Annotated in this window: 49 protein-coding genes, 2 tRNA genes and 1 rRNA gene; 9 read left to right on the top strand and 43 right to left on the bottom strand. The window is 68.6% G+C overall.

Annotated features, from left to right (window positions below; all coding sequences use genetic code 11):
• Both RN901_RS09895 and RN901_RS09890 read right to left on the bottom strand, forming a co-directional pair.
• A 16S ribosomal RNA gene (locus RN901_RS09895) occupies positions 1 to 826 on the bottom strand; the annotation flags it as partial.
• 317 nt (positions 827 to 1,143) lie between these two features.
• Positions 1,144 to 1,217: transfer RNA gene (locus RN901_RS09890), tRNA-His, on the bottom strand.
• Between the two features lie 190 nt (positions 1,218 to 1,407).
• Here RN901_RS09890 and RN901_RS09885 point away from each other — a divergent pair.
• The 6 genes from RN901_RS09885 to hutI are packed head-to-tail and all read left to right on the top strand — an operon-like array spanning position 1,408 to position 8,286.
• Positions 1,408 to 2,010 (top strand): NINE protein, encoded by a 603-nt coding sequence (locus RN901_RS09885; RefSeq protein WP_310758108.1) that lies wholly within the window; start codon positions 1,408 to 1,410, stop codon positions 2,008 to 2,010.
• Positions 2,007 to 2,852 carry a chlorite dismutase family protein gene (locus RN901_RS09880; protein ID WP_310758107.1) on the top strand — a complete coding sequence of 282 codons (846 nt, stop codon included), beginning with the start codon at positions 2,007 to 2,009 and terminating at the stop codon, positions 2,850 to 2,852. The genes RN901_RS09885 and RN901_RS09880 overlap by 4 nt, the downstream gene beginning before the upstream one ends.
• A complete protein-coding gene (locus tag RN901_RS09875) occupies positions 2,849 to 4,468 on the top strand; it encodes a histidine ammonia-lyase (RefSeq protein ID WP_310758106.1) in 1,620 nt (539 codons plus the stop codon). The genes RN901_RS09880 and RN901_RS09875 overlap by 4 nt, the downstream gene beginning before the upstream one ends.
• Positions 4,447 to 5,382 carry a glutamate formimidoyltransferase gene (gene ftcD, locus RN901_RS09870; RefSeq protein ID WP_310758111.1) on the top strand — a complete coding sequence of 312 codons (936 nt, stop codon included), beginning with the start codon at positions 4,447 to 4,449 and terminating at the stop codon, positions 5,380 to 5,382. The genes RN901_RS09875 and ftcD overlap by 22 nt, the downstream gene beginning before the upstream one ends.
• Positions 5,379 to 7,037 carry a urocanate hydratase gene (gene hutU, locus RN901_RS09865; protein WP_310758105.1) on the top strand — a complete coding sequence of 553 codons (1,659 nt, stop codon included), beginning with the start codon at positions 5,379 to 5,381 and terminating at the stop codon, positions 7,035 to 7,037. Before ftcD ends, hutU begins: the two co-directional genes overlap by 4 nt.
• Before the next feature lie 16 nt (positions 7,038 to 7,053).
• Complete coding sequence (gene hutI / locus RN901_RS09860) at positions 7,054 to 8,286, top strand: imidazolonepropionase (RefSeq protein WP_310758104.1); 1,233 nt, start codon at positions 7,054 to 7,056, stop codon at positions 8,284 to 8,286.
• Between the two features lie 15 nt (positions 8,287 to 8,301).
• Here hutI and RN901_RS09855 read toward each other — a convergent pair whose 3' ends face one another.
• The 5 genes from RN901_RS09855 to RN901_RS09835 are packed head-to-tail and all read right to left on the bottom strand — an operon-like array spanning position 8,302 to position 15,105.
• Positions 8,302 to 9,606 carry a metallophosphoesterase gene (locus tag RN901_RS09855; protein ID WP_310758103.1) on the bottom strand — a complete coding sequence of 435 codons (1,305 nt, stop codon included), beginning with the start codon at positions 9,604 to 9,606 and terminating at the stop codon, positions 8,302 to 8,304.
• 14 nt (positions 9,607 to 9,620) lie between these two features.
• Positions 9,621 to 10,619 carry a hypothetical protein gene (locus tag RN901_RS09850; RefSeq protein ID WP_310758102.1) on the bottom strand — a complete coding sequence of 333 codons (999 nt, stop codon included), beginning with the start codon at positions 10,617 to 10,619 and terminating at the stop codon, positions 9,621 to 9,623.
• Positions 10,616 to 11,413, bottom strand: coding sequence for an ATP-binding protein (locus RN901_RS09845; protein ID WP_310758101.1), 798 nt, complete (start codon positions 11,411 to 11,413; stop codon positions 10,616 to 10,618). The genes RN901_RS09850 and RN901_RS09845 overlap by 4 nt, the downstream gene beginning before the upstream one ends.
• Entirely contained in the window at positions 11,410 to 11,895 is a 486-nt protein-coding gene (locus RN901_RS09840) for a response regulator (RefSeq protein ID WP_310758100.1), read from the bottom strand. Before RN901_RS09840 ends, RN901_RS09845 begins: the two co-directional genes overlap by 4 nt.
• A gap of 6 nt (positions 11,896 to 11,901) precedes the next feature.
• Positions 11,902 to 15,105: a HEAT repeat domain-containing protein gene (locus RN901_RS09835; RefSeq protein ID WP_310758099.1), complete on the bottom strand. Its 3,204-nt coding sequence runs from the start codon at positions 15,103 to 15,105 to the stop codon at positions 11,902 to 11,904.
• A gap of 57 nt (positions 15,106 to 15,162) precedes the next feature.
• Here RN901_RS09835 and RN901_RS09830 point away from each other — a divergent pair.
• Positions 15,163 to 15,236 (top strand) — tRNA-Pro (locus RN901_RS09830).
• Positions 15,237 to 15,252: 16 nt separating this feature from the next.
• Here the strand turns inward: RN901_RS09830 and RN901_RS09825 are convergent.
• From RN901_RS09825 to RN901_RS09730, 20 genes are all read right to left on the bottom strand, one after another.
• Positions 15,253 to 15,891: a non-canonical purine NTP pyrophosphatase gene (locus tag RN901_RS09825; RefSeq protein WP_310758098.1), complete on the bottom strand. Its 639-nt coding sequence runs from the start codon at positions 15,889 to 15,891 to the stop codon at positions 15,253 to 15,255.
• Positions 15,879 to 16,841: a hypothetical protein gene (locus RN901_RS09820; protein ID WP_310758097.1), complete on the bottom strand. Its 963-nt coding sequence runs from the start codon at positions 16,839 to 16,841 to the stop codon at positions 15,879 to 15,881. The genes RN901_RS09825 and RN901_RS09820 overlap by 13 nt, the downstream gene beginning before the upstream one ends.
• The gene (locus tag RN901_RS09815; protein WP_310758096.1) at positions 16,835 to 17,077 is read right to left on the bottom strand and encodes a hypothetical protein; all 243 of its coding nucleotides are present in this window, start codon (positions 17,075 to 17,077) and stop codon (positions 16,835 to 16,837) included. Before RN901_RS09815 ends, RN901_RS09820 begins: the two co-directional genes overlap by 7 nt.
• A 5-nt stretch (positions 17,078 to 17,082) precedes the next feature.
• Positions 17,083 to 18,003: a heme o synthase gene (gene cyoE, locus RN901_RS09810; protein WP_310758095.1), complete on the bottom strand. Its 921-nt coding sequence runs from the start codon at positions 18,001 to 18,003 to the stop codon at positions 17,083 to 17,085.
• Positions 18,004 to 18,017: 14 nt separating this feature from the next.
• On the bottom strand, positions 18,018 to 18,323 hold the full coding sequence (locus tag RN901_RS09805; protein WP_310758094.1) for a cytochrome C oxidase subunit IV family protein: 306 nt from the start codon (positions 18,321 to 18,323) through the stop codon (positions 18,018 to 18,020).
• 55 nt (positions 18,324 to 18,378) lie between these two features.
• Positions 18,379 to 18,993 (bottom strand): cytochrome c oxidase subunit 3, encoded by a 615-nt coding sequence (locus RN901_RS09800; RefSeq protein ID WP_310758093.1) that lies wholly within the window; start codon positions 18,991 to 18,993, stop codon positions 18,379 to 18,381.
• Positions 18,994 to 19,032: 39 nt separating this feature from the next.
• Positions 19,033 to 20,799 (bottom strand): cbb3-type cytochrome c oxidase subunit I, encoded by a 1,767-nt coding sequence (locus tag RN901_RS09795; RefSeq protein WP_310758092.1) that lies wholly within the window; start codon positions 20,797 to 20,799, stop codon positions 19,033 to 19,035.
• 15 nt (positions 20,800 to 20,814) lie between these two features.
• Entirely contained in the window at positions 20,815 to 21,480 is a 666-nt protein-coding gene (gene coxB / locus RN901_RS09790; RefSeq protein WP_310758091.1) for a cytochrome c oxidase subunit II, read from the bottom strand.
• An 88-nt stretch (positions 21,481 to 21,568) separates the two neighbouring features.
• A complete protein-coding gene (locus RN901_RS09785) occupies positions 21,569 to 22,429 on the bottom strand; it encodes a carboxypeptidase regulatory-like domain-containing protein (protein ID WP_310758090.1) in 861 nt (286 codons plus the stop codon).
• A gap of 62 nt (positions 22,430 to 22,491) precedes the next feature.
• Positions 22,492 to 24,072, bottom strand: coding sequence for a c-type cytochrome (locus RN901_RS09780; protein ID WP_310758089.1), 1,581 nt, complete (start codon positions 24,070 to 24,072; stop codon positions 22,492 to 22,494).
• Complete coding sequence (locus tag RN901_RS09775) at positions 24,069 to 24,866, bottom strand: cytochrome c (RefSeq protein ID WP_310758088.1); 798 nt, start codon at positions 24,864 to 24,866, stop codon at positions 24,069 to 24,071. Before RN901_RS09775 ends, RN901_RS09780 begins: the two co-directional genes overlap by 4 nt.
• Positions 24,863 to 25,699 (bottom strand): hypothetical protein, encoded by an 837-nt coding sequence (locus RN901_RS09770; RefSeq protein WP_310758087.1) that lies wholly within the window; start codon positions 25,697 to 25,699, stop codon positions 24,863 to 24,865. Before RN901_RS09770 ends, RN901_RS09775 begins: the two co-directional genes overlap by 4 nt.
• A gap of 53 nt (positions 25,700 to 25,752) precedes the next feature.
• Positions 25,753 to 27,570 carry a cytochrome ubiquinol oxidase subunit I gene (locus tag RN901_RS09765; RefSeq protein ID WP_310758086.1) on the bottom strand — a complete coding sequence of 606 codons (1,818 nt, stop codon included), beginning with the start codon at positions 27,568 to 27,570 and terminating at the stop codon, positions 25,753 to 25,755.
• Positions 27,567 to 28,979 carry a radical SAM protein gene (locus RN901_RS09760; RefSeq protein ID WP_310758085.1) on the bottom strand — a complete coding sequence of 471 codons (1,413 nt, stop codon included), beginning with the start codon at positions 28,977 to 28,979 and terminating at the stop codon, positions 27,567 to 27,569. The genes RN901_RS09765 and RN901_RS09760 overlap by 4 nt, the downstream gene beginning before the upstream one ends.
• Positions 28,976 to 31,240 carry a universal stress protein gene (locus tag RN901_RS09755; protein ID WP_310758084.1) on the bottom strand — a complete coding sequence of 755 codons (2,265 nt, stop codon included), beginning with the start codon at positions 31,238 to 31,240 and terminating at the stop codon, positions 28,976 to 28,978. Before RN901_RS09755 ends, RN901_RS09760 begins: the two co-directional genes overlap by 4 nt.
• Before the next feature lie 213 nt (positions 31,241 to 31,453).
• Positions 31,454 to 32,161, bottom strand: a complete 708-nt coding sequence (locus RN901_RS09750) for an ABC transporter permease (protein ID WP_310758083.1) — start codon at positions 32,159 to 32,161, stop codon at positions 31,454 to 31,456.
• Complete coding sequence (locus tag RN901_RS09745; protein ID WP_310758082.1) at positions 32,158 to 33,108, bottom strand: ABC transporter ATP-binding protein; 951 nt, start codon at positions 33,106 to 33,108, stop codon at positions 32,158 to 32,160. Before RN901_RS09745 ends, RN901_RS09750 begins: the two co-directional genes overlap by 4 nt.
• Positions 33,105 to 33,359: a ferredoxin gene (locus RN901_RS09740; protein ID WP_310758081.1), complete on the bottom strand. Its 255-nt coding sequence runs from the start codon at positions 33,357 to 33,359 to the stop codon at positions 33,105 to 33,107. Before RN901_RS09740 ends, RN901_RS09745 begins: the two co-directional genes overlap by 4 nt.
• Positions 33,356 to 33,799: a PCP reductase family protein gene (locus tag RN901_RS09735; protein WP_310758080.1), complete on the bottom strand. Its 444-nt coding sequence runs from the start codon at positions 33,797 to 33,799 to the stop codon at positions 33,356 to 33,358. Before RN901_RS09735 ends, RN901_RS09740 begins: the two co-directional genes overlap by 4 nt.
• A complete protein-coding gene (locus RN901_RS09730) occupies positions 33,796 to 34,665 on the bottom strand; it encodes a P-loop NTPase (RefSeq protein ID WP_310758079.1) in 870 nt (289 codons plus the stop codon). The genes RN901_RS09735 and RN901_RS09730 overlap by 4 nt, the downstream gene beginning before the upstream one ends.
• A 127-nt stretch (positions 34,666 to 34,792) precedes the next feature.
• On the opposite strand from RN901_RS09730, the gene RN901_RS09725 reads away from it, so the two are divergent.
• Together RN901_RS09725 and RN901_RS09720 are read left to right on the top strand one after the other, a co-directional pair.
• On the top strand, positions 34,793 to 35,020 hold the full coding sequence (locus RN901_RS09725) for a hypothetical protein (protein WP_310758078.1): 228 nt from the start codon (positions 34,793 to 34,795) through the stop codon (positions 35,018 to 35,020).
• A complete protein-coding gene (locus RN901_RS09720; protein WP_310758077.1) occupies positions 35,002 to 35,646 on the top strand; it encodes an HmuY family protein in 645 nt (214 codons plus the stop codon). Before RN901_RS09725 ends, RN901_RS09720 begins: the two co-directional genes overlap by 19 nt.
• Here the strand turns inward: RN901_RS09720 and hemC are convergent.
• From hemC to RN901_RS09640, 16 genes are all read right to left on the bottom strand, one after another.
• Positions 35,636 to 36,598 carry a hydroxymethylbilane synthase gene (hemC, locus tag RN901_RS09715; protein WP_310758076.1) on the bottom strand — a complete coding sequence of 321 codons (963 nt, stop codon included), beginning with the start codon at positions 36,596 to 36,598 and terminating at the stop codon, positions 35,636 to 35,638. The genes RN901_RS09720 and hemC overlap by 11 nt on opposite strands.
• Entirely contained in the window at positions 36,595 to 38,193 is a 1,599-nt protein-coding gene (locus tag RN901_RS09710; RefSeq protein WP_310758075.1) for a class I adenylate-forming enzyme family protein, read from the bottom strand. The genes hemC and RN901_RS09710 overlap by 4 nt, the downstream gene beginning before the upstream one ends.
• Positions 38,190 to 38,414 (bottom strand): hypothetical protein, encoded by a 225-nt coding sequence (locus RN901_RS09705; protein ID WP_310758074.1) that lies wholly within the window; start codon positions 38,412 to 38,414, stop codon positions 38,190 to 38,192. The genes RN901_RS09710 and RN901_RS09705 overlap by 4 nt, the downstream gene beginning before the upstream one ends.
• Positions 38,411 to 39,751 (bottom strand): divalent metal cation transporter, encoded by a 1,341-nt coding sequence (locus tag RN901_RS09700; RefSeq protein ID WP_310758073.1) that lies wholly within the window; start codon positions 39,749 to 39,751, stop codon positions 38,411 to 38,413. Before RN901_RS09700 ends, RN901_RS09705 begins: the two co-directional genes overlap by 4 nt.
• A complete protein-coding gene (locus RN901_RS09695) occupies positions 39,748 to 40,758 on the bottom strand; it encodes a zinc-binding dehydrogenase (protein ID WP_310758072.1) in 1,011 nt (336 codons plus the stop codon). Before RN901_RS09695 ends, RN901_RS09700 begins: the two co-directional genes overlap by 4 nt.
• A gap of 4 nt (positions 40,759 to 40,762) precedes the next feature.
• Positions 40,763 to 41,203, bottom strand: a complete 441-nt coding sequence (locus RN901_RS09690; protein WP_310758071.1) for a PaaI family thioesterase — start codon at positions 41,201 to 41,203, stop codon at positions 40,763 to 40,765.
• Positions 41,200 to 42,927, bottom strand: coding sequence for a Na(+)/H(+) antiporter subunit D (locus RN901_RS09685; RefSeq protein ID WP_310758070.1), 1,728 nt, complete (start codon positions 42,925 to 42,927; stop codon positions 41,200 to 41,202). The genes RN901_RS09690 and RN901_RS09685 overlap by 4 nt, the downstream gene beginning before the upstream one ends.
• Complete coding sequence (locus RN901_RS09680; protein WP_310758069.1) at positions 42,917 to 43,228, bottom strand: hypothetical protein; 312 nt, start codon at positions 43,226 to 43,228, stop codon at positions 42,917 to 42,919. Before RN901_RS09680 ends, RN901_RS09685 begins: the two co-directional genes overlap by 11 nt.
• 3 nt (positions 43,229 to 43,231) lie before the next feature.
• Positions 43,232 to 44,698, bottom strand: coding sequence for a monovalent cation/H+ antiporter subunit D family protein (locus RN901_RS09675; protein WP_345782377.1), 1,467 nt, complete (start codon positions 44,696 to 44,698; stop codon positions 43,232 to 43,234).
• Entirely contained in the window at positions 44,695 to 46,185 is a 1,491-nt protein-coding gene (locus RN901_RS09670) for a monovalent cation/H+ antiporter subunit D family protein (RefSeq protein ID WP_310758068.1), read from the bottom strand. The genes RN901_RS09675 and RN901_RS09670 overlap by 4 nt, the downstream gene beginning before the upstream one ends.
• Complete coding sequence (locus tag RN901_RS09665; RefSeq protein WP_310758067.1) at positions 46,182 to 46,553, bottom strand: cation:proton antiporter subunit C; 372 nt, start codon at positions 46,551 to 46,553, stop codon at positions 46,182 to 46,184. The genes RN901_RS09670 and RN901_RS09665 overlap by 4 nt, the downstream gene beginning before the upstream one ends.
• Positions 46,550 to 46,972 carry a Na(+)/H(+) antiporter subunit B gene (locus RN901_RS09660; protein WP_310758066.1) on the bottom strand — a complete coding sequence of 141 codons (423 nt, stop codon included), beginning with the start codon at positions 46,970 to 46,972 and terminating at the stop codon, positions 46,550 to 46,552. The genes RN901_RS09665 and RN901_RS09660 overlap by 4 nt, the downstream gene beginning before the upstream one ends.
• Positions 46,969 to 47,463 carry a DUF4040 domain-containing protein gene (locus tag RN901_RS09655; RefSeq protein ID WP_345782376.1) on the bottom strand — a complete coding sequence of 165 codons (495 nt, stop codon included), beginning with the start codon at positions 47,461 to 47,463 and terminating at the stop codon, positions 46,969 to 46,971. Before RN901_RS09655 ends, RN901_RS09660 begins: the two co-directional genes overlap by 4 nt.
• A gap of 71 nt (positions 47,464 to 47,534) precedes the next feature.
• Positions 47,535 to 47,858 carry a monovalent cation/H(+) antiporter subunit G gene (gene mnhG, locus RN901_RS09650; protein WP_310758065.1) on the bottom strand — a complete coding sequence of 108 codons (324 nt, stop codon included), beginning with the start codon at positions 47,856 to 47,858 and terminating at the stop codon, positions 47,535 to 47,537.
• Positions 47,855 to 48,136, bottom strand: a complete 282-nt coding sequence (locus tag RN901_RS09645) for a monovalent cation/H+ antiporter complex subunit F (RefSeq protein WP_310758064.1) — start codon at positions 48,134 to 48,136, stop codon at positions 47,855 to 47,857. Before RN901_RS09645 ends, mnhG begins: the two co-directional genes overlap by 4 nt.
• Entirely contained in the window at positions 48,133 to 48,612 is a 480-nt protein-coding gene (locus RN901_RS09640) for a Na+/H+ antiporter subunit E (protein ID WP_310758063.1), read from the bottom strand. The genes RN901_RS09645 and RN901_RS09640 overlap by 4 nt, the downstream gene beginning before the upstream one ends.
• Positions 48,613 to 48,772 lie beyond the last annotated feature (160 nt).

The following is a 48,772-nucleotide window of genomic DNA, read 5'->3' as shown; positions in this document are numbered from 1 at the left end:
TTACGGCGTGGACTACCAGGGTATCTAATCCTGTTTGCTCCCCACGCTTTCGCGCTTCAGCGTCAGAAAAGGCCCAGCGAGCCGCCTTCGCCGCAGATGTTCTTCCCGATATCTACGCATTCCACCGCTACACCGGGAATTCCGCTCGCCTCTACCTTTCTCTAGCCATGCAGTATCGGGTGCAGTGCACGGGGTTGAGCCCCGGCCTTTCACACCCGACTTACGAGGCCGCCTACGCGCCCTTTACGCCCAGTAATTCCGAACAACGCTCGCTCCCTCCGTATTACCGCGGCTGCTGGCACGGAGTTAGCCGGAGCTTCCTCTGGTGGTACCGTCAGTCCTGCCGGGTATTATCCGACAAGGTGTTCGTCCCACCTGACAGGGGTTTACAACCCTAGGGCCTTCCTCCCCCACGCGGCGTCGCTGCGTCAGGCTTTCGCCCATTGCGCAATATTCCCCACTGCTGCCTCCCGTAGGAGTCTGGGCCGTGTCTCAGTCCCAATGTGGCTGATCACGCTCTCACGTCAGCTACCCGTCATAGCCTTGGTAGGCCGTTACCCCACCAACAAGCTGATAGGCCGCGAGCTCATCCGAAGGCGCCAGCATAGAAGAGGCCGGCTTTCACGTCGGGCACCCACTCCCGACGCTGTACGCGGTATTGGTCCAGGTTTCCCTGGGGTATCCCCCACCTTCGGGCAGATCGCTCACGTATTACTCACCCGTTCGCCGCTCTACTAGGTTCCCGAAGGAACCGTTCTCGCACGACTTGCATGTGTAAGGCACGCCGCCAGCGTTCGTCCTGAGCCAGGATCAAACTCTCCATATGAGAATTTGGTTTGAGTGCGCCCGGCCGAAACCGAACCCGCACTCGAGACCTGGTTGAACGCAGAGCACCCCGTCCGGCCGCAAGACCGTCGGGGGTTCACGTTCGGAAATCACTTTGGTTTCCCATCGAGCCACGAGAAGTGATGCCCATGGCTCTCGATCGGGCCCACAAGTCACTCACACCTTCTTGTCAAAAAGCATCGCGGAAGGGCGCACGCCCTCCCGCGAGGACCCCAAGGCTACCCAACCGGGGACAGCTTGTCAATGTCCCGCAAGGGGTCGGGAGACCGCCCTTTGGAACGCACAAAAATGGAGAGGGGTGAGCGACGGGATTCGAACCCGCGACCTCCAGGGCCACAACCTGGCGCTCTGACCACCTGAGCTACGCCCACCGCGTCGTTCGCGCCCCGTCGCGGGGCGGCGAGCACGGCAATCTAGAGGAAAGGCGTGTCCCTTGCGAGTCGCGCGCAGCGTCGTCGGGCAGGCGGGGGATTCGGCAGGGTGCGGCGGTGCGGTCTCCGTGGTAACGTGCCTCTCTGTAGAGAGGAAACCTCCGGAGTGACCGGCGCGTACGAGCGAGCGATGACCGAACAGCCCAACGAACCCGGCCGCGGCGGCCCCGAGGGCCCGGTACCTCCGTACGCCGTCGTGCCGCTCGTCGCGACTCCCCCCCAGCCACCGGCGGAACAGACGCCCGACACCGGCGACCGGTATACGAACGGGGTCGGCTTCGCCCTCTGGTGTTGCGCCCTCGTCGGTGCGTGCGGCATCCATCGCTTCTATCTGGGGATGTATTTCACGGGCATCATCTGGTTGCTCACGCTGGGCCTCTTCGGCATCGGCCAGTTCTTCGACCTCTTCCGAATGAAGCGGCTCGTCCGCACGGCGAACATTCGCGACGGGTACCTGCCGCACCCGCGCCTCGCCGGGGCCGCCGAGCCGTCCGCTCCGTCACGGCAGCTCGCCAAGGCGGACACCAAGCAGCAGATCCTTCTGAAGGCCGCGCAGGCGAACGGCGGACTGCTGACGGTGACGCAGGGCGTGCTGGCCACGGGTCTCAGCTTCGAGGAAGTGGAGGAAGCCCTGCGGGAGATGGTCGTGAAGGGGCACGTGGACGTGGATAACGCGGCCGACAGCGGCGTGATCGTGTACCGTTTTCCGGGATTGGCCGGCCCCTTCAAGTGACGAGCCGTCCGCTCCCGCATTCCTCCGAACTCCCCCCCGCCTCTCTCGAGGGATGGTATGTCCTTCACCAGTCGATCGAACTCGACTGGACTGGCCTCAAGGGCGCGGATCCGGCGGAAGCCCGGGATGCCCTGAGCAGCTTCGCCGCACTGGCCGAGAAGTGGTCCGCCGGATCGGAGCCCGGCTGGTCCGGCGTCTACCGCGTCGCGGGGGGCGGGATCGATTTTCTCGTCCTCCATTTCCGGGACACGTTCGACCGCCTCATTGAAGCGGTGCGTGAAATGAGGCTCTCCGCCTGGGGCGACCACGTCCTTGTCCGCGAGGAATACGTGTCCGTGGTGGAGCTGGGTCTCTACGCCCTGACCCGGGAACTTTCCGGACGAGTCGATCCGGGGGACCGCGAGGCGTGGGACGCGGCCCTGGCCGACGCCCTCGCGGAGGAGCGTCGGAAGGCGTACGTGCAGCGCCGGCTCGAACCGAGACAGCCTGAGCACATGCCGTACGTCTGCTATTACCCGATGGACAAGCGGCGCAACCCGGGACAGAACTGGTACAGGCTTTCGCTGGACGAGCGGGCCGGGATGATGGCGGCGCACGGCGGGTTGGGACGGCGCTTCGCGGGCCGGATCGTTCAGGTGATCAGCGGGTCGATGGGGCTGGACGACTGGGAATGGGCGGTGACGCTCTGGGCCGGGGATCCGCTCGAGTTCAAGGCCATCATCAGCGAGATGCGCTACGACGAGGCGAGCGCGGAGTACGCGGAGTTCGGTCCCTTCGTGGTCGGAAAGCGGATGGCCGGGGCGGAGTTCGAGGGCCTGCTCTCGTCCCTGGCGGCGTCATGAGCAAGGCAGCCGTCACGCTCTCCCGGAAGCTCTCGATTCCCGACGTCGTTGCCGTGGCGCGCGGGGGTTCGCAGGTCCGGGAACTCGACGGGGACGCGCGAGCGCAGGTGGAGGCGAGCCGGAACACGGTAGTGGAGGCGCTGGCCCGGCCCGGCGCCCGGATCTACGGGATCACCACCGGCTACGGGTCGCTCGCCGGAACCCGCATCGCCGCCGCCGATGCGGCCCGCCTGTCGTGGAACGTGATCCTGAAGTGTGCGACGGGGACGGGTGCCCCGCTGCCCGGGGATTGGGTGCGCGCGATGCTGCTCGTGCGGGCGAACTCTCTCGCCCTGGGCTCCTCCGGCGTACGCCCGGCGATCATCGACACCCTGGTCCGGATGCTGAACCGGGGAGTCACGCCGGTGGTGCCCGGCAAAGGTTCGCTCGGGGCAAGCGGCGACCTCGCCCCCCTCGCGCACATGGCGGCGGTCGCGACCCGTTCCGCCGATTCGGATCCGGATGCCGATTCCGGCAACGACGCGGCGGCCTTCAGCGGCGAGGCGTGGTTCGAGGGCCGCCGCATGGACGGGGCGAGCGCAATGGCCGCCGCCGGGATCTCCCGCCCGGGCCTGCAGGCCAAGGAAGGGCTGGCGCTGACGAACGGGACGACGATGATGGTCGCGGGCGCCGCGCTGCAGCTCTACGACGCGCGACGTCTGCTCCTCCACGCGGAGTTGGCGGCGGCACTGAGCTTCGAGGGGTTGCTGGCCCGTTCGGCCGCGCTGCACCCGGCGCTGCACGAGGCGAACAACCAGCCGGGGCAGATCGCAACGGCGGCGAGGCTCCGTTCGCTCCTCTCCGGCAGCGGGCTCGTCGACGCGGACCCCGACCGGGTGCAGGACGCCTACAGCCTCCGCTGCACGCCCCAGGTCATCGGGCCGGTTCACGACATGACAGGATTCCTGTGGGGGCGGGTGGAGGCATCGCTAAATGCGGTGTCGGACAACCCGCTTGTATTCCCCGCCGCCGGACCGGACACGGGCGAGGTTGTTTCGGGCGGGAATTTTCACGGCGCGGGGCCGGCGCTGTGGCTCGACACACTGGGGATCGCGCTGGCGGACGTGGCGAGCCTGTCGGACCGCCGGATGTTCCGCATGCTGACGCCCGAACTCTCCGCGGGGCTTCCCGCCATGCTCGTAGAGTCGCCGGGGCTGCGGGGCGGCCTGATGTCGCTCCAGTACACTGGAGCGGCGCTCGCCTCCGACAACAAGACGCTCGCGCATCCGGACTCCGTCGACTCGATCCCGACGAGCGCGAACCAGGAGGACCACGTGAGCATGGGGGCCAACGCGGCCCGGCACACGCGTGAGATCCTCGACAACACACGCACGGTGCTCGCGATCGAGCTGCTCGGCGCCGCGCAGGCCGTCCACCTTCGCCCCGAAGGCCCGGATCGACTGGGCGTCGGCACGCGGGCCGTATACGATGCCGTGCGCGAGTGCGTGCCTCCCGTCATCGAAGACCGCTCCCTGGCGGAGGATGTCTCGCGTCTGGAGGCCGCGATCGACTCCGGGGCGCTGGAACGGGCAGCCGCCGAGGCGCTGGGCGATCTCTGGCCCCCCGCGCCGCTCTGAGCCCCGGGTGGCTCCTCTGCGAGCCCAACGTGAGCGAGGGGCGTGATCCGCTCAGGATGGCTCGCTTCGCGGCCGCGGTCGAGGAGATTCACGGCGTCGAACTCCTCCATGAATCGGCCGACCCGGACCACCATCGCATGGTGCTCGCCTACCGGGGGACTCCGGCGGCCGTCGTCCGTGCGACGACCGCGCTCGCGGCGGCGGTGTCCGCGGAGGTGGATCTTCGACGGCACCGGGGCCGGCACCCCCGGATCGGCGCGCTGGATGTCGTTCCTTTCGTGCGCGGCCCGGGTTGCCCCGAGGTCGATGCGCTCGGCGCGGCGCAGTCCTTCGCCGAGTGGGCCGCCCGGAACGGGGTCCCCGTCTTCTTCTACGAACGGGCGGCGACGAACCCGCGCCGGGTCGCCCTTCCCGGCATCCGGTCCGGGCAGTTCGAGGGCTTGGCCGAAAAAATGTCCGACCCCGGCTGGAAGCCGGATCTCGGTCCTCCGGCGCCTCATCCGTCGCTGGGCGCCGTGGCCGTCGGGGTGCGGGGACCGCTCGTACGCTTCAACGTGAATCTCGATACGGAAAATCCCGGGCCGGCTCGGCGCATCGCGGCGGCGATCCGGGAGTCGAGCGGCGGGCTGCGGCATGTCCGGGCGCTCGGAATCCCGCTTCGGCGACGGGGGTTGACGCAGGTGTCCATGAACCTGACCCGTTACGCCGTAACCGGGATCGATACGGTATACGAGCGGGTCGCGGAAGGCGCGCGGGCGGAGGGCGTGACGCTCGCGGGATGCGAGTTCATCGGTCCGGTGCCCGCCGCCGCGGTCCGGGGTCTTGATCCTGCGCGGCTGGACGCGGACCTCGTGCCGGACCAGATATTGGAGCTGCCGGGGACCCGAGATGGCGCAGAGGGAGGAGAGGCATGAAACCGGCCGGACCGATCCGGGCGCCGAGGGGAACGACGCTCTCCTGCAAGGGATGGCACCAGGAGGCGGCGCTCCGGATGCTGATGAACAACCTCGACCCGGACGTGGCGGAGCGTCCCGAGGACCTCATCGTTTACGGGGGCGCGGGCAAGGCGGCACGCGACTGGACGGCGTACGCCAAGATCGTGGAGACCCTGCGTCGGCTCGAGAACGACGAAACGCTCCTCGTCCAGAGCGGTAAGCCCGTCGGCGTGTTCCGAACCCACGACGAGGCGCCACGCGTTCTCATCGCGAACGCCCACCTCGTCCCCCGCTGGGGCGATATCGACCAGTTCCGGCGCCTCGATGCGCTGGGGCTCACGATGTACGGGCAGATGACCGCGGGTTCGTGGATCTATATCGGCACCCAGGGGATTCTCCAGGGGACGTACGAGACGTTCGCGGAACTCGCCCGGCAGCACTTCGGGGGCTCGCTGGCGGGGCGGCTCGTGGTGACCGGCGGGCTGGGAGGGATGGGGGGCGCCCAACCGCTCGCCGCGACGATGAACGGGGGGGCTTTCCTCGGAGTCGAGGTCCGGGAAGACCGCATTCGCCGCCGTCTCGCCACGGGTTACTGCGACCGGATGGCCACCGACCTCGACGAGGCGCTGGAGTTGCTCTCCGCCGCGGTGGACCGGCGGGAGGCGCTTTCCGTGGCCCTGCTGGGGAACATCGCCGAAGTCCTGCCGGCGCTCGCGGAACGTGGCGTCGTGCCCGACGTGCTCACGGACCAGACGTCGGCGCACGACCTCCGTCTCGGCTACATCCCCGCGGGCCTGTCCGTGGAAGAGGCCGAGGCGCTGAGCCTCTCCGACCCGGACACATACGTGGAGCGTGTCCTCGATTCGATGGTGACGCACGTGTCCGCCATGCTCGCGCTCAAGGCGAGAGGGGCGATCGCGTTCGACTACGGAAACAACCTCCGCGGCCAGGTGGCCGATCTTCGCGGCATGGCGGAGGCCTTCGACATTCCCGGCTTTGTGCCCGCCTTCATTCGACCCCTCTTCTGCCGGGGCGCCGGCCCCTTCCGCTGGGCCGCCCTCTCCGGCGATCCCGACGACATCGCGGCGACGGACGCCGCCGTCCTCGAAACGTTCCCCGAGAAGGAGGCGCTGGGCCGCTGGATCCGCCAAGCGCGCGAGCGGGTGAGTTTTCAGGGCCTGCCGTCGCGCATCTGCTGGCTCGAGTACGGCGAGCGGGCGGAGATGGGCGAGCGCTTCAACTGGCTGGTGAAGACGGGACGGGTGCGGGCGCCCATCGTGATCGGCCGGGACCACCTCGACACCGGCTCCGTGGCTTCGCCGAATCGGGAGACCGAGGGGATGCGGGACGGTTCCGACGCGATCGCCGACTGGCCGCTGCTCAACGCCATGCTCAACACCGCCTGCGGGGCGAGCTGGGTCTCGATCCACAACGGGGGTGGCGTGGGCGTCGGATATTCCACGCACGCGGGCATGGTGTGCGTCGCCGACGGAACGACCTCCGGCAGCCGGCGGCTGGAGCGCGTGCTCACGGCCGATCCCGGCACCGGGGTCATGCGACACGCCGACGCCGGGTATCCGGAGGCGATCCGGACCGCCCGCGAGCGCGGGGTCGACCTTCCCATGCTCGAGTAACCGGCCGCTTTCCACCATGCCGCGCCTCGTGAACATCGGCTGTCTCGCCGCCTGCGCGAACCCTGCCGGCCAGGATGACATCGGGCTCATGCGGGACGCCACGCTCGTGTGGCGCGATGGGGTCGTCCGCTGGGTCGGGCCCGCCGCGGCGCTGCCGGCGGAGTACGAGACCGAGCCTGCCTGGAGCGCTGAGGGGAGGCTTGTCATTCCCGGACTCGTGGACGCGCACACGCATCTCGCCTTCGGCGGCTGGCGGGCGGGCGAGTTCTCCGACCGGATCCGCGGCCGCGACTACCTGGAGATCGCAGCAGCTGGAGGCGGGATCGCATCCACGGTGCGGGCCACGCGCGGACTCGATGAAGAGGCGCTTCTCGCGCGGGCGCTCGAGTTCCTGTCCGGGATGGTGTCCCTCGGGATCACGACGGTCGAGGCGAAGAGCGGATACGGGCTGGATCCCGAGACGGAACTCCGACTCCTGCGGGTGTACCGGCGGCTCGACGAGATGGGACCGGCACGGATCGTCGCGACGTGCCTCGCCGCGCACGTCGTCCCTCCGGAATGGTCCGCGGACCGGGCTGGCTACGTGAAGCTCATCACGGAGCGGATCCTGCCCGCCGTGGCGGAGGAAAGGCTGGCCGAGTTCTGCGATGTGTTCGTCGAGGACTCCGCCTTCTCGGCCGACGAGGCGCGGCGGATCTGCGAACGGGGCTGCGAACTGGGGTTACGGCCGAAGCTCCATGTGGATCAGCTCTCCGGGGGTGCTGGGGCCGAACTCGCGGCGTCGCTTGGGGCCGTGTCGGCGGACCACCTGGAGTACGTATCGGAGGCCGGGATCGAGGCGCTCGCGGCAGCCGGCGTCGTCGGGGTCACGCTGCCTCTCGCAAGCCTCTACCTGAACCAGGCGCCGCCCCCGGCCCGGGCGCTCATCGACGGTGGCGTCGCGGTGGCGGTGGCCAGCGACTTCAACCCCGGCACGGCCCCGTCCTATCACCTTCCCTTTGCCATGACGCTGGCGTGCGCGCGGCAGCGCATGACGCCCGCCGAGGTGCTCAAGGGCGCGACGCGCTACGCGGCCCGGGCCCTCGGCCGCGAAGGTGAAGTGGGGTCGCTGGAGCCGGGAGCCGCGGCGGATTTCGCGGTCATCGATGCCCCGAACGTGGAACACTGGCTCTACCACCTGCGGCCCAACGCGTGCGTGGCGACGGTGAGCGGCGGCGAGATCCGACACGGCGTTCTCCGGGAGGCATAGCAGCGGCAACCGAGGTCAGGCGCCGGGGGCCCCCGCGGATTCGAGCGTCACGGTGCCCCCGTCCAGCCGGATGACGGTACGGTTCCAGCCGCCGTCCCTCCGGCGGATGAGGCGCAGCATCTCCGCGGCGGCGTCGAGCAGGTCCGCGGCGATGAGTTTTCCCCCGTAGCTCTCCCGGATCGTGCGCACGGGCGTGTGGCCGACGACGTGAATGCGGGCCCCGAAGCGCTCCAGGACGGCGTCGAGGTGGTCCCCGAGCGTGTCGGCGAGCACGAGGTCCCGATACCACAGCACGCTCTCCGGTCCGAAGAAGAAGTCGTACCGCCGGTAAAGCTGGGCGGTATCAAGCCGGGTTTCCCGCGCATATTCGCGGAGGAACGCTTCGTCCCGCCATCTCGTGAACAGCGGTTCCGCGATGAAGGTCTCCAAGGTGTCCTGGTACTCTTCGAGCGAGGAATCGACGTATGCCGGACTCACGCCACCGTGCGCGAACAGCAGATCCTCCAGCCGAACCAACCCCGGCTTGGCGGCGATCCAGCGTCCGAGGACGGACCGGTCCGGATCGAACAGCGTCTCGTAGGACATGCCGTGCAGGTCGGCGATCGTCTGCTCCTTCGGCGCGACGTAGCGCAGGTCGCCGGACAGGACCATCGCTTCGTGGTTACCGAGGAGCGTGATGACCCGGCCTCCGGCCTCCCGCGCCTCCCGTTCCAGACCGTAGACGAACCAGAGGAGGCGGGTGACGTCGTGCCCCCGGTCGAACAGGTCTCCGAGGAAGGCGACCACGGCGCTGCCGCCCGTCCAGCGCAGTTCCGCGTCGATCAGGCCGGCCAGGCCGAGCAGCGAAACGACGCGGTCGAATTCGCCATGCACATCTCCGAACACGAACACCGAGTCGTGGCCCGTGAAGTCGATTTCCGGGGGCAGGGGCTCCGCCCGGATCCGGGTTCGGTGTAGCGCCGCGGCTCCGCCGGCGCCGTCCGGATGTTCCGCTCCGTATTCGAGCGTGACTTCCGGCGCTTGCACCCGCAGGCGAGCCGCGTGGGCGTATCCCCGGTCCGTCCTCCGCTCATCGACCACCCGTCCACCTACGATGGCCCGAACGAGACCGGGCCGCTCCTGTTCCGTCAGCCAGCGCACTTCGAGGCCTCGGCCGCCGAACGCGACGTAGAGTCCGTACTCCCCCGCGACGTGCCAGGCGGGCTGCCCCGTTCGCGCAGGAGACCCGGCTGGCGGCGTCGCGCCGCCGGAGGCGGGCGCGGAGGCTCCCGTCCACCCCGCCCCCGCGGCGGCGACGGCACAGCCCAGCAGACCGGACATCCGACGCCCAGGCCTCAGGGGATCAGCCCGTACCGGCCGTCATCGACCCGCTCCAGCAAACGGACGATGCGCCGGTGCATGGCGCGGATCTCCCGCTCCGTGAGGCCGAGCTGAATCCGCTCAGCGTCGCGCCGAACCCCGCGGCCGGGGTCGAGGTTCTCCGTCGGCTCCACCTCGACGAAATTTCCGTCCCGTATCTCGAGCTGGACGAGGACCCCGAATTGCGCCTGCAGCCCCTCGAGCGAGAGGCCGCGCAGCCGGTCGATGGCGGAGGCGGGGTAGCGGTCGAGTTGCAGATCGCGCCACTGCGTGCCGCGGTTGCTCTCTTCGCTTGCGAACGCCACGCCGTTGTCCACGCTGAACACGCGGGGCCAATCGGGATCCATCGACTGCATGAAATTCCCCTGGTTCGAGTCGCTGTGGCCGATGGCGTAGGTGAGGAGGTTGAAGTTCCCGAGCAGGCGCTCGTAGACCTCGTCCGCCTCGATGCGGTCTTCGTCGGGCAGCTCTTCGGGAAGGTCGACGTTGAACATCCAGTACTGGAGGGCGACGAGAGTCATCGGCCATTCGTCGAACGTCCGCTCGGGAGGGTTGGCGGCGTCTCCCGCCCGGGCGAGGGTGGCCTGGACGACATCGAGGGGAAACGCGCGGATCGCGGTCGGGGGCACGACCATTTCCCGCTCGTCGAGGAAGAGGGTCTGGACCTCGTAGGCCGCCAGTTCGTAGCGGGGCCGGTTGTTGAACTCGTCCGCGCCCTCGCGGGCCGGGGCGTACTTGACCCCGAGCACGTGATCGCCGGATTGCAGCGTCACGCGATAGGTGCGCTCGCCGGGAAGACCGCGGGACGGCTGTACGTCGAGGACCTGGATTTCCCCTTCGCGGAGGACCCTTTCGATCTCGGGGATGGGGAGCAGGAAGTTCGCGTCCTGGGCCGCCGCCGGGGCCGGCGCCGCAACGGCGGAGACCGCCGCGACGAAGACCAGGGGGCGGAGCAGATGGGCGCATCGCATCATTTCGAAGCCTCCTTCCCTGCGGGACCCGTGGACTGCCGAAGCGGCAGGACTACGTCGAATGTCGTCCCGCGTCCCGGTTCGCTCTCGACCGAGATGTCTCCTCGGTGCTGGTGTACGATCTGGAGCGTGATCGCGAGACCCAGCCCCATGCCGATTCGCTCGCCCTTGGTCGTGAAGCCGGGTTCGAAGATCTCCCCGATGACGTCGCGCGGGATGCCCCGGCCCGTGTCGGCGACCCGGACGTGCGCGCGGTCCCCTTCCGCGCGCGTCCGGATCGTGAGTACCCCGCCGCCGTGCATGGCCTGGGCCGCGTTGTGCACGAGGTTCATGAACACCTGGTTGATCCGGTTCGGATGGCACACCACGGGCGGCAGCTCTCCGAAGTCCCGGACGACCTCGATCTCCTTCAGCTCGTGGCCCAGAAGGGCCAGCGTGCCCTCGATGCCTTCGTGAAGGTCGACGGGGCGAGGCTCGGAGGTCGTGGGCCGGCCGAAGTTCCGCAGGTTGCGTACGAGGTTCACCATGCGCTCCACGGCGATGCCGTTCGTTCGCAGCACCGATTCCGTGGCCCGCACGACCCTTCGGACTTCGTCGAGTTCGTCCGGCGTGACGACTTCGTCCTCGAGGATCTTCCCGAGCTTGAGGAGCGCGCGCTCGATGACGTGGTGGTTGCTGTTCAGCGCACCCAGCGGAGTGTTGAGTTCGTGCGCGATCCCTGCGACCAGCATGCCCAGCGTCGCGAGCCGGGCCTGCGTGATCTCCCGGGCGGTCGGCCCGAGTCCCGGCTCACTCACAGAAAGGCCTGTATCCAGCGTTGCCGAAGGCCGGCGAGTTCGTCGTTGGCCGCCTCGAGCTCGGCCATGCGTTCGGTCAGCGCGCGGAAGAGGAGGCTTCGTTCGACTCCGTTGCGGATGGCGAAGGCGAGCGCGTCGTTGTTCCACGGCTTTTCGAGGTACTGGTAGAGCCCGGCCTCGTTGATCGCCAGGATGGCGTTTTCCTTGTCGGCGTAGCCCGTGAGCAGGATCCGGGTCGCCTCCGGCCTCATCCTGCGGGCTTGCGTCAGGAACTGCACCCCGTCGAGTTCGGGCATCATGAGGTCGGCCACGATCGCGTGGACCGGCTCCTCCTCCAGGTGGGTCAGCGCGTCGCGCGCGGACGTGAAGGGCAGCACGAGGTGGTCCGTTTCCAGCTCCAGGAACCCCTTAATGGCGTCCACGACCATGTCCTCGTCGTCGACGACCATCACGGTGCCGGCGTCCGGTCTGATCTCATCCATGTCGGATCATGTCATCGCCAGGCCGCGAACGCGACTCGCGAGTCCGCCGAGCAGGTCGAGGCCGAGTTCGGGGTGGTCGATGAGAAGGTCCCGGAAATCCTCACGGGTGATGCGCAGCACGCGGGTGGACTCGACGGCGCGCGCTTCGACCAGACTCGGGTGTTCGTCGATCAACGCCCACGTCCCGAACGCTTCCCCATCCGTGATGGAGATCGATCCCTCCCCCGCCCCCTCGAGCGAAACTTCACCGTGGATCACAAGGTAGAGGGCGTCCGTCGGCTCCCCCCTCCGGATGAAGATGGCGTCGGGCCGCACCTCCACCTCCCTTGCGATGGAGGCGAGGAGCGCGAGTTGCCGACTCTCCACGCCCGAGAGGAGATCCACGCTCTGCAGGCGGAACACTTTTTCGATCAGTTCCATCTCTTCCTCGTCTCGTTCGTCCCCAGGATCCTGCGCGCGGGTCTCCGCCCGTCGCTCGAGTCGGCGGGCCAGCAGCGCCAGCGCCGGTTCCGCCGGCGTGAACCCGCGGAGGGCCTCCCCGATCCCGTCGCCGCCGGTTTCGAAGGACGTCCAGAGCGCGCACCTCGCGATCCAGGCGTCCTCATCGTCCCACAGCTCCCGCAGAACCTCTCCCGCCTCGCGCGAGGGCCGTTGCGGGGCCTCTTCCGCAAGCACCGGCCTGAGATCGGAGAACGTGCGGTGCCCGACCGTCGTCTCGATCCATTCCAGCGCGTTCGCACGGCGGCGCGGCTTTCCGCTCTCAAGCGCCAGGTAGCTGCGCCGCATCGGCTGTTCCGGATATACGAGCCCAAGCCACCGGAAGACACTCGCCCGCCGATCCCTTCTCGCCTGGTCGAGCGCCCGGAGGAGCAGTGTTCCGGGCATCGACGCCGGCACGCCCTCGAGCGCGGTGGCGGCGCGGGCGTAGCGCCGGGACGCCTGCACCTCGCGCTCTACGGCCTCGAGTACTCTCTCCGCCGGGAACGTGAGGTGATCATGCCGCGTTCGCAGCCGATGGAGCGACACGAGGGCCTGGTCGTCGAGCGCCTGTTCGGTTGCCGGCAGAAGATAGGAGGTGATGAGGGCGTCGATCGTCGCGGGCGTCGCGATCTCGCCGAGCACGCTGGCCACGCCCCTGCGCACCCAGGGGTCGACGGACGGGTCCGAGAGTGCCGCCAGCAGAGGCGTGACGATCTCCTCGCCGCGCCCCGCGAGGCCGTCGCGAGCCGCGTTTCGCGTCCGGGGGATCGCCAGGGACGCGATGGCCGCCTGCACGAGGGCCGGCTGCGGAAGCCGGGATGCGCTTCGCACGGCCGCCGCCGCGACATCCTCGCGAGGATCGGAGATGAGTTCGACGAGGATGTGCTCCACCGCCGGATGCCCGGGGACGAGCCCCGCCGCCATCGCCAACTCGCGGGCGCCGGGTCCTTCGAGCGCCCCGCTGTCATGTTCCCGCAGCAGGTGCTCGAAGCGGGGGGTCGCGATGCGTTCGGCGCGCGCGGCGCCGAAGTCGCTGAAGAGGCAGTCGAGCGCGGCCGAGCGGGCGTTCGTCGACTCCGAGTCGAGGAGGGGGATGAGGACATCGCGGGCGCGCGGCGCAGCCTTCAGGGCGAGGAGCCGGGCCGCGGCTCGCCTCACCGCCGAATCCGGGTCCTCGAGCCGGGCCCGCACCGCCCCTTCGTCCGAAAGGCCGGGAGCACGCGACAGCGATCGCAGCGCTCTCGCCCGAAGTCCGGGGTTCTCGTGTTCGAGCAAGCCGTACAGTTCCGGGGAGAGCGCCTCGATATCCCCCGGCGTCGCGCCGCGCAGCAGGTCGAAGGCGAACGCGACCTTCAGCGGCCGCTCGTCCCCGAGCGCCTCCCGCGCGAGCGCCAGCGCGCCCACGTCCTCCATCGACACGAAGGTCCCGCGCAGGCTCGCGAAGCGCCCCTCGAAGGATTCCGCGAGACTCGTGACGTACGACTTTCGCACCCTGAGGAAGGCGAGCAGCAGGACGCCCGCCAGGGCCACGCCGACGACCCCGAGGATGATGAGCCGGCCCATGATCGAAAGGCCGGCTAGAGCGAGCGAGGGAATCATGATGAGGACGCCGGAAAGCGCCTTCCCCAGCCCCTTCTCCACCGCCACGTCAATGTACGACTTCGCCTTGAGCTTGATGTCCTCCGGGACGGGGACATAGAGGATCTCGCGGCCCGTGCGCTCGGCGGAATAGCGGAACGTCTTTTCCGTCGTCCGGGCCCCGACGGCGACGGCGAGCGCGGCGGTGGACAGCCACACGGCGGCGGCGAGCGCCCCGGTCGCGAGGATCACGGCCACCGGGAAGATGATGACGGCCACCGCGGCGCCCCAGCGGCGCAGGACCGGACGCAACGCGAGGAGGACGACGATCGGGAGCCACTGCGTGAGCACGTCGACGAAGGCCAGGAAGCCGGCGATCGCGCCCAGATCCGTGAAGACCTCGCGCGTGAGCGTGTTGTACTGGTAGTCGATGAACTGCTTGACGACGATCGTCAGGAGCACGGTGGCCGCGATAAGCCGCACCTGCGGGTGCGCCGCCATGCGCCGCAGGTCGCTGCGCTCGAGTTCGGGATCTTCGGCGTGCGCATACTCCGATGGCGGCTCCGGCGGCTCCCGCGACCAGACGAGAGCGAGGCCGCCCGCCAGCGCGAGGAGCGCGACGCCCGCCACGAGAAGCAGGTTCTCGGACGGACCGCCGCCCGAGGTGAATACGGTCGTGAGGAGCGCTCCGAGCGTGGCCCCGGCCGAACCCGAAGCGATGACGATCGGATAGGCGCGCTTCGCGTCCCGCGCGTTGTAGAAGATCTGCGTCGCGATGTAGAAGTGCGTGACGAGCGAGGCCGCCAGCACGTCGTACCAACCGTAGAAAACAAGCCCGAACCACGCCTCCCCCGGCTGGTAGAGGAGGCGGAAGGCGACCATGCTGAGGGCGAAGAACGCCGCGGTCAGGGGGATGAGGCGGCGCCACGAGATGCGGTCCGAGAGGAAGTTGTAGAACGGAGCGACGACCACGACCGCCGCGCTGATGAAGTACACCTGGTAGAAATCGCCCGCGGCGAGCCCCGAGAGGGCGAAGGCGCTGCGCAGGGGACGCAGGATTCCGATGACGAAGAGGACGAGCGCCGCCAGACCCATCATGGCGAACAGCTTCCCCGCCCCAGCTCTCCGCGCGAAGATCCCTCGGAACGTCACGTCGTCTCCGCCGCCGGGGTGGCTTCGACCTCGCGGGCGGTCCATCTTTCGGGACTTCGGGGCGTGGCGCAGTCCGGTAGCGCACCTGCTTTGGGAGCAGGGGGTCGCCGGTTCAAATCCGGCCGCCCCGATTCAACGCACGCAAGGTCACCGCAGCACTTCCCTTTCGATCCATCCCCTGGCCTGTCGGATCGCCCTTGCACGGTGGCTCGTCGCCGTCTTCACCGTCGCGGGCAGCTCTGCGTAGGTGCGGTCGTGGCCCTCCGGCACGAAGAGCGGGTCGTAACCGAAGCCTCCCGAGCCGCTCGGCCGTCGCGCGATCCGGCCGCGCACGATCCCCTCCACGACTTCGTGGCGCAGATCGTCGGTGAGCGCAACCGCGCAACGATAGTGGGCCCCGCGACGCCCCGCGTCCACATCTTCCAGCTGCTCAAGCAGCCAGCGGTTGTTCGCTTCATCCCGCCCCCAGCGCGCGACCCGGTCGGCCGGCGCGAAACGCCGGGTCCGCACGCCCGGGCCGCCGCCGAGGGCGTCCACGCAAAGGCCGGAATCGTCCGCGAGCACGGGGAGGCCGGACCGGCGGTGAAAGTACTTCGCCTTGGACAGGGCGTTGCGCGCGAAGGTGTCGAAGGGTTCGAGGTCGTCCTCTTCCTCGTGTTCGGGAAGGCCGAGATCCTCCGGGCCAAGCAGCCGGACGGGAAGATCGGCGAGGAGGCCGCGAATTTCGCGGAGTTTGTGGGCGCTGCGCGTGGCGACGAGGACCGGAGGCCGGTTCAGTCCGCCCAAAGACTCTCCGCCGTGAGACTCTCCGCGAACTCCGGGTAGACCTTCCACAGGTATCCGCCCATGACGAGCGCCGCGAGGATGTTCCCGACGAGGATCGACCACCAGGCGAGTTCCTCGAGGATCCAGCCGCCCAGCATCGCGACCATGGCGACGAAGAAGACCTCGAAGACGACGAACAGCACGATGATGCCGAGGGCCAGCGGCGGGAACCTGGACACCTGTCTCGCGAGGCCGGAGACCGCGACGCCGAACAGCACGAAGAAGGCGAAGTGGGCGAGCGTGTAGCCGAGGACCGGCGCGAACGAGATCTCGACCGCGGCCGGCGTCGGGGCGCCGCGGAAGAGGACCGTCGCCAGCGCCGCCGGCGTATAGAGCGGCTGCCGGAGCACGGCGTCGATGATGAGGAACCAGCACGCGACGACGAGCGCGCCGAGCACCCCGGCATAGATCCCGTGCCGCGTCACCCGGTGCGTCTGGAGGAAGTTCATCATCCCCACGATGCCGGGTTCGGAACTCACCCAGTGCATGTGGGTGAACATCACGACTCCGGCGAGCGCGTTGCCGAAGAAGACGGCCGGCCATCCCGGCGCGGACATCACGAGCCCGGCAGGCGCCCGGATGAGTCCGAGGTAGAACGCGAGCGAGCAGACGAAGAGCCCGTACAGGGCGCCAATGAACACGTTGCGGGGAAGGCCCGCCCATTGAACGAGCGCCGCGGCCAGCATCCCGAGCCCGGCCCAGGCGGTGAAGTGGATGAGGGTGAAGCCCGCGACGATCGCGGTCGTGGGTTCGACCTCCGCGCGGCTGATGATCGCCCCCCAGAGGAAGGCGGGAGTCTGCAGCGGGGTCCCCTGCCCGAGATCGTAGAAGTAGAAGAGCACGGCAAGGACGAAGCCGCCCAGCAGCCCACCGACGAGCCCCGCCCGGATCCTGCGCCTGAGGGTCAGCATGCGGAATCCGGGTCGGCCGCGCGGGCCGCTTCCCATTTGCGCTGTTCTTCCAGGGCTCTTTCGACCTCCCGCTGCCGTTGACGGCGGCGCGCCCGGAAGATCCCGCCCCCGATCACGACGAGAAGCAGGTAAGGCATCGCTGCCATGAATACGAACATCAGGACGTAACCCGCCTGTTCGTCCGGCGTATGCTGCATCTGCGGGGCCGCCGCGAGGGCGGCGAAGGTGTTCAGCACGGCTGCTACAGCTTGTCGAGGACGAGCACCGCCATCAGCAGTGGAAGATACAGAATCGAGGCCCGGAACAAGCCCCGGGCGTTGGCCGGCGTCGCGGCGCAGGCGAACCGGAACGCGGTCCACAGGAAGAATCCCCCGAGGACGAGCGCGACTGCGAAGTAGACGACGCCCGTGAAGCCGAGAACGCTCGGGAGCAGGCTCACGGGGATCAGGGTGAGCGCGTAGAGCAGCGCCTGGCGACGCGTCTGCCGACCCTCGAAGTCGCCGACGGAGAGCATGCGAAGCCCCGCCGCCTCGTAGTCGTCCCGCAGCAGCCACGCCAGAGCGAGAAAGTGCGGCAGCTGCCAGACGAAGAGGATCGCGAACAGCGCCCAGCCGCCGAGCCCGAACTGCCCGGTGGCGGCGGTCCAGCCACCGAGGATCGGCAGCGCGCCGGGCACCGCGCCCACCACGGTGGAGAGCGAGTGCACGCGCTTGAGTGGCGTGTAGACGAAGTCGTAGGAGATGAAGGTGGCGAGCGCGAGGCCCGCCGTGATCGGATTGACCGCGAGCCACAGCCAGACGATCCCCGCCGCGGCCAGGACCCCGGAGACGACCGCGGCCGGCGGCGCCGCGATCCGGCCGGCCGGCAGGGGCCGCGCGCGGGTTCGCCCCATGAGCGCGTCCACATCCCGTTCCAGCACCTGGTTCATCGCGCTCGTCCCGGAGGCGACGAGCGCCACGCCGGCCATGGCGTGGGCGAACACTGCGAGGTCGAAGCTCGCTGCGCCCAGGAGGAAACCGGCGGCCGCGCTCGCGACGACGAGCGCCGTGATGCGCGGCTTCGTGAGCTCCACGTACGAGGGGAGCGTCCCGCGAATCGAGTGGACCCCTCTCGAGATCCCGTCGAGCGGGATCCGGGCCTTCAGAAGACTCCCGGCCTCCACGGCGGGGTCGGCGCCTACACGTACTCCATCATGATCGCGATGATCATGATGGCCACGGCCGGCAGCGGCGCCAGCGCGACGAGCCGCAGGCGGTTGGGCTCGAACTTCAGGTGCATGTAGTACAGCGCGACGAGGAGCGCCTTCCAGACGGCCATGATGAGCAGCGACACCACGATCATCCACTTCGGGATCGCCAGGAAGGCCACCAGCACCTCGAGAATCGTGAGAATTGCCAGGTACAGCCAGATGAGCATGTACCTCGGATGCTCGTGCGCATGATCGTCCGCGGCGCTCGCCGCGTGTCCTCCGGCTTCACTCATTCGTTCGCTCCGTAGCTCTCGGCGCCGACCGGCCCGGCGCGGCCAGGTGTCGACACTAGATCAGGTATACGATCGTGAACAGGATGATCCACACCAGGTCGACGAAGTGCCAGTAGAGGCCGAGCACCTCGATCCCGTGCGTGTCGTCCGCCCCCCAGTGCCCCCGCCAGGCGCGGATCGTGGCCCACGCGAGGCAGATCACGCCCAGCAGGACGTGGAAGCCGTGAAAGCCCGTCATGGTAAAGAACGTGGCCCCGTACAGTCCGGCCGCGGGCGTGAACCCGTGGCTCCCCTGCCAGGACTGGTGCAGCACGAGTTCGGTGTACTCGTAGACCTGCACGCCGAGGAAGGTCGCCCCGAGGATGGTCGTCGACAGGAGCCAGAGCTTGATCCCCCTCTGGTCGCCCTCCTGCGCGGCCGCGAACGCCTTCACCATCGTCACCGAGCTGCAGATGAGGAGGAAGGTGTTGAACGCGGTCACCGGGACGTTCAACACGTCGCCGGGTTCCGCCCACGTGTCGGCGGCTCCGAACCGGAGCACGACGTACGAGCCGATGAGGCCCGCGAAGAACATCACCTCCGAGCACAGAAACACCCACATTCCCACCTTCTGGGTGTAGACATCGAGTCCTCTCTCGGGGACCCGGCCTGCGGTCGCGGCGTGTGCCATCTCGTCAGTTCCCTTCCAAGCGATTTGGTGACATGCGATTCAGTGGCTGCCGGCGGCCGGGCTCACGACATCCGGCCGTTCGTTCTGCGCCAGCCAGTCCTTGTCCTCCACATCCGGGTGGCTGTACTCGTGCGGACCGTGGTAGACGACCGGGATCTCCTCCCAGTTGCCGTGCTTGGGCGGCGAGGGCGTCTGCCACTCCAGCGTCGTCGCGTTCCACGGGTTCGCCCCGGCCATTCTCCCCTTCTTCAGGCTCCAGAAGAAGTTGAACGCGAACAGGAAGCCGGAGGCGAAGAGCCCGAACGCCGCCCATGAGATGAGCGCGTTCGTGTCCTCGATCCCCTGCAGGTGCGCGTAGCCGGTGGAGTCGTAGATGCGCCGCATCATCCCCACCATCCCCACGCCGTGCATCGGGAAGAAGACCACGTTGAAGAGGATGAACGTGAGCCAGAAGTGGATCTTGCCCATCGTCTCGTCCATCATCCGGCCGAACATCTTCGGATACCAGAAGTAGATCGCGCCGAAGAGCGCGAACAGGCTTCCGCCGAAGAGCACGTAGTGGATGTGGGCCACGATGAAGTAGGTGTCGTGGATGTAGATGTCGACCGGCGTCGAGGCCATGAAGACGCCCGACAGGCCGCCGATCGCGAACATCGCCACGAACCCGATCGCGAACAGCATGGCCGAGTGGAGCTGGAGGTTCCCGCGCCACATCGTGCCCATCCAGTTGAACGTCTTGATCGCCGAGGGCACGGCGATGAAGAGCGTCGAGACCGTGAACGTGAGCCCCAGCATCGGGTTCATCCCGCTCTGGAACATGTGGTGGCCCCAGACGATGAAGCCGAGGAAGGCGATCGAGACGAGCGCCAGCACCATCGCCCTGTAGCCGAACACCGGCTTCCGTGAACCCACGGAGAGGATCTCGGAGGTGAAGCCCATGGCCGGGAGGATGAGGATGTAGACCTCCGGGTGACCGAAGAACCAGAACAGGTGCTGCCACAGGAGCGGCTGCCCGCCGCCTTCGGGCAGGAAGAAGCTCGTCCCGATCGTCTGGTCGAAGACGAGCATGATCCCGGCCGCCGACAGCACCGGCATGGCGAGGAGCGCGAGGATGGCCGTGATGAACAGCGACCAGATCGTTAGCGGCATGCGCATCCAGGTCATGCCGGGAGCGCGCATGTTGATCGTCGTCGTGATGTAGTTCACCGAGCCCAGGATCGAGGAGAGCCCGATGAAGACGAGCGCGGCCAGCCACATGATCTGGCCCAGGCCGACGCCCGACAGGTCGGGACGGGCGCTGAGCGGGGCGTACAGCGTCCAGCCGGCCCCCGCCGCGCCGCCGATCACGAAGAAGCTGGCGAGGGTGAGGATCCCGGCCGGCACCATCAGCCAGAAGGAGAGCATGTTGAGCCTCGGGAACGCCATGTCGTGCGTCCCGAGCTGAAGCGGGATGAGGTAGTTCGCCCACACGCCCACCAGCATCGGCATGATGGCGAGGAACACCATCACCGAGCCGTGCATCGTGACCAGGGCATTGTAGAACTCGGGCAGGATGTACCCGCTCGCCACCATGGTTTCCGGGAAGATCCCGCCCAGCGGCAGCTCGCCCCGCGCCGGCCACGCGATCTGGTATCGCATGAGCATCGCGAGCAGTCCCCCGATCATGAGGAAGAAGAGCGTGTAGATCAGGAACTGGATCGCGATGACCTTGTGGTCGGTCGAGAAGATGTACTTGCGCAGGAACGACTGCTCGTGCTCCTCGTGCAGGATCGCCTGCCCCGTCGCCTCCGCTACGATCGTCGCCATATCAGCCTTTCTCGATCACTGGGCGGTCGCCTGGCCGGCCTGCCAGGCGTCGAAGTCCGCCGCGCTGTGCACGGTTACGCTCGCCATCATGTAGTAGTGGCCCAGGCCACATAGCTCGGCGCACGCGATCTCGAAGTCCCCGGTCTGGGTCGCGTCGAACCACACCGGGATGGTCATGCCCGGCACCGCGTCCTGCTTCACGCGGAGTTCGGGGATGAAGAAGGAGTGGATCACATCCTCGGACTCGAGCAGGATCGTGATGTCCTCGTTCACCGGGAAGTGGAACTGGTTGCGGACGGTGAAGTCATCTCCGGTGCCCAGCGTCCGATCCATGCCGGGATAGGTGATGTTCCACTCGAACTGCTTGCCCACGACGAGGAACTCGAGCGCATCCTCCGGCCGGTTGGAGCTCCCCTTGATGTCGTCCCAGACCATGGCCGAGTAGGCGCCGAGGATCGCGATGATGATGGCCGGGATCACCGTCCAGATGATCTCCACCTTGTTCGATCCGTGCGTGTAGTGCGCCCTCGCCCCTTCACGTCCGCGATACTTGATGCAGAACCAGAGAATCCCCCCCTCCACGAGGAGAAAGGCGATCCCCGTGATGACGAGGATGATCCAGAACAGCTGGTCGATCACAATGCCGAATGTCGAGTAGTTCGGGGGCAGCGCCCAATCCACGAGCTATCTCCTTCCAGGTGATCCCTTCAATTGAACGGAACGCGGGCGGGACCGGCCGGCGCGCGGGCCGCCGGTCCCGCCCCTCGCGTTACTGCGTGCGCTCCACCCGGATGCGGTCGGTGCCGTGCTTGATGACCAGCGCGTCACCCATGGGGACGTCGGCGCCCATCATCTCGCCGCTGTAGTCGAACGACGCCTCGGCCGTCCCACCCGCCGTGACGGTCACGCTCGCCGTCATCGTGCCGAACTCTTCGTGCCACGCCGTCATCGTGTAGTCGCCTGCCGGGACGTTGGCGATCGAGTAGCTCCCGTCGGCGCCCGTCACCGCGAAATACGGGTGGTCGACAACGCCGATGTACGCTTGCATCCAGCCATGCACGTCGCAGCGCACCGGCACCATGACTTCCGCTACCTGGAAGCGCTGCGTGCTCGTGATCCCGGCCCGGGGCTGGCTGATGTTGAAGCCGCGGTTCTCGGTCGGGGTGGCATTGATGTTGTGGAGCAGGTTGTCGCTGTTCGAAATCTCGATGTCCTGCCCGCTCTGCACGCCGAGCACGTGCGGCGTGTAGCGGCAGTTCACCTGGTCGAGCGCCGCCGCGCCCGACGCGGCCGGCGCGCCGGAGACGCCCTCGCTCAGGTAGACGAACACGTTGGCGAGGCCGCCTTCGGACACGAGGACGTTCTGCGCCATCGGCCCGTCCGCGCCGTAGCCGGCGGCGCAATCCTCCTCGGCCGACATGTCGATGGCCTCCATTGTCGGGACCATCCCGCCGAAATTGGCCATGCCCGCGATGGTGCCGACGGTCGACGGATCCACCGCGGCGGCGGCCGGCGCCGCCTCGCCCGCGTCGTCCCCCGCGCCTTCGGACGATCCGCCGCCGCCGCCACACGCGGCCATCGCTGCGACGGCCAGCAGGGCGGCCGAACGGTTCCAGAAATGCGATCGCATTGACTTACCTCCCGTACAAAAAACGTTGCGCTATCGGCTGTTGAGAGCCCTTCCCCGTTGCTTCATCCATCCCTCCGGCGGTCCTGGGCCCGGCGCACGAGAACGAGACCGAAGGCCCCCGTCAAGAGCATGGCCAGCAGGGGCGTCACGACGACCGTGCTGGATGCCGGAGGTTCGAGGAGAATGTAGTACCATGTGCTCACGGAACTGCGCTTTCCCGCCTCGGCGCTGGATCCATCCCACGCCTGGAAAGCGATGGGCGTCGGAGTGCCCTCGGCAAAATCGAGGCCGTCGCTTTCGACTTCGATCGAGCGGCGGAGATAGAGCGTCCAGCGCCCCTCCTCCCACGTCGCTTCTCCCGCTACCGGGTCCTCCGCGAGCGGTTCGACGGAGTCCAGTCCCCGCCCGCGTCCCGCGCCGACGCCGGTTTCCGAATCCCACGTCCAGAGATAGACCGGCTCCCGGGCGTCCCCCATGAGGAAATACGGCCGATCGGTGCCCTCCGGCAGTTCGAACGGGAACTGGAGGAGCACAGCGTCCGGGGGCCGCGCGGTCGGCGCGCCGGCGCTGTCGAGAACGATGGGGTCCGCGCCGTCCAGGTCGAGCGCGGCCGTGATCTTGTCCTGCCACTCGTCCCAGTTCGGGTCCGGGCTGTTCGATGGGTCGTTCCACTGCACGCGCAGTGCGATGTCATTTCCGTCGTGGAGCCCCTGCACCCAGAGCCCATCGACCGTCGGCGCGAAGTTGCGCGGCACCTGCACGACCTGGCCCGACATCGGGAAGTAGAAGGCTTCGACGCCCGCCCAGGCCTCTTCCCCACCATCGGCCGGCAGCCCCCCCTCGGCACGCCCGACGCGGATCACTTCCCGCAGCGGCGGCATCTCGCGCGGCCCGAGCGAGGCGAGGTAGTGCGCCAGTTGCCAGACCTCGTCGGGCGAGACGACGCCCGAGTTCATGGCGTCGATCGCCGACGGCATCGGCGTGCCGTCCAGTCCGGTCAACATCCGGGTATGCATGTCCTCGACGCTGCTGCCACCGTTCAGAACCCACGCCTCCGTGAGGTCGGCCGCTCGAATAGGGAGGCCCCGCCAGTCCTCCAGCGTCGGTGCCGAGGTCCCGTCACCGCGCCCGGACAGGCCGTGGCATTCCTCGCACAGCATGGTGAGATACGCCGCCGCGCCCGCCTCGATCGCCGCGGGACCGCCGCCCGGGTCGGACCCGAAGTCCAGCGGTTCCGGCGCCGGCCCCTGGGCGAAGAACCTCGAGAAGCTCTTCAGGTAGACGATGACGTCGTCGATCTCCTGGTCCGAGAGATTGGGCCAGCCCGGCATCGTCGTACCCGGGAGCCCGTTCTCGATCGCGAACCGGATGTCCGCGTCCGTCGGGAGCTGTCCGCTCCCGGTCGTCCGGATCTGGTAGAGAGCCTGCGTGAAGTCCCGCGGCCGCGGCAGCATCGAGGCGGCGGCGGAGCCATCCCCCTGCCCGGTCTCGCCGTGACATTCGGCGCACCAGCGGTCGTACACGACCTTGCCCGCGGCGGCCGCATCCTCCTGCCCCGACAGCGGGGGCGCGGCGGAAACGGCGAGGATGGCGAACCCGCCAAGCGCGAGCATCCCGAAGGCGCTGCGTCGGAGCGCCGTCATTCGTGGCCCCCTTCCCCTTCTTCCTCCCATGTGCGCGGCGTGAACCCGGTCTGGTCGTAGAGATAGAGAATCGTTGCCCAGATCTCGTCCTGCTCGAGGATCGTCTCCCAGGCCGGCATGGCCGAGTCCCATGGGGTCCCCTCGCGCGGGAGGCCGGGACCGCCCTTGACGATACGCCAGAACACGTAGCTCTCGGTGAGCTGGGGCAGGTTGCCGGAACTCGTGAAGTCGGCGGGGACCGGGTTGAAGGCCGGCGCGTAGTGTCCCTGGCCGTCGAGCAGGTCGCCATGGCAGGGCACGCAGTTGCGGACGTAGATCCGCTTTCCGACCGCCAGGTGCTCCTCCATGGAGCCTTCCGCGTGCAGCGGGTTCTCGAGCCCCGTGAGTTCGATCGCCTCCCCGCGGAAGGTGAGCTGGTTCGGCGGCGCGGGGTGCACGGAGCGCAACGTGGCCGGCGCCGCGTAGCTCGGCCTCACGTTCTGATAGGCGAGCCAGCCGACGAGGACCGGAAGCGCGACCATGAGGATCCCCCGCAGCGTCTTCCGGTCGCGCGCGACCATGGTCTCGTGGATCGGCTTCTTGAAGCTCTTCCAGCGCGCCTCGTCCGCGCTCATGTAGAGGACGATGCCCACCAGAACGGTCAGCATGTACTGCAGGATGACCGAACTCGGCACGGGAGCGCTCGCCACGCCGATCACCGGCAGCACGTATCCGATCACCCACTCGAACGCGACGTAGGACACGACGATGACGATCGCGCCCTGCCAGAACGGATGGGACAGGTAACGCCTCATCGGCTACCTCCCGCGCTGTCGGGCGGGACTTCCGGCGCGTCGCCGGGCGCCTCCGCGCCGGCCCCCGCGCCTCCCACGAAGAAGTTCACCAGCACGTCGAGTTCCACCGGCGACATGAGATCGCCGAAGATCGTCGGCATCGTCCCGGCGAAGGCCGAGTATTCCTCGTTGATCGTCGCCATCGGATCCACGATCCCCTCGAGGACGACGGCGGGATCCTGCCCCCGCAGTTCCTCGAAGGGGGGAGCGACCATGCCTCCCTCCCCGCCGAGGGCGTGGCAGGCGAGACAGCCCTGCGCCGTGATCAGCGCGACCGCGTCGACCTGGCTCGGGTCGGTGACCACGGGAGGCGGCGGAGCGGACGCGGCCGCGTCGTCGGCCGCCAGCGCCGCGGCGAAGTCGTCCGCGTTCACCGTGATCTCGCCGCCCTGCGATTCAAGGAAGGCGACGAGTGTCCACAACTCGGCCTGCGACGAAAGGATGCTCTGATCGATCATGATGGGGTCGAAGCCCTCCACGATGTAGGCCGTCGGGTTGACCAGAGACTCCCACAGGTAGTCCTTGCAACTCTGCCCCGGGACGCGCGTCGCGCACACGCCGCCCACCACCCCGAGGAGGTCCGGAGCGCGCGTGCCGAGGCCGTGGCACGCCGTGCAGCCGCCCGCCCCGGCGTAGATCTCCTCACCGATCGCCGCCAGTTCCTCGGGCGGCATGTCCGCGCTGAGCACGATCTCCCTGGGGACCGCCGACTGCACCTGCGGGATCACGTTCGCCACGAAGGTGAACACCGCCAGCGTCGCCACGACCGTGAACAGGATCTTCAGGTTCGTCATCTACTCTTCCCGTCCTCGCACCACCGTCCTCGCGTTCCCTTCCCGGCCATCGCCTAGTCCACGTCGCCGAGGGAAGGCGCCGGCACCGGATCGCCGAGCGCGGCACGCCCCTGCCCGGCCTTCACCTTCGCCTCGGCTTCCTGGTACACGGAGCGTTCCGCCAGGCCGCCGAGCCAGAATATGAGGCCGACGAGCGCGAAGAAGATGAGCACGCAGATGCTGATGATCGTCGCCGCCGGCCCGAGCGCCGGGGTGAACGCCTGCTCGCTCGTGTCCCGGATCACTTCGTAGACGTGCCAGTGCTGCCGGATCCCGCTGCGCGCGAAGCCCATCAGCCCCATGAGCCACGTGAACGTGACCGCGAGGATGAGGAGCGCGTACTGCGACCGGTCCGGCATCCGGCCCCACCGGATCTCGCCCCGGGATTTGGCGCCCCGGAGCATCGCCATGTCGATCCCGATGACGAACAGGATCGTCGCCAGGACCGCCAGCACCTGGTAGACGGAGAAGCCGATCCGCACGATCGCGGTCACGAAATAGCCGTACACGCCGTAGAACACGACGACGACGGCGCACAGCGCGAAGGCCGCCCCTTGCAGCATCGTCCCCGCGCGGGCCCATGGCACCACGGGATCCTTGTTCGCCCTCCGGTACATGAGGAAGGAGAGGAACGTCGTCAGGATCATGAGGTTGACGGCCGTGTTCTTCGCGCTCATCACCCCGAGCACCTGCAGGAACGGGTGCCGGATCCCTCCCATGGCGGCGATCTCGTCCCGGTCCGCGATCATCGTGTTGGGCGTGGCCCATACGATGACGCCCAGGACCAGCACGAGCAGCATCCACTTGATGTAGGGCTGGAAACGTTCCGCCCCCGGAATCCGCCCCATCCCGATCCACAGGTAGTAGTTGCCCGCGAGGAAGAGGATGCCGATGAGGAAGGCCTGGATGATCCAGAGCCAGCTCATGAAGCCGCCCATCATCGTGATGCCCATCTGCTGGCTGAACTCGTAGATCTCCCGTCCGAGCCAGTAGCCGGCGAAGGGGAGGACGATGAGCGCGCCGATCGCGATGAGGTTTCCGGTGTAGCCCATCCAGTCGTAGTGCGCGCGTTCCTCGTCGGTCTTGCTCGTAAGGAAGCGGTACGCCGCGTAGGCGCCGACGATCGCGCCGCCGAACACCACGTTCGCCAGCAACCGGTGGATGTTGATCGGCATCCAGGTCGCGTTGTTGATCGCGCTCCACAGCTGCACGGTCTGCGGCGCAGTGTCCGCCGTGAGTCCCTCCGGAGGACTCATCATGTAGGTGAGCCACCCGTTCGCGATGAACATGACGATCGTGCCCCAGACGTTGAGCATGATCCCCAGGCACCAGTGGACCTTCTTTGCGGCGCCCTTCTTCCACGCGTCCCACCCGTAGTAGTAGAGATAGAGCGTGAACGATTCGAGGAAGAAGAGGCCGGCGTACACCCACATGGACGGAGCGAAGATCGCCGTGAGGTACGCCCAGAAGCGCGGGTAGAGGGTCGAGAGGAAGAAGACGAGGATCGCGCCCCAGATCGCGGTCGCGCTGTAGGCCACGAGCAGGAGGCGGGTGAATTCCTTCGCGAGCTTGTCGTACTTCTCATCCCCTCCGAACATCCCGATCGCCTCGATGACGACGGCGAACATGGGCACGCCGAGCACGAAGGCCGCGAACAGCAGGTGGAGCTGGGCCGCGATCCAGACCGCGCCGCGACGGTCGAGCCCGAGGAAGTTGAACTCCCCGTAGTCGGGACCCGGCGCCTGCGCGAGGAGCGGGATGGCGACCGCCAGTGCGAGGGCGGCGAGCAGTACGCCGCGGGTCGCGACACCACGGGTCATCCAACGCTTCATCGCTTTTCCCCCCGTCCCGCGCTCCGCCGACTGCGGGCGAAGAAGGGCATCCGTTTCGAAAAGTCCACCGGCATGGCCCGGCGGACCTCGGTCATCACATCGAGCGTCACTTCGGCGTATCCGCGCTCGCGGGCGAACTTTTCCACCCGTTCGGCCACCACGCCGCGCACGAAGCTGGGGATGGCGCTGAGCCGCGCATCGGCCTCCGCGCTCCACCGAAGCTTCTGCTCGGCCGCCGAGCCGTACGTGACGGGCCGGCTCGGCTCGATCGCGTCCGCGATGCCGGGCGCCGGCTCGTAGGCGCACGAAGGATCCGGACCGAGCAGGTCTCCGTCCACCGCGTACGCGCGGGCACGGCAGCCGCCGCAGAGCGCGCGGTACTCGCAGCGTCCGCACTTTCCGCCCGGTTCGCCGTTGCGCAGCAGCCGGAAGACCGTCGCCTCGTGCCAGATCTCGCCGAAGGAAGCGTCGGAGAGGTCGCCGGCCACCTCCGGCATGTACGGGCACGGCGTCACCTTGCCCTCCGGCGTGATGCGACAGTACTGGACGCCGCAGGGGCAGCGCGTCCGGTAGTTCAGGAGCGGAGAGTCCGGATCCCGTTCGTACACGTGCCGCATGAGTTGCGGCTGGCACTTGGAGCGGATCATGAGCCGCCCGCGGTAGTCCCGCTGGAGTTCGGCCAGCCGGGTCACGATCGCGTCGTTCTCCGCGGGGGCGAGGCCGCGCATTCCCTCTCCCCGGCCCGTCTCGACGAGGAAATAGACGTTGAGGCAGACGGCGCCCTTCGCATCCGCCCAGGCCGCGATGGCATCGAGTTCGTCCCGGTTCCCGCGCGTGACCGTAAACTGGATGAGGAAGTCGAGGCGGTGCTGTGCCAGCCGGTCGACCGCCGCGAGCGTGTCTTCGAGAGCACCTTCGCCGTGCCGGAAGCGGTCGTGATAGCGCGGATCGAGCGAGTCGACGCTCAGGGCGACCCCCTGCACGCCGGCCGCCTTCAGCGAGGCGATGCGTTCATCGGTGAGTCCGGTGCCGTTCGTGCCCACGGTCACGGTTGCGCCGCGCTCGGAGGCGTAGGCCGCGATCTCCTCGAGATCGGAGCGCACGAGAGGCTCCCCCCCGCTGAGTATGAGGAGCGGGGATGGACTCACTTCGAGGATCTGATCGACGATGCGGAAGCAGGCCGCGGTATCGAGTTCGTTGGCGGCCGCGTGCCAGGATCCGGCGGAAATATAGCAGTGGGCGCAGGCGAGATTGCAGCGGCGCGTCAGGTTCCAGGCGACAACGTGCGGGATCGCGACGTCGGGTTCGGTGCGCGGCGACGCGGCGGCGGGGGCGCCGTCCCAGAGGGGACCGGCGACGGTGGCACTCCGGTGCGCGACAGCTTCCGCGGCCAGCGGAGCCCCGGTCACTTCTCGCGCGATCCCTGCTCCGAAGCGGGACCGACGTCTGCTCCCGATTCGTCTCCCAGTTCCGTGCGCGCGAACTTCTCGACCGCCGCGCGGGCATCGTCGGGCGAGACCATCTTGAAGTCGACGGGACAGTCTTCCGCCTGCTGCTCGATGTCGCGGATGGGACAGCGCGTCACACCGGAGGCCTTCGCCTCTTCGATGAAGCGCTTCATCTCCTCGCTCATGCCGTCGACGCCGGCGGCTTCGGCCCGCGCCTGCTTCGCCTTCAACTCGTTGAACATCACGAGCATCGTGTCGAGGTCGAACTCGTCGGCCGCGATCATCGCGTCCTTGTTCTCGTCCATGACGACCGTCGTCACGCGCCACATGCCCTGGTCGCGGGCGAAGCGCTCGACCGTATTCCGGGCGAGAGGACGCGCGATCAACGGCACGCGCCCCAGACGGTCGAATGCCTCGTGCGTCCAGACGATCGGGTCGGCGGCCGTGCGGTCACGAGGGATCTGGTTATCCGTCACCGGGCACTTCGCCATCACGGGAAGCGGGGTCTCGAAAGCGTCGGCGTCGCTCGTCTCCACGACGGTGCGCTTCATCGCCTCGTTCGCCTTCACCTCCGCGAGGGCGAGTTCCTCCGCATCGCCGATCCCCATCACGAGCTGCATGTGGGTCGGGAGGAGCTTCTTGATCGCCTCGTCGAGGCGTTCGTTGGTCACGACCGGCAACTGGTCGCGGTTCCAGAGCTCCGCCTTTTCCGACTCGGCGTTCCCGCGCCCGTTGGCGGCCTGTCCGACCTCCGCGATCGAAGGGGCCGCGCCGGTCTCGAGCGCGTCGCGCGCCACCTTCGCGGTGCCGCTCGCCCCATTGCCGGCCGCGGCGTCTCCGTCGGGCGGCGGCGCCGCCCGGTACTGCTTCTCATCCTTCGGATTCGGGACGAAGGCGGCCGCGTAACGGCTCCCCGGCCCGTAGTGTTCCAGGACGAACTCCTCGACGGCCTTGCGCGCGATCCCGAGGGCGAACGGCGGCACGCGCAGGATCCTCACCTCCGCCTCGGGCGCCCACTCGAGCCCGGCCTCGCCGTCCTCCTCAATCCAGGGGATCTCTTCGGGCCGCACGTTCTCGGTCCCGATGAGGAGCACGTTCGTATCCGAGAGGTGGACGAGGTTGTCGGCCTGCGAGCCGAGGTCCGTGCCCTCGATGCGGTGCGAGCCGTGGCGGGCCACGACGAGCAGCGAAGGGTCGATCTCGTCGGCCCACTTGAGGAGCGCGTCGAAAGGCTTGCCGATGAGCACCTGCGTCTCGATCTCGACCTCGGGATACTCGCTTGCCATCACCTGGGCCCGCTTGATGTTCGCCTTGCAGAGGCGGAGCAGGCCCTTGTCGATGATGTTGTTGTGGAGTTCTTCCTGTTCCTCGAACTTGAACACCTTCGAGGCCTGGACGGAGAGCACGTCCTTGATGTTGTGGAAGACGACGTGGTGGTATTGCACGTCGAAGGCGCTCGCGATGTAGACCTTGGCGCCGTATTCGCGGGCCATCTCGAGCGCGATCCGGAGTCCCTTGTAGGCGTAGGCCGATCCGTCCACGCCGACGAGCCACTTGCCGCCCTCGAGCGGCCGGTCGTCGCGGATGATGAGCGCGTCCTTCTCGATCCCGCGGAGAGAGCGCGCCACAACGCCGCCGAGGCGGCTCCGCTCCTGGCGCCCGAGACCGTGGGCGCCGATGGCGACGAGGTCGTAGTCGCGACCGGAGGTGCCCGCGAGCTTGTCCTCCTGCTCCTCGTCCTCGGCTACCAGTCGGCCGTTCTCGCCCAGCCTGACGTCCGTACGCTGTTTCTCGCTGCCGTCGTAGTTGTGGGCGATGTTGGGATCGAAGCCGATGAGGCTCGGGAGACGTCCGCCGCCGCGGTTCGCCTCGTTGATGATCTCCTCGTAGTTGATGCCCTCGAGGAGCTGCCGCGTGATGGTCACGCCGGCTTCGGTACAGCGGCGGTGGAGCTGGTCCAGGAAGCTGTCCGAGATGAGCTGGAGCCCCTTCTCGATCAGCTTGTCGTGGATCTTGCGCTGCCGGCGGATCTCGGCCGGTTCCTGGAACTGGGCCGGGAGCCCGATTTCGAGCTGGCGGAACCGGATGTCGTGAAGGCGTGCGGCATAGACGTGAGAGCCGGTGATGCGGCCCCCGAAGCGAGCACAGAGTTCGATGGCGCGGTCTACGGCCCAGTCCGACTCGCGCGAGTTATCGACCGGGGCAAATACCTCTCGATACATGGCGCTCCGTTGGACGGCGTGCTGCGGCCGGTTCACGCTGCTCGCGCCAGCTTCGCCCGGGCCCGAAGCCCGGATGTACGCAGTCCGCGAAGATCGGCCACGGACAAGGAATTCGGCGATGCTGGTTCAAGCCTTTCGGGGTCGCCCGGAGGTCCGGACCCCCGCTTATGGGCCAAGAAGTTGCGGTTGACCACGGGGAAAGTCAAACGCGGTCTAGAGAGTCCTCGGCCAGCGGAGGCGGCGGCTCCAATCCGCGGCAAAAATCGCGGCCCCGAAGGTGACGCCGGCCGCGACGAGAAGGCTGCGAAGCCACACCGAATCGTCCATGGACATCGGCCCGACGGCCGCCCCCAGAGCGGCCCGGAGCGGGGTGTACGGATTCCAGTCGGCGACGAGAGATGTCCAGCCGGGCGCGGGCGTCCGGAAAAAGCCGGCGAAGTGCAGCAGGAGAAGGGAAAGGGCCGCGGAAGCGAGGGCGGCCTCGGCCAGCGACCGGACGGCGGCGGCGATGAGGGGGCCCAGGAGGTTCGCGAACCAGAGTGTTCCGAGGGTCGCCAAAAGAACGAGGGGGGCCGCCCGCAGGCCTCCGGCGGACCACAGGAGGACGAGCAGGGTCGGGACGAGCTGCAGCGTGTCGATCGCGGTTCCGGCCAGGGTCCTCTCCAGCAGCCAGCGGAGGGCCGGATACCCGGCGCGCAGGATCTCGTCGAGCCAGCCGTCCCGTGAATCCCGCACAGCCGGGATCGCCGAGCCGAACGCGCCGAAGAAGACGATGAACACGCCGAACACGGCGACCCGGTGCGGCGCCGCGGCTTCACTCAACGCTACGGGGGTGAGAAGGAGGAGCGGTACGGCCACGTTCCAGGCGAAGAGCCGCCGCCGCCTGAGAGCCGACCGCCACGCCAGACGCCAGACCGTCACGCGGTGTCCTCCGCGGTCTCTTCTAGATCCCGCCCCGTCAGGATCACGAAGGCGTCCGCAAGGCCGGGCTCCCGGACATCCACGGAGACGACGGAGGCTCCGGTGCGCAGCACCCACGCAAGCGTCTCCGGGAGCGCGCGGCTCGGGTCCCGGACCTCGAGGAGCAGGCGGCTTTCCCCCCAGGAGGCGGGGCGCACACCGTCCGGGGCGGGCCCGAGGGCATCGCGGTCGGGACGCCCTCCCGCCGGGAAGCGGATCTCGACCCGTGGGCGGATCCCGATCCGTTCGAGTAGCCGGGCCGGAGTGTCCGCCACCTCGCAACGTCCGTCGACGATGAACGCCACGCGGTCACAGTGCTCCGCGGCGAAGCCGGGGTCATGGGCGGAAAGCACGGCGGTGCCTCCGGCGGCCCGATGGTCGGCGAGCGCGGCGGCGAACGCCGTGCGGCCCCCGGGGTCGAGGCCGGCCAGCGGTTCGTCCAGGAGGAGCAACCGGGACCGCGCGCCGAACGCGACCGCGAGAGCGAGGCGTCGGCGCATCCCGCTCGAATAAGCGCCTGCCGGACGGTCCGCATCGCCCGACAGGCCGAAACGCTCGATCCAGGCGTCGGCCGCGGCCCGCGCCTCCGCGGGGCGGTCGCCGTGAAGTTCGAGCAGCGCGGCGGCGTTCTCGCGCCCGCTGAGCCAGGGCCGCAGAGCCGGCTGGTCCGGCGCGAGCCAGCGTTGACGGGCGCCGTCCACCGAGACATCTCGCCGGAGGCCCGGGACCCTGTCGCCTCCGAGGAGTCGAAGAAAGGTCGATTTGCCGCACCCGTTCGGGCCGAGGAGCCCGAGTCGTTCCCCGCTCCGGACCTCGAGCGAGAGTTCGCGAAGGGCGGGGCTCCCATCAGGGTACGTGTAGCTGACGCCCCGGGCCGCGACGAGCGGCGGAACGGCGTCGGGGTTCAAGGGACGATCTCGATCCCGTCCTCCCAGACGGTGATCGCGTCGACCGGGCAGGACGCGCACGCCTCCAGGAAACGCTTTCGCGACGCGTGTTCCGGGGTCGTGAACACGGCCACGCCGTCCTCGTCGAGATCGAACGCCTCCGGCGCTTCCTCAATGCAGTCACCGAACCCCACGCACAGGTCGCGGTCCACCACCGCGCGGACGCCGTGAACCTCCCGTTCGAGCAGCGGGTCCGGAGCGCCTTCCGTCACATCCCCTCCAATCCGAGATCGGAGCGCGCGCGGTCCATGACGGCCGGGGTCATCTCCTCGATCCCCCGCTCCCTCGCGTACTCGTTGTAGATCTTCTTCACCATTCCCCGCACGAACGAGGGGACGTGGCCGAGCCGCTCCACCGCCTCCACGCTCCACCGGACGGGCCCCGCGCTCGCCTCGGGGGGCGACTCGAAGGCTTCGTCCCTGCCGGTGGCGACCCCGCTGCGGATGCCCTCGAAATTCGCGTCGGGCACCGTGCGGCCGCCCACCTTTACGCCGAGGGAACTGACGAGCTGCGTTTCCATGGGGTTGGCCAGCATCGCCGTCTTCCGCCCGCAGGCGGGACACTTGAAGACAGCGGCCATCGTGCCGTCTCCCGGCACGGCGCGTTCGTCGAACGCCATCTGCCGGTCGCATTCCAGGCAGAGAAACTTCACAGCTTGTCGGCCAGGCGCCCGAGCGCCTCCGCCGCGGGCCCCGGCCCGGCCACCCACGACTCGAGATCGCCGTCGTCGGCCGCGGCCCCCAGGGCGGGGTCGAAGGGAAGCCGGGCGAGGAGCGGAACGTCGAATCCGCCCGCCAGAGCCTCGCCCGCGTCTCCGACGTGCAGCGGGACGAGAGATCCACAGGCGTCGCAGAGGACTCCCGACATGTTCTCGACCACCCCCAGCAGGCGCACGCCGCGTGTCCGGGCCATGTCCAGCGAGCGGGCCACGGAATCGCGCGAGGCGGCGCTCGGGATCGTGACCGTGAGGATTCCCGCCAGCCGGGGGACGAGGGCGTGCAGTTCGGCGAGACGCTGGGTACCCGGCGGCAGGTCGACGAGCAGGACATCCAGTTCCCCCCAGGCGACATCCGCGAGGAACTCCCGCAGGGCGCCGCGCTCCTGGGCGCCGCGCCACACGAAACCGGCGTCGATGGGTTCGCGCCAGGCGAGGGCCCGCTCCGGTTCCAGGAGGAGCCCCATCGACATGACGCGCACGCCCGCCCCGGAAGTGGGCGGCTCGAGTCCGTCCGGCCCCTCCACCAGCGTCCCCGGTTCGATGCCGAGGAGGCGGGGAACGCTGGGGCCGTTCAGATCCGCGTCGATCAGGCCGACGCGATCCCCGCGTTGGGCAAACGCGGTCGCAAGAAGGGCGGAGACGAGGCTCTTCCCCACCCCGCCCTTGCCGCTCATCACGGCGACGACCCGCGCCACCGCCGCCAGCCGGGCGGACACGCGCTCATCCTGCGCCGCCATCTGATCGGGCAGATCCGAGTGCAGTTCGTCGACTTCGCGATAGGTGCGGATTCCGGAATTCATCGGGGGTGGAAGCTCCCACCGGGCCGGTGAAGGGTCAACAGCGTCACCGAGACGAAGTTTCGAGGTTCGCCCCGCCATCGTACGATGTGTGACAGTTCTACCGCCGTCCACCGTGAACGGACGTCTCATGTCGATCATCGGCTTTCACCGCTTCCTCATCGCCACGGCCATCGTTTTCTGCGCCGTGTTCGCCGCGTGGGAGTTCCGGATCTTCGCGAGCGCCGGCAACCTCGGGGCGCTCGCGCTCGGAGTGATCTTCGCGCTCCTGGCGGCCGGTCTGGCCTACTATCTCGCCAACCTGGCCAGGTTCCTGAGCGGCGCGCGGCACGACTCTCCATGGCAACGGGGGCGGTGAGGCGCGAGGAACGGGCGGGCGGAAGCCGGCCGGTCGTGTTGTACGCCGCGGGTGCCGCGTTCCTGTTCGTCATCGTCGTCGTCGTGGCCGGCTCGTTCGTGAGGCCCGATCCGCTGACGTTCATCCCCACGCCCATCGCCCCGCAGCCTCCATTGGCTGGGTTCGTGGTGGACACCGTGACGATCGATGCGCGGGACGGCTCGCGATGGGTCCACTTCGACTTCGACAAGAGGAGCGCGGTCGATGGGCCGCTCGCGGGCTGGGATCTCGCCCTCAACCGGTACCACGTGGTCGTGAACGGCGGAACCGGATACCCGGGGGCCGGCGGGGCCATCACCATCGGTGCGCCGTGGGAGGCCGTGACCGAGGCTCCGGCGTCCGGCTACGCGACGACGGAGGGTGCGCTGGGGGATGGCCCGGCGACGCCCGGACTCGAACGCTGGTATCGGTACGGGTTCTTCTCCCACCTACTCGAACCGAAGGATGAGACGTATGTGATCCGGACCGCGGAGGGGCGTTACGCGAAGCTGAGGATCCTGAGCTACTACTGCCCGCAGGCGACGCCGGGATGCGTGACCCTCGTGTACGGATACCAGGGAGACGGTTCGCGTCGCCTCACGGGCTGAGCCGCCGCGCCCGCTCCACGAGGCGGGCCGCCCCCGCCTCCAGCATGTGCTCCGCCAGGCGCCGCCCGAGCGCGACGGCCGCTGCGGCGGACCCCGTCTCGGCGGCTTCGACCGGCGGGCCACCGTCCACGTCGTAGACGGCCGCGCGGAGGAGCAGGTCTTCCCCCCGCAGCGACGCGCGGGCCGCGATGGGGACCCGGCACCCCCCCTCGAGCGCCGCCAGGAGCGCCCGTTCCGCTGTCACCTCCTGACGGGCGGTCGGATCGTCGAGCGCTCGCACGCGGGTGGCCATGCCGTCCTGGCCGGCTCGACACTGGAGCCCGAGCGCACCCTGTCCGGGGGCCGGCAGCCAGCCATCGTCCAGGACGTATGCGCCGCGGGGCCACAGGCCCAGGCGCCGGAGCCCGGCCGCCGCCAGGATCAAGGCCTCGAAGCGACCGTCCTCCAGCTTGCGGAGCCGGGTGTCGACGTTCCCGCGGATCGGCCGCGGGTCGAGGTCGGTTCGGGCGGCGAGCAGTTGCGCGGCGCGGCGCAGCGATGACGTGCCGACGCGCGCGCCGGCGGGCAGACGTCGCAGGAGGCGGCAGCCGTCCGCGTCCCGCGGCGCGGAAACCACCGAATCGCGGATGACGAGCACGTCGCGTGGATCTTCCCGGGAAGGGACGGCGCCCAGCATCAATCCATCGGGAAGGTCCGCCGGAAGGTCCTTCAGGGAATGCACCGCAACGTCGATGTCTCCCTCCCGGAGCGCGCGTTCGAGGTCTTCCGTGAACAGCCCCTTGCCCCCGATCTCCGGAAGCGGCGTCCCGGGATCCCGGTCCCCGGCGGTGGAGATGAACCGGTATTCGATGGGCACCTCCGGCCAGCGTTCGCGCAGCCGTTCTCCCACCCAGGTCGCCTGCACCCGCGACAGGGGGGACCGCCGCGCCCCGACCACGAGCGGCGGGTTCACTCCGCGTCCGCTTCCGCGTGTCCGAGCACGCCGAGAATCGCCGCCCGGTCGACCTTCCCCACCCCCGTGAGCGGCATCTCCTCCACGATCGCGATGCATCTGGGGTGCGCGTACGCGGGCCCCCGCTCGAGCGTGTACCGCTTGAGCGCTTCGGCCGTGACGCTCGCCCCCGTGCCGAGCGTGACCGCCGCGGCCGGGACCGCACCCTTCAGGGCGTGGGGCACGGGTACGACGGCCGCGTCGAGGACATCCGGATGGGACAGCAGCAGGTCCTCCACCTCCTTCGGATAGATGTTCTCGCCACCGGAGTTGAACATGTCGTCGGTGCGGCCGCGGAAGTAGTAGAAGCCCTCTCCGTCCCGGAAGAAGAGATCGCCCGTGGCGAGCCAGCCGTCCCGGATTCGAGCCGCGTTCACCTCGGGGAGGTTGTGATAGCCGGTGGTGACGCCGGGATTCCGGACCCACAGCTCTCCGTATTCGGGGTTTGCGCTGCCGTCGCGCACGAGCTTGATCTCTCCCTCCGGCCACGCCGCGCCACAGCTTCCCCTCGGCGTCGGGCGTCCGTCGGGCGCCGGCCCGATCATGACCGGCCCGCCTTCGGTGAGCCCGTAGCTCTCGCCGACTTCGACGTCGAACGCCCGCTCGACCGCGCGCATCAGTTCGGGCTGCACCGGGGCGGACCCCAGCGTGACCTTCCGAAGTGCCGAGAAATCCAGCTCCGCGATCAGATCCGCGTGATCGAGGGCCATCGCGAACACGGCGGGGACGGCGCCGACCTGCGTGCAGCGGTACTCGCTGAGGGTCCGCAGGAAGGATTCCGGGGAGAAGCCCGGCAGGACGACGACCGAGGCCCCGGCCTGCAGCAAGGGCTTTACAGCCCCGGCCATCGCGTTCTTGTGGTAGAAGGGGACGGCGACGAGAGCCCGGTCGCCGGGGTCGGACGGCCAGTACTTCCGCAGACAGCGCACCCACCAGAGTTGTCCTTCATGGGAAAGGACGACGCCTTTCGGCCTGCCGGTCGATCCCGACGTGTAGGGTTGAAATGCCGGGTGGCCGGCGCCGAGCCGCGGCGGATCGAACCGGGCTGACGATCCGGCGAGGGCGCTCTCGTAGTCGAGCCAGCCGGCGCCTCCCCCCTCGAGCTTCCGGCCCGCGCGGCCCACGTCCCACCGTCTCTCGATCCCCGACCGTTCGACGACCGCGGCCGAGCGCCCCGTCACCGCGGTCTCGACGAACGCGGCGCGGCAAGCCGCGTCTCGCACGATATAGGCGAGCGACGCCTCCGACAGCTTGAAGTTGAGGGGTACCGGGACAGCCCCGCAGCGCATTCCCCCGAAGAGGATTTCGACGAATTCGAAGCGGTTGCCGACGCTCAGCGCGAAGCGGTCGCCCATCCCGATGCCGGCATCCGAGAGGAGGTTGGCCACGCGATCCATCCGCTCGTCGAGTTCGGCGTACGTGACCTCGCGGGGGACGGAATGCGACAGGTCGATCAGCGCGACCCGGTTCGGGAAGGCGTCGGAGGCGTCGCGAAGCCAGTATCCGAGGTTGGCATCGCGGTCGCGGGGGGTGGCGGCCGGCGCGGGGCCGGTCACTCGCCCGAACCCCGGGACCGCGCGGGACGTGCGAGGGCGGAGATGCAGGCGGCCGTCGCCGCGCTGCCAACGACGACCCAGGTCCAGCCGCTTCCCGTCCGCATGACCGACGAGACACCCCACAGCGCCACCGCGTTCGCGGCCAGATTGAGGACAAGTCCCCAGACGCGCCCCGACCACGGTCCGACGCGTCGTTCGAGAAACCGGTCGACCATGCTCATCGCCACCATCCCAGCCGGTTGAAGACGTACGTGACGGCGATGGCGTTCAGGAGCGTCACCTGCAGCAGGATGCCGACGTTCCACAGGTACGACCTGCATCGGTCCGCGCCAAGAAGCTCGCGGTCGTTCAGCAGGAGGTACATCGACCATCCGACGACGTTGTTCGCCAGCGAGAGAAACGCCGCGATCGCGATCACGAGCCAGACCGGACGGGCGTTCCAGGCGGCGAGGAAGGCGACCTGCGGCAGCAGCGCACTGACCTTCCAGCGCCACGACGACGTGTCGGGCTCCCAGCCGAAGGCCTCGTGGACCGCCATCGCCCCGGCCAGGCTCATCCCGACGGTCGTCGTGATCGGCACGGCCAGGAAACCCGCGTAAAACAGGATCTGCGACCAGGTGGGCCCGAGGAGGGGCATGAGCGCGGCCGCCAGTTCGGGCGCCGAGTCCGGCGTGATCCCTTGAGGGAACAGCGTCGCCGCGAACACTCCGATGATCAGGAAGTTGATGACCACGAACGGGAGGAAAAGCCCGGCGATCAGATCGAAGCGGGCCAGGGATTCGTGCCTCCGCCCCCAGCCCCGGCCGAGTCCCGCGTAATGGAAGAACACCCAGTCCATGACGCCGACGGCCGCCGCGGACGACGCGATGAAGAGGTCCAGACCCTCACCCCCGCCGGGCAGCCACGGCACGAAAAAGCCACGTGCCGCCGCGCTCCAGTCCACGCCCACAAGCAGCAGGACGGCTCCGAAAGCGAGGATCATGACGGCGATGCCGCCCTTCATGACCGCCTCGACGAGCCGCGTCCCCCTGCCGCCTCGACGCCCATAGCTGAGGATGAGCCAGCTCGTGACCGCGCAGTAGATGAGCCAGTTGTACTCGGCGGGGAACGCGAAGCCGGCGAACGGCGCCAGCGACTCGATGAGATGGGTGCCGAGCGCGACCTGGCCGAAGTTGAAGATCACGGCGACCGCGGCGGTGCCCACGAGTCCGGTCATCAGCGACCCGATGACCCACGAGTGACGCCGGTTCTGGACCGGAATGACGCGGAAGCCGCCTCGGCAGGTGAAGCGGGCCATCGCGGCCATCATGAACAGGCCCAGACCCGCGCTCAGCCAGATGAGCCACAGGGTGCGGTAGCCGAACGTGGCGCCCGACAGCATCGAGGACGTGAGCGTACCGGCGCCGAGGGTGAGCGCCGCCCCCATGAACCCCGGCCCGGCCAGACGGGCGTACCCGCCGAGCTTCCGGTGCGCCGGCGCGCCGGCGAGCTCCGCCAGCCGGTCGGCTTCGGCGTCCAGGACCGCCCGCGGGATCTTGCGGGCGATCGGATAGTTCACGGGGTCAGAATCGATTTTCCGAATACCGCCCGCTCCATGAGTTCGCACATCGCCGTGCGGATCTCGTCGACCGGACGGACGGCGTGGATCACCGGGTCGAGGTCGCCGCCGGCCACCATGTCGAGCAGACGCGCCAGCCCCTCGCGGCTCCATCCGTCCGATCCGATGATCGACTGCTCGAAGCTCCAGATGTAGCGGATGTCGGTGCGTGGGTCGTAGCCGGCGGTCGCGCCGCAGGTGACCATGCGGCCCTGGAAGCGCAGCGCCTTCAGGCTGTCGGCCCACGTGGGCCCGCCGATGTAGTTGATCACCACGTCCACGCCGCCGGCGTCGGGATCGTGGTAGCGGGGCCGGCCCGCGATCGCCCGCACCTGCCTCACGAGTTCGGCGGAGCCCGAGGGCAGAACATGATCCGCGCCCAGCGCCTGGAGCCGTTCCAGCTTCCAGCGGGAACCGCCGGTGGCGATGACCCGCGCTCCGATGCGCTTGCAGAGCTGGACGCAGCAGCAGCCCACGCCGCCCGTCGCGCCCAGGATCAGCACGGTCTCGCCCGGCTGTACCCGGGCCCGGTGCTCGATCATGCGCAGCGCCGTACCGTACGCGACCGGGAGGGCGGCGGCCTGTTCGAACGCGACGCCGTCGGGAATCGGCAGCAGGTTCTCGAGAGGGACGGCAAGGTACTCCGAGGCCGCGCCGGGGGCCTTCTCGCCCAGCATGCCGCGGCTCTCGAGCAACGGGTCGATCATGACGCGGTCCCCGACCTGCCGTCCGGCTGCGTCCGTCCCGGGTCCGAAACCCGCGATCTCTCCGGCCGCGTCACCGCACGGCGTCATGGGGAGCGGGACCCGCAGCCCCGTCGTGCCGCCGAGCATCATCGGATCGAAGCCGTTCAGCCCGCAGGCCCGGATCCGGACCAGGGCTTCCCCGGACGCGGGTTCGGGGTCCGGGACCTCGCCCACGTGGAGTTGATCGGCGTCGCCGTGGGCGTCGTAGAGAACCGCCTTCACCGCATCAGCCCGCCAGCGACGAGTAGGTCCCGCGTCCCACCGCGCAGAGGCGCCCCTGGTCGTCGTGCACGTCGACGTCCGACACCGAGATCGTGCGGCCGTAGCGCCGCAGGCGGGCCGTGGCCAGCAGGTACGGGCCGGTGCAGGGGCGCAGGTAGTCGACCCGCAGCGAGATGGTCGGAACCCCGCCCCCGGCTCGCACGGCGACGACCATGTCCCCGGCGATGTCGATCAGCGAGGCGACCGGACCGCCGTGGTACATCGTGCCGTCGCGGGTAAGGTCGGGACGCATGGTCATCCGGAGGACGGCGGTGTCGTCGCCCAGGTCTTCAAGCGTGACGCCGAGCGCGACGATCGCCTCCGAGTCGGCGAGGATGGACTCGATCAGGGCCCTGGCGCTCGAACTCCGAGCCCCGTCCATCCGCACCGCACCGGACTCCGTCATGGCGGCGGGAGGGCGCTCGTGCCGGGCGTACTTGCGTAGTAGAGGAGCAGGAATACCAGGAGCAGGATGGCGACCCAGATGACGTTGGTGCCGGTGGGCCAGGTGCGCCCCAACACGCCGCTCGGGCCCATGTAGCGCCGCGCCGATCCGATCACGTCCCCGGCCGCGACCACGGTGCGCGCCGCGACGGCAGCCCGCAGCCGCGACGCGACGCCTCCGGCGGCGAGCGCCAGTCCCCTGCCGAAGCGGCGATAGAACCAGTCCGCATCCAGATTCGTCGAGGGCAGCTCGTGCGGCTCACGGTCGGAGAGCCGGAGCCACACGAAGGCGAGCACGGCGAAGAAGAGCAGTTGCAGCTGGCTGATCACGTGCGCGGAGGTGAACGGCACGTACGTCACCTCGTACGGCAGGTTCGGATACAGGAACCAGGTCGGGAACGTCCCGTTGAAGACGCACAGGAAGGCCGCCATCCCCATCGCGATGAGCATGCTCGTCGGCGCCTCCTTCGTGCGGATCCCGGAATCGGGCCCGAAGAAGCCGTAGAACGGGATCTTGATCCCCGCGTGGTGCAGCACGCCGGCGGAGGCGAAGAGGAGGAAGAGCCACACGATATCGAGGTTCTGCTCCAGCGCGGCCGCCATCACCATCGACTTGCTCACGAACCCGCTGAAGAGCGGGAAGGCGGAGATGGAGGCGGCGCCGACGATGCACAGCGCCGCCGTCTTCGGCATGCTCTTGTAGAGGCCGCCCAGCTCACTGCACTTCGTCGTCCCCGCACGGTAGAGCAACGCCCCCGTCGACATGAAGAGGAGTCCCTTGAAGAGGACGTCGTTGAAGGCGTGCGCGACCGCCCCGTTCACGGCCATCTCGGTGCCGATCCCGACGCCGCACACCATGAAGCCGATCTGGTTGATCATGCTGTAGCCGAGCACTCGGCGCAGATCATTCTCGATCACGGCGTAGAAGATCGGGAACATCGTCATGACGACGCCGACCCAGATCAGCAGATCTTCGCCCTGGTATCCCCGCGCCAGGGCGTATACGGCGACCTTGGTCGTGAACGCGCTCAGAAAGACGGCGCCGCTGTAGGTGGCCTCGGGATAGGCGTCCGTAAGCCAGTTGTGGAGCAACGGGAAGGCCGCCTTGATCCCGATGCCCAGCAGGATGAGCTTCGTGCCCAGCGTCTCCGTCCCCAGATGGTCGAAGGCGACGGACCCCGTGGCCCGCGCGTGGGCGATGATCCCGGCGAGCAGGATGACGCCCGACCCGACCTGGACGATGAGGTAGCGCATCCCCGCCCGGTAGGAACGTTCCGTGCCGCGCGCCCATACGAGGAAGACGGAACTCAACGCCAGAAGCTCCCAGAACACGAAGAGCGTGATCAGGTCGCCGGCCTGGACGGCTCCCACGGCGGCGCCGGCGTAGACCAGCGCCGCGGCATCTTCCAGCGCGCTTCCTCCGCGCCGCGCGAAGATGAGCCCGATGAAGGCCGCGATGTGGAAGAGCCAGCCGAAGATCCGGCTCAGCCCGTCGATCCGGACGAGGGTCAGCTCGTACGAGAAGATCGAGACCTGCCCGAACTCCCCCTCCCCAAGCGCAAGAAGCGCGGCGAGGCTCGCGGCGGGCAGGAGGAGGACCCAGCCCGTGCGCGCACGGCCCCGGAAGAGCGGCACGAAGAGCGCCCCCAGGATCATGACCGCGGCGGGAGGGAGGCTACCGATCATAGTAGTCCTCGTCCCGCATCACGCCCTTTCGGAGCAGCTTCGCCGTGTAGACGATCGCCGTGTAGGCCAGGAAGCCGTAGACGGCGTAGAACTCGGGGAAGCCCTCCCAGTCGCGCTCCGGGTGGCGCAGTTCCGGCCATCCCATCCGCATCTGGACGAAGTTGACGAGATCGAGCGCGACGACCACCGCGCAGATGACGATCAGGATCGCAATCAGGCGCTTCCAGCGCCTCGGGTCGTCGAAGTAGTGCCGGCCCCGATCCTTCACCGGTCCGCCCGTGTCGTGCTTGTCCGAGGCCATGGCTTACCCTCCGCCCAGGGGGACGAGCAGGCGATACACATCGTCCGCGAGGAAGAAGAGGACGATGCAGCCGAGCGCCGTGAACGAGAGCGCCGCGACGCAGAACGCCGGCGCCTCCTTGAAGCGCGGCGGGTCCGACCCATCGGCGGGCTTCGAGAAGAACGCCCGGATGGGGATCGGGACGAGGTACGCGATGTTCAGCAGCGAACTGACCATGAGGACGGCGACGAAGAGGATCTGCCCGGCGTCCAGCGCGCCGAGCGCGAGATACCACTTGCTCCAGCTCCCGCCGAGGGGCGGGACGCCGATGACGCTGAGGGCCCCGATGAGGAACGCCGCCATCGTGATCGGCATGGCGCGGCCCAGCCCGCGCATGTCGCTGATTTCCGTCTTGTGCGCCGCCACGTAGATCGCGCCGGCGCAGAAGAAGAGGGTGATCTTGCCGAAGGCGTGCATCAGGATGTGCATGCTGCCGCCGACGACCCCCCAGGCATTCGCGAGCGCCGCCCCGAGGACGATGTACGATAGCTGGCTCACCGTGGAGTAGGCGAGGCGCCGCTTGAGGTTGTCCTGCGCCATGGCGACGAGCGAGCCCGCGATGACCGTGAAGCCGGCGGCGTACATGAGCCAGACGCTGATCCCCGTCGTGGTCAGCAGGTCGAGGCCGAAGACGTAGATGACGACCTTCATGATCGTGAATACGCCGGCCTTCACGACCGCGACCGCGTGCAGGAGCGCGCTCACCGGCGTCGGCGCCACCATGGCGGCGGGAAGCCAGCGGTGGACCGGCATGAGGGCGGCCTTCCCCGTTCCGAAGACGAAGAGCGCGAGCAGGACGAGGAGGACGCCGTCGCTCGCCCGTCCGGCCAGAATCCCCCCGACGCGGAAGTCGAGCGTGCCCGCGAGGACCCAGGTCCACGCCACCGCGAGGAGGAGAAAGGCGACGGAAGTGGTGACGAGGATCCCCAGGTACGTGCGGGCGCCCTTCATCGCCTTCGGCGTCCCGTGGTGCGAGACGAGCGGGTAGGTCGAGAGCGTCAGCACCTCGTAGAACAGGAACAGCGTGAGCAGGTTGCCCGCGAGCGCCACGCCCATGGCGGCGCAGATGGAGACCGCGAAGCAGACGTAGAACCGCGTCTGGTGCGCCTCCCCGTGTCCCCGCATGTAGCCGATCGAATAGAGCGAAGTGACGATCCAGAGCCCCGAGGCCACCAGGGCGAAGAGCATGCCGAGGGGTTCCAGCCGGAGGACGAGGGAGAGGCCGCCGGGGAGCAGCCGCACCATCAGGACCCCGGGGGTCGTGCCGGCGAGGACGTGCGGCAGGAGCGACGCGACCAACCAGAAGAGCGCCGCGCCGGTGGCGAGCGTCACGGCTTCCCGGACGTTGGGCCAGCGACCGACCGTCGCGATGAGCACGGCGCCGGCGAGCGGAATCACCAGCGCCCAGTACATCGGAACCATGCCGCTCACGGGAGCCCTCGCAGCACGGCCTCGGCCGCCTGCTCAGCCACGCCCGCGGAGTATGCCGTATAGATGCCGAAGAACACCGTGGCCCCGAGCAGCACCCAGGTCGGAACGAGCATGGCGAGCGGGGCCTCGCGCGCCTCGCGCGACCGCTCGCTCGGTTCATGGAAGAAGGCGGTCTCGACCACGCGCCACACGTAGACGAGCGCGAGGAGCGAACTGAGGAGCAGGAGGACGGCGACGAAGAGGCTGTGCTGTTCCAGTGCGGCCTGGATGAGGTACCACTTGCTGATGAAGCCGGCCGTCGCCGGCACCCCGATGAGGCCGAGACCTCCGAGCGCCCACGCGGCCATCGTCCACGGCATCGCGCGCCCGATCCCTGCCATGTCATCGAGGTCGACGGAGTGCAGCCGCAGCATCACGCACCCCATCGCCATGAAGAGGCCGCCCTTGATGAGCGCGTGGTTGAACAGATGGACGATGCCGCCCGTGAGTCCCGTCGCGGTCGCGAAGCTGATGCCGAGCACCATGTAGCCGATCTGCGCGACCGAGGAGTAGGCGAGCATGCGTTTCACGTTGCGCTGGAAGATCGCCGCCGTGGAGGCGACGAAGATCCCGGCCAGGGCCAGCGGCATGAGCGCGCGTCCAAGCCCGAGCTGTTCGAAGGAGAACTCGAGGCCGAACACGCTGAACATGAAGCGCAGCAGGATGTAGACGGAGACTTTCGTGGCCGTGGCCGCGATGAAGGCGCTCACCACCGATGGCGCGTACGCGTAGGCGTTCGGCAGCCAGACGTGGAGGGGGAAGAGCGCCATCTTGAGCGCGATCCCCACGGTGAGGAAGCCGAAGGCGACCAGCGCGGTCCGCACGCCTTCGACGGCGGGAAGCCGCTCCGCCATGTCCGCCATGTTCAGCGTGCCGGTCATCTGGTACATGAGACCGATGCCGATGAGGATGAACGTGGCCCCGATCGTGCCCATCACCAGGTATTGGAACGCCGCGGGCAGCGCCTGCCGGCGGCCCCCGAGCGCGATGAGTGCGTAGGAGGAGAGCGCCGAGACCTCGAGGAAGACGAACACGTTGAACAGGTCGCCGGTGATCGCGATGCCGAGCAGCCCCGTGAGGCAGAGGAGATAGAGGGTGCAGAAGAGATAGTGCCGGCTGGCCGGAATCTCGTCGGTGAGGGAGCGTGGCGCGTAGGTCAGGACGAGGGCGGCGATCCCGGACACGAAGAGGAGGACGAAGGCGGCAAGCGCGTCGACCCGGTACTCGATCCCCCACGGCGCCGCCCAGCCCCCCAGTGCGTAGCTGATGACGCCCGCCTCGAGCACGTCGCCGAGAAGGGCGACGGAAACCAGGAACGTGAGCCAGCACACGCCCATCGCGAACGGGAGAACCAGCGAGCGCCGCCGCAGGATGATGCAGAGGGGCGCCGCGAGCATCGGGATGACGACCTGCAGGACCGGCAACTGCGCCTGGATCGCCTCGATCATCGCGCCTCGTCCTGCTCGTAGATCTCATCCTCCTCGATGGTCTCGTACGCCTCGCGGATGCGCACGACGAGCGAGAGCGCGACGGAGGTCGTCGCCACGCCCACGACGATTGCGGTGAGGATGAGGACGCTCGGGAGCGGATTGCTGTAGACCTCCAGCCCCTCGTCCGTGATCGGCGCCGTCCCCCCGCTCACCTTCCCGACCGTGATGTAGAACAGGAAGACGGAGGTCTGGAAGATGTTGAGCCCGATGACCTTCTTGATGAGGTTGCCGCGCGAAATGACGATGTAGAACCCCATCATCATCAGGAAGATGACGACCCAGTAGTTGTAGAGGCCGAGGACGGCGTCGACGACGGTCTCGGTCATGCCCGCCCTCGTCCGGCGAAGGTCGAATAGACCGCGATCATCACCGCGGCGACGGTCATCCCGACGCCCAGCTCGACGACGAGAATTCCGTAGTGCTGCCCGTCGGCGGCGTACGCGGGGTTCAAAGCGTCGTAGTCGAGGAAGTTCCCGCCCATGAGCATCGTCACGACGCCGGTGCCCGCGTAGACGAGCACGCCGGTCGCGATGACGAGTTCGATCATGCGGGCCGGAGCGACGCGGCGTACCGCGGTGAGCCCGAAGATGAGCCCGTAGAGCACGAAGCCGGCCGCGAAGATCACGCCCGCCTGGAAGCCGCCGCCCGGACCGTAATCGCCGTGGAACTGCACGTAGAGCGCGAAGAGGAGGACGTACGGCAGCAGGAGCTTGCTGACGACCCGCAGGATCGTGTGGTCCGTCATCCCGCGTCCTCCTCTCCTCCGCCCATGGGGCGGCGTTTGCGGCTCCCGCGCAGGAGAGCCAGCACGGCGATCCCGGCGGTGAAGATCACGACGGTCTCGCCGAGCGTGTCGTAGCCTCGGTAACTCGCGAGTACCGCCGTGACCACGTTCGGCACGTGGATGTCGTGCTCCGTGCGCTCGACGTAGGACGGATGCGGGTAGTTGCTGGCCGGAGCCTCGGGATCGCCGAAGTGCGGCATGTCCAGCGTCCCGTAGACGAGGGCCGCCCCGGTGACAGCGACGATGAGCAGCGGGAGCGCGGGTCGTCGAACGGGGGTCTTCGCCTTGCGCGTCGTCAGCGCGAGAGTGGCGAGCGCGAGGATGGTCGAGATCCCGGCGCCGACGGATGCCTCCGTGAAGGCGACATCGGGGGCATCGAGCAGGAGCATCCAGGAGGCGCCGAGGAAGCTGTAGATCCCCATCAGCATCACGGCCGCGAACAGGCCGCGCATGCGTACGACCGCGACGGCCGTCGCGCACAGAAGCGTGAGAAGGAGCGCCGTGACGATCTGGACCTCGAGGGCTACGAACTCGATGGCGCCTCCTCCGTCTCATCGACGCCCGGCCGAAGCCCGGTCTCGAGCGCCGCGTTCGCGAGCGCGTGAGTGGACGTGGGGCTCGTGGTCCAGAGCAGGACGAGGATCGCGAGGAGCTTCACCGCCACGATCCAGTCGGGCGACAGGAACATCAGCCCCGTCAGAATCAGCCCCGCCCCCAGCGTGTCCGTGATCCCCGCTCCGTGGATGCGACAGAAGAAATCGGGCAGGCGGACGATGCCGATCCCGCCGATGACCGCGAAGATCGCGCCGGCGATCACGAGTACGGAACTCACGATCTCGAGCGTCATGACGTTCTCTCGCGGTCCGGATCGGCGAAGTTCCCGTACTTGGAGAACCTGAGCACGGCGATGACGCCGATGAAGTTGATGAGGGCGTACACGAGTCCGAGGTCGAGGAAGTCCGGTCGGTCCGTCACGAACCCGATCACGGCGATCAGGAGGACCGTCTTCGTGCCGAACATGTTCAGCGCGAGAATGCGGTCGAAGACCGTCGGCCCCTTCCCCGCCCGCACGAGCGCGAGCCCCATTGTGACGATGATCGCGGCGACGGCGGCGGCGAGGATCATCCGGGCCCCTCGATCCGCGTGACCCGCCGGTCCATCTCGCCCGTGAGGACGCCTTCGGCCGCCTCCGCCGTCAGGGCGTGGACCGTGATGTGGTCGCCCTCCGTGTCGATCGTCACGGTGCCGGGCGTAAGCGTGATGGAGTTGGCGTATATGACGCGGCCGACATCCGTGCGCTGACCCGCACGCACGCGGATCACGCGGGGACGGATCGGCAGGCCCGGCTTCACGATGCGCAGGGCGACGTCAACGTTCGCCTTTACGATCTCGACAACGAGCCAGGGCAGGTAGCGGACGAGCCCCGCCGGGAGCTGGATCGGCAAACCCTCATCGTCGACGATCCGCATGCGGAGGGAGATGAAGACGACGAACGCGACCGACACGGCGCCGAGGCCCAGAAGCAGCGGCTTGTCGAAGTACCCCGACAGGAGGAGCCAGACGACCGCCAGGATGGCAACGAGACCGGCGGTGTAGGTCACAGGTTCGGCGTGGCGGGTCGAGCGGCTCGCGGCATGTTGGCGCCCGGACGTTGAGTGAAGGTTATCGGCCCGTGTGAACGATCGACCACAGAATGGCGAACTGATCGCGCGGGCGCGAGAGGGTCCCGCGGGAGGGGTTCCGACCGTCGACGCCGGTCAG

Source organism: Candidatus Palauibacter soopunensis (genome assembly GCF_947581735.1).
Taxonomy (GTDB): domain Bacteria; phylum Gemmatimonadota; class Gemmatimonadetes; order Palauibacterales; family Palauibacteraceae; genus Palauibacter; species Palauibacter soopunensis.
The sequence above is the reverse complement of the archived record's forward strand: the minus strand, read 5'-3'. Positions and strand labels throughout refer to the sequence as shown.

Excerpts from the sequence above, each read along its gene's own strand:
- RN901_RS09840 (WP_310758100.1), bottom strand. The coding sequence starts at position 11,895 with ATGGATGAGATCAGACCGGACGCCGGCACCGTGATGGTCGTCGACGAC.
- RN901_RS09800 (WP_310758093.1), bottom strand. The coding sequence starts at position 18,993 with ATGGCACACGCCGCGACCGCAGGCCGGGTCCCCGAGAGAGGACTCGAT.
- RN901_RS09795 (WP_310758092.1), bottom strand. The coding sequence starts at position 20,799 with ATGGCGACGATCGTAGCGGAGGCGACGGGGCAGGCGATCCTGCACGAG.
- RN901_RS09685 (WP_310758070.1), bottom strand. The coding sequence starts at position 42,927 with ATGATCGGTAGCCTCCCTCCCGCCGCGGTCATGATCCTGGGGGCGCTC.
- RN901_RS09690 (WP_310758071.1), bottom strand. The coding sequence starts at position 41,203 with ATGACGGAGTCCGGTGCGGTGCGGATGGACGGGGCTCGGAGTTCGAGC.
- RN901_RS09885 (WP_310758108.1), top strand. The coding sequence starts at position 1,408 with ATGACCGAACAGCCCAACGAACCCGGCCGCGGCGGCCCCGAGGGCCCG.
- hutU (WP_310758105.1), top strand. The coding sequence starts at position 5,379 with ATGAAACCGGCCGGACCGATCCGGGCGCCGAGGGGAACGACGCTCTCC.
- RN901_RS09670 (WP_310758068.1), bottom strand. The coding sequence starts at position 46,185 with ATGATCGAGGCGATCCAGGCGCAGTTGCCGGTCCTGCAGGTCGTCATC.
- RN901_RS09660 (WP_310758066.1), bottom strand. The coding sequence starts at position 46,972 with ATGACGGACCACACGATCCTGCGGGTCGTCAGCAAGCTCCTGCTGCCG.
- RN901_RS09765 (WP_310758086.1), bottom strand. The coding sequence starts at position 27,570 with ATGAAGCGTTGGATGACCCGTGGTGTCGCGACCCGCGGCGTACTGCTC.
- RN901_RS09730 (WP_310758079.1), bottom strand. The coding sequence starts at position 34,665 with ATGAATTCCGGAATCCGCACCTATCGCGAAGTCGACGAACTGCACTCG.
- RN901_RS09720 (WP_310758077.1), top strand. The coding sequence starts at position 35,002 with ATGGCAACGGGGGCGGTGAGGCGCGAGGAACGGGCGGGCGGAAGCCGG.
- RN901_RS09775 (WP_310758088.1), bottom strand. The coding sequence starts at position 24,866 with ATGAGGCGTTACCTGTCCCATCCGTTCTGGCAGGGCGCGATCGTCATC.
- RN901_RS09770 (WP_310758087.1), bottom strand. The coding sequence starts at position 25,699 with ATGACGAACCTGAAGATCCTGTTCACGGTCGTGGCGACGCTGGCGGTG.
- RN901_RS09855 (WP_310758103.1), bottom strand. The coding sequence starts at position 9,606 with ATGTCCGGTCTGCTGGGCTGTGCCGTCGCCGCCGCGGGGGCGGGGTGG.
- RN901_RS09850 (WP_310758102.1), bottom strand. The coding sequence starts at position 10,619 with ATGATGCGATGCGCCCATCTGCTCCGCCCCCTGGTCTTCGTCGCGGCG.
- hutI (WP_310758104.1), top strand. The coding sequence starts at position 7,054 with ATGCCGCGCCTCGTGAACATCGGCTGTCTCGCCGCCTGCGCGAACCCT.
- RN901_RS09805 (WP_310758094.1), bottom strand. The coding sequence starts at position 18,323 with ATGAGTGAAGCCGGAGGACACGCGGCGAGCGCCGCGGACGATCATGCG.
- RN901_RS09645 (WP_310758064.1), bottom strand. The coding sequence starts at position 48,136 with ATGATCCTCGCCGCCGCCGTCGCCGCGATCATCGTCACAATGGGGCTC.
- RN901_RS09755 (WP_310758084.1), bottom strand. The coding sequence starts at position 31,240 with ATGTATCGAGAGGTATTTGCCCCGGTCGATAACTCGCGCGAGTCGGAC.
- RN901_RS09680 (WP_310758069.1), bottom strand. The coding sequence starts at position 43,228 with ATGGCCTCGGACAAGCACGACACGGGCGGACCGGTGAAGGATCGGGGC.
- RN901_RS09875 (WP_310758106.1), top strand. The coding sequence starts at position 2,849 with ATGAGCAAGGCAGCCGTCACGCTCTCCCGGAAGCTCTCGATTCCCGAC.
- RN901_RS09655 (WP_345782376.1), bottom strand. The coding sequence starts at position 47,463 with ATGCGCGGCCTGTTCGCGGCCGTGATGCTGATGGGGATCTACAGCTTC.
- RN901_RS09780 (WP_310758089.1), bottom strand. The coding sequence starts at position 24,072 with ATGACGGCGCTCCGACGCAGCGCCTTCGGGATGCTCGCGCTTGGCGGG.
- RN901_RS09705 (WP_310758074.1), bottom strand. The coding sequence starts at position 38,414 with ATGAGCATGGTCGACCGGTTTCTCGAACGACGCGTCGGACCGTGGTCG.
- RN901_RS09725 (WP_310758078.1), top strand. The coding sequence starts at position 34,793 with ATGTCGATCATCGGCTTTCACCGCTTCCTCATCGCCACGGCCATCGTT.
- RN901_RS09665 (WP_310758067.1), bottom strand. The coding sequence starts at position 46,553 with ATGACCGAGACCGTCGTCGACGCCGTCCTCGGCCTCTACAACTACTGG.
- mnhG (WP_310758065.1), bottom strand. The coding sequence starts at position 47,858 with ATGACGCTCGAGATCGTGAGTTCCGTACTCGTGATCGCCGGCGCGATC.
- RN901_RS09785 (WP_310758090.1), bottom strand. The coding sequence starts at position 22,429 with ATGCGATCGCATTTCTGGAACCGTTCGGCCGCCCTGCTGGCCGTCGCA.
- RN901_RS09820 (WP_310758097.1), bottom strand. The coding sequence starts at position 16,841 with ATGCTGACCCTCAGGCGCAGGATCCGGGCGGGGCTCGTCGGTGGGCTG.